Origin of the sequence: Streptomyces sp. NPDC058880 (assembly GCF_042742535.1) — a bacterium.
Classification (GTDB): domain Bacteria; phylum Actinomycetota; class Actinomycetes; order Streptomycetales; family Streptomycetaceae; genus Streptomyces.
Genome location: NZ_JBHYMC010000021.1, coordinates 1 through 46,847, shown reverse-complemented (window position 1 = coordinate 46,847; position 46,847 = coordinate 1). Strand labels below are relative to the sequence as shown.

General features: G+C 73.2%; 40 protein-coding genes and 1 tRNA gene. 23 read left to right on the top strand and 18 right to left on the bottom strand.

Annotated elements, in window-relative coordinates; genetic code table 11:
• Positions 1–135: 135 nt before the first annotated feature.
• Both ACFW2G_RS15165 and ACFW2G_RS15160 read left to right on the top strand, forming a co-directional pair.
• Positions 136–1,548 (top strand): phenylacetate--CoA ligase family protein, encoded by a 1,413-nt coding sequence (locus ACFW2G_RS15165; RefSeq protein WP_384580795.1) that lies wholly within the window; start codon positions 136–138, stop codon positions 1,546–1,548.
• On the top strand, positions 1,545–2,456 hold the full coding sequence (locus tag ACFW2G_RS15160) for a hypothetical protein (RefSeq protein ID WP_384580793.1): 912 nt from the start codon (positions 1,545–1,547) through the stop codon (positions 2,454–2,456). Before ACFW2G_RS15165 ends, ACFW2G_RS15160 begins: the two co-directional genes overlap by 4 nt.
• A 32-nt stretch (positions 2,457–2,488) precedes the next feature.
• On the opposite strand, the gene ACFW2G_RS15155 is transcribed toward ACFW2G_RS15160, so the two are convergent.
• The 5 genes from ACFW2G_RS15155 to ACFW2G_RS15135 form a co-directional block, all read right to left on the bottom strand.
• Positions 2,489–3,601: a substrate-binding domain-containing protein gene (locus tag ACFW2G_RS15155; protein WP_384580916.1), complete on the bottom strand. Its 1,113-nt coding sequence runs from the start codon at positions 3,599–3,601 to the stop codon at positions 2,489–2,491.
• Positions 3,602–3,654: 53 nt separating this feature from the next.
• Positions 3,655–4,677 carry an ABC transporter permease gene (locus tag ACFW2G_RS15150; protein WP_384580791.1) on the bottom strand — a complete coding sequence of 341 codons (1,023 nt, stop codon included), beginning with the start codon at positions 4,675–4,677 and terminating at the stop codon, positions 3,655–3,657.
• On the bottom strand, positions 4,674–6,257 hold the full coding sequence (locus ACFW2G_RS15145) for a sugar ABC transporter ATP-binding protein (RefSeq protein WP_384580789.1): 1,584 nt from the start codon (positions 6,255–6,257) through the stop codon (positions 4,674–4,676). The genes ACFW2G_RS15150 and ACFW2G_RS15145 overlap by 4 nt, the downstream gene beginning before the upstream one ends.
• Positions 6,258–6,349: 92 nt before the next feature.
• Positions 6,350–9,172, bottom strand: coding sequence for a SpoIIE family protein phosphatase (locus ACFW2G_RS15140; protein ID WP_384580788.1), 2,823 nt, complete (start codon positions 9,170–9,172; stop codon positions 6,350–6,352).
• Between the two features lie 196 nt (positions 9,173–9,368).
• Positions 9,369–10,343: a cyclase family protein gene (locus tag ACFW2G_RS15135; RefSeq protein WP_384447651.1), complete on the bottom strand. Its 975-nt coding sequence runs from the start codon at positions 10,341–10,343 to the stop codon at positions 9,369–9,371.
• 260 nt (positions 10,344–10,603) lie between these two features.
• Between ACFW2G_RS15135 and ACFW2G_RS15130 the strand changes: the two genes are divergently transcribed.
• From ACFW2G_RS15130 to ACFW2G_RS15120, 3 genes are all read left to right on the top strand, one after another.
• On the top strand, positions 10,604–11,749 hold the full coding sequence (locus ACFW2G_RS15130; protein ID WP_384447654.1) for a PP2C family protein-serine/threonine phosphatase: 1,146 nt from the start codon (positions 10,604–10,606) through the stop codon (positions 11,747–11,749).
• Positions 11,746–13,437: a phospholipase D family protein gene (locus tag ACFW2G_RS15125; RefSeq protein WP_384580786.1), complete on the top strand. Its 1,692-nt coding sequence runs from the start codon at positions 11,746–11,748 to the stop codon at positions 13,435–13,437. The genes ACFW2G_RS15130 and ACFW2G_RS15125 overlap by 4 nt, the downstream gene beginning before the upstream one ends.
• Before the next feature lie 127 nt (positions 13,438–13,564).
• Positions 13,565–15,010, top strand: a complete 1,446-nt coding sequence (locus tag ACFW2G_RS15120) for a glyceraldehyde-3-phosphate dehydrogenase (RefSeq protein ID WP_384580784.1) — start codon at positions 13,565–13,567, stop codon at positions 15,008–15,010.
• Between the two features lie 75 nt (positions 15,011–15,085).
• Here the strand turns inward: ACFW2G_RS15120 and ACFW2G_RS15115 are convergent, their stop codons facing one another.
• The 3 genes from ACFW2G_RS15115 to ACFW2G_RS15105 all read right to left on the bottom strand — a co-directional run bounded on the left by ACFW2G_RS15115 (position 15,086) and on the right by ACFW2G_RS15105 (position 18,093).
• Positions 15,086–16,276 (bottom strand): MFS transporter, encoded by a 1,191-nt coding sequence (locus tag ACFW2G_RS15115; RefSeq protein ID WP_384580782.1) that lies wholly within the window; start codon positions 16,274–16,276, stop codon positions 15,086–15,088.
• A gap of 42 nt (positions 16,277–16,318) precedes the next feature.
• The gene (locus tag ACFW2G_RS15110; RefSeq protein WP_384447663.1) at positions 16,319–17,353 is read right to left on the bottom strand and encodes an NUDIX domain-containing protein; all 1,035 of its coding nucleotides are present in this window, start codon (positions 17,351–17,353) and stop codon (positions 16,319–16,321) included.
• 116 nt (positions 17,354–17,469) lie between these two features.
• The gene (locus tag ACFW2G_RS15105) at positions 17,470–18,093 is read right to left on the bottom strand and encodes a LysE/ArgO family amino acid transporter (RefSeq protein WP_384447665.1); all 624 of its coding nucleotides are present in this window, start codon (positions 18,091–18,093) and stop codon (positions 17,470–17,472) included.
• A 69-nt stretch (positions 18,094–18,162) separates the two neighbouring features.
• Between ACFW2G_RS15105 and ACFW2G_RS15100 the strand changes: the two genes are divergently transcribed.
• The 5 genes from ACFW2G_RS15100 (at position 18,163) to ACFW2G_RS15080 (ending at position 23,872) form a co-directional block, all read left to right on the top strand.
• A complete protein-coding gene (locus ACFW2G_RS15100; RefSeq protein ID WP_037916146.1) occupies positions 18,163–19,071 on the top strand; it encodes a LysR family transcriptional regulator ArgP in 909 nt (302 codons plus the stop codon).
• A 30-nt stretch (positions 19,072–19,101) separates the two neighbouring features.
• Positions 19,102–19,494, top strand: coding sequence for a molybdopterin-binding protein (locus ACFW2G_RS15095; RefSeq protein WP_037916148.1), 393 nt, complete (start codon positions 19,102–19,104; stop codon positions 19,492–19,494).
• 141 nt (positions 19,495–19,635) lie between these two features.
• The gene (locus tag ACFW2G_RS15090; RefSeq protein ID WP_384447670.1) at positions 19,636–20,724 is read left to right on the top strand and encodes a magnesium and cobalt transport protein CorA; all 1,089 of its coding nucleotides are present in this window, start codon (positions 19,636–19,638) and stop codon (positions 20,722–20,724) included.
• Between the two features lie 339 nt (positions 20,725–21,063).
• A complete protein-coding gene (locus ACFW2G_RS15085) occupies positions 21,064–21,417 on the top strand; it encodes a DUF805 domain-containing protein (protein WP_037916152.1) in 354 nt (117 codons plus the stop codon).
• Positions 21,418–21,652: 235 nt separating this feature from the next.
• On the top strand, positions 21,653–23,872 hold the full coding sequence (locus ACFW2G_RS15080) for an NADP-dependent isocitrate dehydrogenase (protein WP_384447674.1): 2,220 nt from the start codon (positions 21,653–21,655) through the stop codon (positions 23,870–23,872).
• 147 nt (positions 23,873–24,019) lie between these two features.
• Here the strand turns inward: ACFW2G_RS15080 and ACFW2G_RS15075 are convergent, their stop codons facing one another.
• Positions 24,020–24,493, bottom strand: a complete 474-nt coding sequence (locus ACFW2G_RS15075; protein ID WP_157840153.1) for a hypothetical protein — start codon at positions 24,491–24,493, stop codon at positions 24,020–24,022.
• 382 nt (positions 24,494–24,875) lie between these two features.
• On the opposite strand from ACFW2G_RS15075, the gene ACFW2G_RS15070 reads away from it, so the two are divergent.
• Entirely contained in the window at positions 24,876–26,615 is a 1,740-nt protein-coding gene (locus ACFW2G_RS15070) for a glycoside hydrolase family 71 protein (protein WP_384580780.1), read from the top strand.
• Between the two features lie 267 nt (positions 26,616–26,882).
• Positions 26,883–28,076: an aminotransferase class V-fold PLP-dependent enzyme gene (locus ACFW2G_RS15065; protein ID WP_384580777.1), complete on the top strand. Its 1,194-nt coding sequence runs from the start codon at positions 26,883–26,885 to the stop codon at positions 28,074–28,076.
• Here ACFW2G_RS15065 and cobF read toward each other — a convergent pair.
• The gene (cobF, locus tag ACFW2G_RS15060) at positions 28,063–28,815 is read right to left on the bottom strand and encodes a precorrin-6A synthase (deacetylating) (protein WP_384455325.1); all 753 of its coding nucleotides are present in this window, start codon (positions 28,813–28,815) and stop codon (positions 28,063–28,065) included. The two genes, ACFW2G_RS15065 and cobF, sit on opposite strands and share 14 nt — an antisense overlap.
• An 18-nt stretch (positions 28,816–28,833) precedes the next feature.
• Between cobF and ACFW2G_RS15055 the strand changes: the two genes are divergently transcribed.
• From ACFW2G_RS15055 to ACFW2G_RS15040, 4 genes are read left to right on the top strand one after another with little or no spacing between them, the layout of a single operon-like run.
• A complete protein-coding gene (locus tag ACFW2G_RS15055; protein ID WP_384580774.1) occupies positions 28,834–29,589 on the top strand; it encodes a (Fe-S)-binding protein in 756 nt (251 codons plus the stop codon).
• Positions 29,586–31,100: a lactate utilization protein B gene (locus tag ACFW2G_RS15050; protein WP_384580771.1), complete on the top strand. Its 1,515-nt coding sequence runs from the start codon at positions 29,586–29,588 to the stop codon at positions 31,098–31,100. The genes ACFW2G_RS15055 and ACFW2G_RS15050 overlap by 4 nt, the downstream gene beginning before the upstream one ends.
• Positions 31,097–31,780: a lactate utilization protein C gene (locus ACFW2G_RS15045; protein WP_384455316.1), complete on the top strand. Its 684-nt coding sequence runs from the start codon at positions 31,097–31,099 to the stop codon at positions 31,778–31,780. The genes ACFW2G_RS15050 and ACFW2G_RS15045 overlap by 4 nt, the downstream gene beginning before the upstream one ends.
• 54 nt (positions 31,781–31,834) lie before the next feature.
• The gene (locus ACFW2G_RS15040) at positions 31,835–32,230 is read left to right on the top strand and encodes a VOC family protein (RefSeq protein WP_384455313.1); all 396 of its coding nucleotides are present in this window, start codon (positions 31,835–31,837) and stop codon (positions 32,228–32,230) included.
• A gap of 110 nt (positions 32,231–32,340) precedes the next feature.
• Here ACFW2G_RS15040 and ACFW2G_RS15035 read toward each other — a convergent pair whose 3' ends face one another.
• Complete coding sequence (locus ACFW2G_RS15035; protein ID WP_384455310.1) at positions 32,341–32,703, bottom strand: DUF309 domain-containing protein; 363 nt, start codon at positions 32,701–32,703, stop codon at positions 32,341–32,343.
• 226 nt (positions 32,704–32,929) lie between these two features.
• Between ACFW2G_RS15035 and ACFW2G_RS15030 the strand changes: the two genes are divergently transcribed.
• A tRNA-Pro gene (locus ACFW2G_RS15030) sits at positions 32,930–33,006 on the top strand.
• A 200-nt stretch (positions 33,007–33,206) separates the two neighbouring features.
• Here the strand turns inward: ACFW2G_RS15030 and ACFW2G_RS15025 are convergent.
• From ACFW2G_RS15025 to ACFW2G_RS15005, 5 genes are read right to left on the bottom strand one after another with little or no spacing between them, the layout of a single operon-like run.
• A complete protein-coding gene (locus tag ACFW2G_RS15025; protein WP_384580769.1) occupies positions 33,207–34,028 on the bottom strand; it encodes an ABC transporter ATP-binding protein in 822 nt (273 codons plus the stop codon).
• Entirely contained in the window at positions 34,025–35,044 is a 1,020-nt protein-coding gene (locus ACFW2G_RS15020) for an ABC transporter ATP-binding protein (protein WP_384455304.1), read from the bottom strand. The genes ACFW2G_RS15025 and ACFW2G_RS15020 overlap by 4 nt, the downstream gene beginning before the upstream one ends.
• Before the next feature lie 5 nt (positions 35,045–35,049).
• Positions 35,050–35,928, bottom strand: coding sequence for an ABC transporter permease (locus ACFW2G_RS15015; RefSeq protein WP_384455301.1), 879 nt, complete (start codon positions 35,926–35,928; stop codon positions 35,050–35,052).
• A complete protein-coding gene (locus ACFW2G_RS15010; RefSeq protein ID WP_384455298.1) occupies positions 35,925–36,878 on the bottom strand; it encodes an ABC transporter permease in 954 nt (317 codons plus the stop codon). Before ACFW2G_RS15010 ends, ACFW2G_RS15015 begins: the two co-directional genes overlap by 4 nt.
• A complete protein-coding gene (locus ACFW2G_RS15005) occupies positions 36,875–38,509 on the bottom strand; it encodes an ABC transporter substrate-binding protein (protein WP_384580766.1) in 1,635 nt (544 codons plus the stop codon). Before ACFW2G_RS15005 ends, ACFW2G_RS15010 begins: the two co-directional genes overlap by 4 nt.
• 131 nt (positions 38,510–38,640) lie before the next feature.
• Here ACFW2G_RS15005 and ACFW2G_RS15000 point away from each other — a divergent pair, with 131 nt between their 5' ends.
• Positions 38,641–39,744, top strand: a complete 1,104-nt coding sequence (locus tag ACFW2G_RS15000; protein WP_384455292.1) for a LacI family DNA-binding transcriptional regulator — start codon at positions 38,641–38,643, stop codon at positions 39,742–39,744.
• Here the strand turns inward: ACFW2G_RS15000 and ACFW2G_RS14995 are convergent.
• Positions 39,711–41,345: an amidohydrolase gene (locus ACFW2G_RS14995; protein WP_037916194.1), complete on the bottom strand. Its 1,635-nt coding sequence runs from the start codon at positions 41,343–41,345 to the stop codon at positions 39,711–39,713. The genes ACFW2G_RS15000 and ACFW2G_RS14995 overlap by 34 nt on opposite strands.
• A gap of 91 nt (positions 41,346–41,436) precedes the next feature.
• Here ACFW2G_RS14995 and ACFW2G_RS14990 point away from each other — a divergent pair, with 91 nt between their 5' ends.
• Positions 41,437–42,147 carry a TetR/AcrR family transcriptional regulator gene (locus tag ACFW2G_RS14990; RefSeq protein ID WP_037916197.1) on the top strand — a complete coding sequence of 237 codons (711 nt, stop codon included), beginning with the start codon at positions 41,437–41,439 and terminating at the stop codon, positions 42,145–42,147.
• 27 nt (positions 42,148–42,174) lie between these two features.
• Here ACFW2G_RS14990 and ACFW2G_RS14985 read toward each other — a convergent pair whose 3' ends face one another.
• A complete protein-coding gene (locus ACFW2G_RS14985; RefSeq protein WP_037916200.1) occupies positions 42,175–42,588 on the bottom strand; it encodes a MarR family winged helix-turn-helix transcriptional regulator in 414 nt (137 codons plus the stop codon).
• Between the two features lie 268 nt (positions 42,589–42,856).
• Here ACFW2G_RS14985 and ACFW2G_RS14980 point away from each other — a divergent pair, with 268 nt between their 5' ends.
• From ACFW2G_RS14980 to ACFW2G_RS14965, 4 genes are all read left to right on the top strand, one after another.
• Complete coding sequence (locus tag ACFW2G_RS14980; protein WP_384455283.1) at positions 42,857–43,768, top strand: SDR family oxidoreductase; 912 nt, start codon at positions 42,857–42,859, stop codon at positions 43,766–43,768.
• Between the two features lies 1 nt (position 43,769).
• Positions 43,770–44,669, top strand: coding sequence for an amidohydrolase family protein (locus tag ACFW2G_RS14975; protein ID WP_037916206.1), 900 nt, complete (start codon positions 43,770–43,772; stop codon positions 44,667–44,669).
• Between the two features lie 11 nt (positions 44,670–44,680).
• Entirely contained in the window at positions 44,681–46,243 is a 1,563-nt protein-coding gene (locus tag ACFW2G_RS14970; protein ID WP_384580762.1) for a long-chain fatty acid--CoA ligase, read from the top strand.
• 68 nt (positions 46,244–46,311) lie between these two features.
• Positions 46,312–46,773 carry a MaoC family dehydratase gene (locus ACFW2G_RS14965; protein WP_384455277.1) on the top strand — a complete coding sequence of 154 codons (462 nt, stop codon included), beginning with the start codon at positions 46,312–46,314 and terminating at the stop codon, positions 46,771–46,773.
• The last annotated feature ends 74 nt before the right edge of the window (positions 46,774–46,847 follow it).

Below are 46,847 nucleotides of genomic sequence, written 5' to 3'. Positions count from 1 at the left end.
CATCTACTCCCCGGCGGTGGGGGCGCCCCGCGCGGCGGGGGGGGGGGGGGGGGCGGGCCGCGGGCCGGGGGGGGGGGGGGGGGGGGGCGGCCCCCCCCCCCCACCCCTCTTCTTCACGCCTGAGAGGAGGCACGAGTGCTGGAGACCGGTGTCCGGCAGGTCCGGGTCGCGATGGCCATGGTGTTCGGCCGGAAGCTGAACGTACGGGCCGTGGAGCGTCTGGTCGCCGATGCCCTCGCCACGCTGGAGGAGTTCGGTTCCCTCGGCGACGACGTCGACGAACTGGCGGACGGCCCGTTCGCCGACCCGGACGAGCGGCGCGACCTGCAGAACCGCGCGCTCCAGCGGACCGTGCGCCGACTGGCCGAGCGCTCGCCCTTCTACCGGGAGCGGCTCGCCGGCATCGACCTCGGCGCACTGACCACCGAGACGCTCACCCGGATCCCGGTGACCCGCAAGGCCGACCTGATCGAGCGCCCGGCGGACTTCCTGTGCAGCGCGCCCTACCTGGCCACCCAGACGACCGGCACCACCGGCCGTCCCGTGCAGATATGGCTCTCCCGCTACGAGATGGAGCTATGGCCCGCGCTGATCGCCCTGTCCGTGGTGCTGCGCGGCGACATTCGCCCCGGCGACCGGATGCAGATCAACCTCAGCTCCCGGGCGACGGCGGCCGTACAGGAGGACGTCGAGGTCTGCCGGCTCGTCGGAGCCTCCTGCCACGTGGTCGGCCAGGTACCGCCCGAGGAGTCCGTCGAGCACCTGCTCGGCGGCAGCGGCCCCCGCCCCACCCTGCTCACCGGCAACCCCAGCTACCTGGCCCGGATGCTCACGGCGGCCCGCCGACGCGGATACGGGCCGGACGACTTCGGTCTGCGGGCGATCTACGCGGGCGGCGAGATCGTCTCGCCCGCCTTCGTGAACGCCCTGCGCGAGACCTTCGGCGCCGAGACCATCGGCGACAACTTCGGCATGACCGAACTCCTGCCGGTCGGCGGCCGCACCTGCAGCCGGCGCCACCTTCACATGGACCCCAACATGGGCTACACCGAGGTACTCGGCCTGGACACGGGCGAGCCCGTCGGCCCGGGACAGCTCGGCGAACTGACCGTCACGCCGTACTACCCCTACCGGGAGTGCATGCCCGTGCTGCGGTACAACACCGGTGACGTGGTGCGCACCCTGGAGGGCGAACCGGACTGCGAACTGGCCGCCGTGCCCGCCGTCTCGCAGATCCTCGGCAAGGCGGGCACCCTGCTGCGCACCGCCGATGCGGTCGTCACGCCGCGCGACGTGGTGGAGGCCCTGGACGGCACCCCGGGCATGCCGTGGCCGCTGCGTCACCGGGCCGAGGTCGGGGCCGACGGCCGCCTCCACGTGGAGGTCGCCTCGCGGACCGCGACGAAGGGCGAGGTGGCCGGGCGGCTGCTGGCCCGCGGCATCGAGGCACGCGTCACCGTCCTGCCGCTGGACGACGAGGAGGCCGCACGTCGCTTCCCCCTCCGCTGCGACCTGGCGGAGCACACCTTCACCCGGAGCCACGCATGACGGTCTTCTTCCAGCTCGCGGTCACCGCGGCCCTCGCCCTCGCGGTCGTCACCGGCGCCATCGCGTACTTCCGCTCCGTCCGCACCGCGAGGCCGCCCGTCGGCGTCTTCAACGGCCGGGACATCTTCATGATGATGGGCTTCGTCCTCGCGCTGCCCTACGTCTACCTCGCGCTGCCGGGCGGCGTCCTGCCCTGCGTGCTCGCCCTGGTCTTCGCCGGCGGACTGTCCGTCGGTTACCAGCCGATCATCGGCAACGGCCGGCTGCGCTGGGCGCTGATCGTCCTGCTGATCGCGAGCGTGCTCGTCGCCCACCTGTCCTTCGGCGAGACCGCGCCGCCGTACTGGGTGGCCAACAGCGCCGTCGTCGGCCTGGTCGTCGTCTCCGCCACGAACATCAACGTCCAGGGCGGCATGCGGTTGAAGAACGTGGCGTGGTTCCTGCTCGCCCTCGCTGCCTACGACGCCTTCTTCGCCTGGGTCGTCCCGCTGACCCAGGAGCTCGCCTATGCCGTCCAGGGCTACCCGTACGCGCCGGCCGCGGGCCTGCGCATCGGTGAGGACTTCGGTGCCGTCATCGGCATGGGCGACCTGCTGGCCTACGCCCTGTTCACCACCACCGCCTATAAGGCGTACGGGAAGCGGGGGCTGCGGGCCGGGGCCGCACTCGTGGTGCTCTTCGGCGCGGTGGCGCCGGTGGCCGCCCTGCACCTGATCGCGGCGGCCACCGGCGACGACCCCGGCATCGTCCCCGCCCAGGTGTTCTTCGGCCCGGCGGCCTTCGTCGCCTACCAGGTCCTGCGGCGCCGAGGACCGGAGCGCCGGATGGCCGACCTCGCCTTCGGCCGGGAGCGCGCGGACGCCCCGCGGCGGACCCCGGTACGCGCCGGAGCCCGCCCGGCGGCCTGAGCGGGCGGGCGGCGCGACCACCGCGCGGCCGCCTACCCGCGCCAGATCTTCTCGTACGCCTCCCGGTAGCCCCGGGGGTCCCAGGACGTGGCGCCGCCGCTGTTGTCGGCCGTGACGACGTGGACGGGGGCGACGTAGCCGCTGGCGGGCCGGCCCGCGAAGGCGCGGTTGAACTCGTCGACGATCTGCCAGCCCTGCTGCGTCAGCGGCTCCGGAACGGTGGCGGCCTGGTACTGCCGGCCGTTGATGCGCTGGAAGGCGGATGGATCGCCGTCGCCGGCGCCGATGTTGGCGGGCGGACCGCCGCCGGGCTTCCCGGCGGCCCGCAGGGCCGGGGCGGCGTCGGCGAAGTAGAGGTCGTTGATGGCGACCGAGTGGGTCCACTTCTTCCCGAAGCGGGACAGGAGGGAGGAGACCTCCTGAGGGGTGCGCCGGCTCGCGTCCGGGATCGGGATGTTCTCGTACGCCAGGAGTTCCACGCCGGGGCAGTCGGCCAGACGCTGCCGGATCAGGTCGGCCTTCGTCCGGGCGAACGGGATCGAGTCGTCGGTGAAGAGGACGGCGCCGGCCCTGCCGTCGGAGTGGGCGATGATCCAGTCCGCACTGATCCTCGCCACGTCCCGCACCTTCGTGGTGATGTTGGTGAACAGTGGCGGGTTCGTGCTCGGGCCCGGAGAGTCCACTGCGTGCCAGCCGACGAGCGGGATCCCCGCTGCCTCGGCGCGCGCCACCTGACGGGAGGTCGGACGGGGGTCGAACCCGCCGATGACGATGCCCGACGGCTTGAGGGTGACGGCCTGGCTCAGCGCCGCCTGGATGCCGGCCGGGCTGCCCTGCCCGTCGATCACCCGGACCTGCCAGCCGATGGCCCCGGCGGCCTCCTGGAGGCCCCGCGCGACGCCCGCGACGCCCGGATTGGTCATGGTCTGCGCCACGTAGACGATGCTCTTGCCGGGGACCGCGGCAGGGCCGGACGTGGGGCCGGTCCACGCCCTGTCGGTCCTCTCGGCCTCGCGGACACCGGCCCGAGCCTGCTGGGCGACGGCCGGGCAGCCCGCGGCCGAGGGGCCGGTGGTGCCGGGCCGGCCGCCGCCGCATCCGGCGACGGCCGCGGTGACCAGGGCTGCGGCGGCGAGAAGGGCCATGCGGTGGTTGGGGTACACGGTGCTCCTGATGCTCGGTGCGCTGCGAGGTGGTCTCAGGGGGTGTCCTGCCGGCCGTGCCGGGCCCGCGCGGCCCCGCCGGTCGTGGTGGCGCCGCTGCGCAGCCGGCGGCGGGCGGAATAGCCGGCCAGGCCGACCGCGATGAGCAGGGTGGCGCCGTTGAACAGCGGGGTCGCCCAGAACTGCGCGCCGAGCTGGCCGATCCCGGCGAGTCCCACGGCGAGGACGGTCACGGCGACGAGCGTCCCCAGGGCGTTGGCGCGGCCCGGTGTGATCGCGGTAGAGCCGAGCAGGGCGCCGACGAAGGCGGGCAGCAGGTAGTCCAGGCCGACGCTCGGGTTGCCGATCTGCTGCTGGGCCGCGAGGAGGACCCCGGCGAAACCGGTGATCAGGCCGGTGGCGGCGAAGGCGACGACGGAGTAGCGGTGCGTGGGGATGCCGAGGATCGCGGCTGCCCTGGGGTTGGAGCCGATGACGTACAGGTACCGGCCGAGCGGGAGCCGTTCCAGCAGCACCCAGAGGACGGCGACGAGGGCGAGCACGTAGAAGGCGGGGAGCGGCAGCCCGAGGAACGTGGAGTCGTACAGGGCGGTGAAGGCGGCCGGGAGGCCTTCGGGGCCCGGCACGATGCGGCTCCCGCCGGTGATCCAGCCGGTGGCCGCGTACATGATGCTCCCGGTGCCCAGGGTGGCGATGAGGGAGTCGATGTGCGCGAACTCGACGATGATCCCGTTCACGACGCCGGCCAGCGCCCCGCCCACGACGACCGTGAGGCAGGCGAGCTGCCAGGGCCAGTGTTCGTCGACGATCAGGTGCAACACCATGACGTGCGCCAGCCCCAGGCCGTAGCCGATGGACAGGTCGAACCGGCCGGCCGCGATCGGGACCGTCACTCCGAGCGCGAGGATGGCGGGGATCGACTGGTTGGACAGGATCGAGGAGACGTTGTCCCGCGTCGGGAAGGTGGCCGGCAGGACGAGGGAGAAGACCAGGAAGAGCAGGACCGTCAGGGTCAGCAGTCCGTAGGTGCCGATGAAGTGGGCGCGACGGAGGCTCACCGGTCCGTGCCGTTTCCGGTGATCGCAGGCAGGTCGGAGGCGGTGCGCGTGAGTTCGGTGACGTTCAGGGCGCCGCCCGCCAGCTCGGCCACCACCCGGCCGCGGCCGAAGACCAGCGCGCGGTGGCAGAGGCCGGCGACCTCCTCGGCGTCGGTGGAGACGAGCAGGACCGCGAGGCCGGCCGCGGCGGCCTCGCCGAGAATTCGGTGGATCGCCGCTTTCGCCCCGACGTCCACGCTGGCGGTCGGCTCCTCCAGGATCAGCAGGCGAAGGCTCCCCCGCAGCCAGCGGCCGACCACCACCTTCTGCTGGTTGCCGCCGGACAGGGTGGCGAGGGGCACCTCGCTGTCGCGGGGGCGCACCGAGAACCGTTCGATGAGGGCACGGGCCTCCGCTCGCTCGCGTCGCGGGCCGGTCCAGCGCCACCACGGCACACCGGCGGCCCGCGGGTTGGCCAGGAAGTTCTCCCGGACGCTCAGCTCGGCTGCGCAGCCTTCCTCCTGACGGTTTCCCGCCACGAAGCCGACACCGGAGCGGAGGGCCGCGGCGACCGTGTGCGGCCGGTACGGGCGGCCGTCGAGCAGCGCCCGGCCGCCGAGGAGCGGAAGCACGCCGGCGAGGGCGCGGCCCAGGTGCATGTGGCCGGCACCGGTCAGGCCCACCATGCCCAGGATCTCCCCTTCCCGCAGGTCGAGGGTGACGGGCCCGGTACGGGCGGTGGAGACGCGGTCGAGGCGCAGGACGGCCGGGCGCGGGTCGGCGGCGGGGGCCGCGCGTGCCGGTGCGGCGCCCGCCGCGGCCAGGGGTGCGCGGCGGGCCGGCTCGTGGCCCACGATGTCGCGTACCAGGCGCGCCGGGGAGTACGGGGCGAGCGGCCCGTGGCTGACGAGGCGGCCGTCGCGCAGGACGGCGAAGGTGTCGGCGACCTCGTACACCTCGTCGAGCCGGTGGCTGACGTACAGGACGCCGTGCCCGCGGTCGCGCAGGGTGTGCAGGACGCCGAAGAGTCGGGCGCAGTCGGCCGTGGGGAGGGTGGCGGTCGGCTCGTCGAGGACGACCAGCCGGGCCCGTCCGGCCAGCGCACGGGCGATGGCCACGAGGGAGCGCTCGGCCGGGGCGAGGTCGGCGATCCGGGCCTCGGTGTCCAGGTGGCCGGCCACGATCCCCAGGGCCTCGTCGCAGCGCTCCCGCGCCCGCCGCCATGAGATCAGCCCGTGGCGCAGGGGGTAGCCGGTGCCCAGAGCGACGTTCTCGGCGACGGTCATCCACTCCACGAGACCCAGGTCCTGGTGGATGAAGGACATGTGGCGCAGGGCGGCCTCGGAGGGGACTGGGTGTCCGGCCACCGTCACCTCGCCCGCGTCCGCGTGGTGGACCCCGGCGAGCACCTTGATGAGGGTGGACTTTCCGGCCCCGTTGGGCCCGAGCAGGGCGAGGACGCTGCCGCTGTGGAGGTCGAGGTCGACCGAGTCCAGGGCGAGGGTGCCGCCGAACCGCTTCGAGAGACCGCGCACCCGGACAAGGGGTTCGCCGCCGGGCCGCGAGGGCGGGCTCATCGAGGTGACGGGAGTGTCATGCACGGACTTCTCCGGGGCCGCCTGGGGAGGTCTTGCTGTGATGCGGAACAGTCAGGATGCTACGTGGCTATTTCGCTCATGTCCGATATTCCCGGTCATGCCGCGTCCAGGGCGCACTCGGCCCAGATGACCTTGCCGTGGGGGGTGTACCGGGTGCCCCAGGCCTGCGAGAGCTGTGCGACGAGGAACAGGCCGCGTCCGCCCTCGTCCGTGCCGGCGGCCCGCCGAAGGTGCGGGGCGGTGTTGCTGCCGTCGGAGACCTCGCAGATCAGGGCCCGGTCGTGGATCAGCCGCACCCGGATGGGCTCGCTGCCGTACCGGACCGCGTTCGTGACCAGCTCGCTGAGCACCAGCTCGGCGGCGAAACCGAGTTCGTCCAGCCCCCACGCGGCGAGCTGCCGTGTCGCGGCGCCCCGGATGCCGGAGACGAGGGACGGGTCCGGGGACATGTCCCACGTGGCGATCCGGTCGGCGGGCACGGTACGGGTGCGGGCGACGAGCAGCGCGATGTCGTCATCCGGATGGTCGGGGGCCACGGCCTCGATGACGGCCCGGCAGGTGTCCTGCGGGTTCCGGTCCGGGTGGGACAGCGCGTGGCGCAGCCGGTCGAGCGCCACGTCGACGTCGCGGTGGCGGCCGTCCACGAGCCCGTCGGTGTAGAGGACCAGCGTGCTGTGTTCGGGGAGCCGGAACTCGGCGGTCTCGAAGGGCAGGCCGCCCAGGCCCAGGGGCGGTCCGGCGGGCAGCTCGGGAAAGGCCACGGCGCCGTCGGGGTGGACCAGTGCGGGCGGGGGGTGGCCCGCCCGGGCCATCGTGCACACCCGCGACGTGGGGTCGTAGACGGCGTAGAGGCAGGTGGCCCCGACGATGCCGGTGCTGCCGGTGGCGCTCGCATCGTCCTCCTCCCGGTCCAGCCGCACCAGCAGGTTGTCCAGATGGGTGAGCAGCTCGTCCGGGGCCAGTTCCAGCTCGGCGAAGTTGCGTGCGGCGATGCGCAGTCGGCCCATCGTCGCGGCGGCGTGCACCCCGTGCCCGACGACGTCCCCCACGAGCAGGGCGACCCGGGTGCCGGAGAGGGGGATGACGTCGAACCAGTCGCCGCCCACCCCGGACTCGGCGGGCTGGTAGTGGTGGGCGACCTCCACGGCACCCTGTTCGGGGAGGGCGCGCGGGAGCAGGCTGCGCTGCAGGGCCAGGGCCAGGGTGTGCTCGCGGGTGTAGCGGCGGGCGTTGTCGATGCAGAGGGCGGCGCGGGCCGCGAGTTCCCGGGCCAGCCGGGTGTCGTCGTCCCCGAAGGGGGCCGGGTCCTGGGAGCGGTAGAAGGTGGCGATCCCGAGGAGCACGCCGCGGGCGAGCAGGGGGACGCAGATCATGGAGTGGATGTGGTGCGCCAGGATTCCCCGGGCATGGTCGAGGCCGGGGATCATCCAGCCCGGGGTGGTGGCCTGGAGGCCCGTCTCCAGAACGGCCGGCTCGCCCTCGAGGCAGCGCATGTGCGGGGTGCCGGGGTCCAGCCGCACCTGATGGCCGACGGGATGGAAGGGGCAGTCGTCGCGGATGCCGTGGACCACCGTGCGGCGCAGGTCGGCCCCCGGGTCGGCGGACTCCTCACCGCGCAGGACGGCTCCGGGCAGGTCGACCGTGACGTAGTCGGCCAGGCGCGGCACGGCGGTCTCGGCCAGTTCCCAGGCGGTGCGGCTCACGTCCAGGGTGCTGCCGATCCGGCTGCTGGCCTCGGCCAGCAGCTCCAGTCGGCGGCGCGCGGCGACGGCGTACTTGCCCACCTCGGGCTCGCCCACCAGCACCAGGCCCCGGACCGCGCCGGGCGGGTGGGACGCGTCGTGCGGGTCGGCCGGGCCGGCGCTCCCGGAGTCCGCGGACCCGGCGTCGGCCGGGCCGGCGAGGTGCCAGGACAGCGATTCGGCGCGTTCCGTCGCGGCGAGGGCCAGGGCCCCGAGAGCGGAAGCGGTGGGCTTCGAGGCGGCGAGGTGGTGCGCCGGCGGGGAGTCCCCGGTGAGCACGGCCTCGACGACCACGCCCTCCACGCCGGAGGCGCTGGTGACCGGGCTGCTCAAGAGGGTGACGGCCCGTCCGTGGGACAGAGGGACCTCGACCGCGGCCCTCTGGGGGGTGCAGATGAGATCCGTCGCCTTCTCCTTGAGGACCATCTGGTCCTGCCGGTCGAGCCCGCCGCCGGTGAACTCCTCCAGTCCGATCAGCCGCCCGTCGTCGGCGCCGGGTTCCTCGCCGCCGGTGCGCAGCCTGGCCCCGAGATAGGTCCGCAGCAGGGCGCGCTCGCGCTCCGAACCCTGCTCCACGAGGCGGTGCTCGATGGACTCCGCCGCCCGGCGGACCAGGACGGCCAGGGCCGGGTCCTCGTAGCTGCGCGGGTATCCGAAGCAGAGGACGCCGACGACGTGGCCGCTGAACTGGTCGCGGATCGGAGTCGCCGAGCAGGCGTTCGACTGAGACCGCTCGGCGAAGTGCTCGGCGCCGTAGACCTGGCACAGCCGCCGCTCGGCGAGCGCGAGGCCGATGCCGTTGGTGCCCGCGTAACGCTCGGCGAAGACGAAGCCGGGGACGCTCTGGATCGGCGGCAGCCGGCCGGCGAGGGCGGGCTCCCCGAACCGGCGCTGCAGCACCGTCCCGTTCCCGTCGGCGAGCGAGATGTTCATCTGGCTGCCCGAGAACCTGGTCTGAAGCTGGTCGAGGACCGGCACGGCGGCCCGTACGAGCCGGCTGTCGGGGTCGAAGTCATCGGTGTACGGGAGGTCCGCCTGCTCGGGCGAGAGCCCCAGCATCCGGCTGCGCCGCCACGAGTTCAGGATGGGGCCGCGGACGCTGCCCTCGACGGACTCGCCCAGCAGGAACCGCTCACGGGGGCGTACGGGGCTGATCCGGCCTCCCGTGACTCCCATCTGCACCACTTCCCCTTGCCGAGCCGCCTACCGCGCCGGGACGTTCGCACGGGGCGAATGCTTTTCGAGTATATTCCTCCGCTTTTAAATCAATAGGGCGGCGAGGATCCGCTCTTGCAGCGTGGCCCTTCCCCGCGGGTCCGCTATCCCATGGGCCCGCTACCCCGCGGGCCCGCCACCGCATGGGCCCGCCACCTCACAGGACCGCCACCGGGTTGACCGGCGAGCCCGTCCCGCCCGGCACCCGCAGGGGCGACACGACGATCATGAACTCATGCCTGCCCGCCTCGGCGCAGGCGGCGGACAGGGCCTCCAGGTCCAGGTTGTCCAGGAGCGGCACCCCCATGGCCGCGACGGCCAGCGCGTGGACGGGGGAGTGCACGCCCTCCACCGGTGAGGGGCGCACGTCGCTGTCTCCGTCGGCGCCGAGCAGGGCGATCGCGCGCCCGGCCAGCAACGGCACGGCGTCCACGTGGAAGCCCGCGCTCGCGGTGCCGGTGTCCCAGGGGCCCCGCTCGCGGCGCCTGCGGAAGCGGCCGGAACGCAGCAGTACCGCGCAGCCCTCGTCGATCGTCACCCCGAGCGCCCGCTCCGCGGTGACGAGGTCCCGCGCGCGGACCGCGTGGCCCGGCTCCAGCCAGGCGGCGCCCAGGACGGCCGGCAGATCCAGGAGCACACCCTTGGTGACCAGCGGGCCGAGCGCCTCCACCGAACCGAAACGGGCGCCCCCGGCGTCCACGGATTCCCGCGCCGGGCGGCCGTCGTAGAGCCGCCCCCGATAGGCGACGTGGGACAGCGCGTCCAGGTGGCTCACGGCCTTGCCGTGGTAGTCGGCGGCGATGAAGTCCTTGTGCGTGGCCGGCTCCGGAGCCTCCACATCGCCGAGGTCGGACATGTAGTGCAGGGCCGGCCTGCTGTTGTCCGGCCCCGCGCGGGTGTCCCACGGCAGGCCCAGCTGCACCGTCGTGCCGGACCGTACCAGGGCGGCGGCCCGCCGCACGTGGTCCCCGGTGACCCGGTTCCACGCGCCGCGGTCGGCCGCGGACCACGTGCCCCAGGTCCTGACCGAGGCGAACAGGTCATCGAACTCGGCGCGCGACACCGTGGGCCCGTCGCGGCCGGGGCGGGCGCCGGGCGGGGCGGCGGGTTCGTCCGCGGGACCGTTGCTCATCTGCTGCCCACCTGTCGTTTGCTGCCCACCCGTCGCTCCTCGGCTGATCCGATCCGGTCGAAGCCGGAGCGGAGCGGCTCGCGCCCCTCTGCTCCTGTGCGCGTAGGCAAGGACTTCCCCGCGGGGCTGCCGGGCCACGCCCGGGACGCCGCAAGGTCGGCCGTACGGCGGCGCGACCGGCGGGGGCGGGGGCGGTGCCGGCGGCGCGTGCCGGCCGCGGCGAGTGGCGGCGAGGACCACCGGCGGCGCAGTCTGTAAGCATGCGGGTGCCCATCCGGCCTTCTCCGGGACCGGGAGGCGGCGGCCACCACCAGGTCCTCTTCGTCGTCGCGAAGTGCGTGCCCTTCGCGATCGCGCTCCTGGTGCTGGCCATCGAGTTCACGCCCGCACACGTTCTCTACACAGGCCCCTTCCTGGTCGCCACGCCCGCGCTGGCCGCGGTGACGATGGGCCCCGCGGGCACCCTGGCCGCGGCCGGCCTGGCCGTGGCCGTGAGCGTGGCCACGGCCACGTACAACCACGCCTGGGGCAGTCAGCAGGTCTACAGCAACTTCATCGCCCTCTTCCTGGTGGCGCTGGCCAGCGCCACCACCAGCCGGATGGCCCGGGCGCGCAGCGCGAACGAGCTGAGCCAGGTCCGGCGGATTGCCTCGGCAGCCCAGAGGGTCCTGCTGCGGCCCGTCCCCGAGCGGCTGGGCCCGCTCCGCGCGGCCAGCCTGTACGTGGCGGCCGAGAAGGGCGCGCAGATCGGCGGGGACCTGTACGAGGCCATGGAGACCCGGTACGGGATCCGGATGATCGTGGGCGACGTCCGGGGGAAGGGCCTGCCCGCCGTACGCACGGCCGCGGCCGTGCTGGGCGCCTTCCGGGAGGCCGTGCACTACGAGCACGATCTGGTCGACGTCGTCAGGCACTGCGAGGCGGCCTTGCGCCGGGACGCCGCCGTGCCGGGCGCGGTCGACGAGGAGGCGCTCGTGGAGGGGTTCGTGACCGCGGTGGTGGCCCAGGTGCCGGACGGGCACGTGGTCGAGGTGGTCAACCGCGGCCATCCGCCGCCGCTGCTGCTGCGCGACGGAAGGGTCAGGGCACTCATGCCCGGAACGCCGCTGCCGCCGCTGGGCCTCGGCGAGTTCATCGCCGGCCCTCCCGGCACCAGGGAAAGCTACCCCTTCCTGCCCGGCGACCGCCTGCTGCTGCACACCGACGGCGTCAATGAGGCCCGCGACCGGGAGAACGCGTTCTTCGCCCTCCCCGAGGCCGTCGAGGCGATGCCCGACCGCAGCCCCCGGGAGTTCCTGGACCGGCTGTGCCAGGCGCTGGTCCGGCACGCCGAGGGCCGGCTGGAGGACGACGTCGCGATGATCCTCGTCGACCGTGTCGACGAGGACGAGGGGCCGTCCCGGTGACCCGCGTGCGGTGGCTCCTGGTGCGCGGCGAACGCGGCAATCCCGCGACGCGCCTGGACGACCGGCGCCCGGACGGCTCGCCGTGGTCCTGGGGCAACGAGGCCCGGCCGCTGGTCCACGGCGCCCCGTACTTCGCCGAGCTCCTGGCGGCGGTCGAGGCGATGCACGCGGGCGACCTGCTGCTGTTCACCGACTGGCGCGGCGACCCCGACGAGCGGCTCGACGGCCCCGGCAGCGAGATCGGCACGGTCCTGTGCCGGGCGGCCCGGCGCGGCGTCCTGGTCAAGGGCCTGCTGTGGCGTTCCCACCTGGACGGCCTCCACTTCAGCCAGGAGGAGAACCGACGCTTCGGCGAGGAGATCGCCCGGGCCGGCGGCGAATGCCTGCTCGACATGCGCGTCCGGCCCGGCGGCTCCCACCACCAGAAGCTGGTGGTGCTGCGCCACCCGGGCCGCCCCGAGCGGGACGTCGCGTACGTGGGAGGCATCGACCTGTGCCACAACCGCAACGACGATGCCGAGCACCGCGGCGACCGCCAGTCGCTGCCCCTGGCCGCCGCCTACGGGCCGCATCCGCCATGGCACGACGTCCAGCTGGCCCTGCGCGGACCGGTGGTCGGTGATGTCGAGGCCGTCTTCCGCGAGCGCTGGGAGGACCCGGCGCCGCTGAGCCGAAGCCCGCTCACCCGGCTGCGCGAGCTGGCACACCGCGAGGACGTCAGTGCGGACCCACTGCCGCCGCAGGCACCCGATCCGGAGCCCTGCGGCACCCACACGGTGCAGCTGCTGCGGACGTACCCGAACCGCCTGCTCCTTGGCTATCCCTTCGCCCCCGACGGCGAGCGGAGCATCGCCCGCGGCTACCTCAAGTCGCTGCGGCGGGCGCGGGCGCTGGTCTACCTGGAGGACCAGTACCTGTGGTCGACGCGGGTGGTGGCCGGATTCGCCGCGGCGCTGCGCCGGCAGCCGGGGCTGCGGATGGTCGCCGTCGTCCCCGCCTTCCCCGACCAGGACGGGCGGCTCACCCTGCCGATGAACCTGATCGGGCGCATCGACGCGCTGGCCGAGCTGCGCCGGGCCGGCGGCGACCGGGTCGCGGTGTACGGGCTGGAGAACCATGCCGGAACCCCCGTCTACGTCCACGCCAAGGTGTGCGTGATCGACGACGTATGGGCCTGCGTCGGGTCCGACAACATCAACCTCCGCTCGTGGACGCACGACTCCGAACTGGGCTGCGCCGTCCACGACGAGAGCGCGGACCGGCGCGCTCCGCGCGACCCGGGAGGCCTGGGCGACGGAGCCCGCGTCTTCGCCCGGGAGCTGCGCCTGAAGCTCATGCGCGAGCATCTCGACCTCGCCGACCCGGACCTGGCCCGCGACCCGGAGGCGGCTGCGGACACGGCCGCGGACACGGCTGCAGACGGGGACGGCGCGGACCGTCGGTCGTCCGTGCAGGAGTCGCTGTGCGACCCCGCCGAGGCCTTCGAGGCCTTCCGGGCGGCCGCCGCGGCGCTCGACGCCTGGCACGCGGGCGGCTGTCGGGGCCCCCGTCCGCCCGGTCGGCTGCGCCGCTACGTCCCGCCGGACCATCTGCCCGCGGGGCAGTGGGCGGTGGCCCGCCTGCTGCACCGCGCCCTGGTCGACCCCGACGGCCGCCCGATGGGGCTGAGGATGCGCGGGCGGTTCTGAACGGGGTCGCACAGCCGGCGGAAACCGACTGAACCGGGGCATTGTCCCCTCGCGCGGGTACCCCTCAAGCGGCCCATGAGTCGTGGGGTTAGCATATGAGCGCCGCCTAGCTCGAAAGATAAAGCCTGTGACTGTCAACGAGGACTCGTTCACCAACTGGAACCACCGCGAGGAGATCGCGGAGGCGATGATCCCGATCATCGGGAAGCTGCACCGGGAGCGGGACGTCAACATCCTGCTCCACAGCCGCTCCCTGGTGAACAAATCGGTGGTCAGCATCCTCAAGACCCACCGCTTCGCCCGGCAGATCGACGGCGAGGAGCTGTCGGTCACCGAGACCATGCCGTTCCTGCGGGCGCTCACCGCGCTGGACCTCGGTCCCTCCCAGATCGACCTCGGCATGCTCGCCGCCACCTACAAGGCCGACGACCACGGCCTGTCGGTCGAGGAGTTCACCGCCCAGGCCGTCGCCGGAGCCACGGGCGAGAACAAGCTGGCGCGCAGCGGGGGCCGCGACGTCGTCCTGTACGGCTTCGGCCGCATCGGCCGCCTGGTCGCCCGTCTGCTCATCGAGAAGGCCGGCTCCGGCAAGGGCCTGCGCCTGCGGGCCATCGTCGTCCGCGGCGGCGGCGACCAGGACCTGGTCAAGCGCGCCTCGCTGCTGCGCCGCGACTCGATCCACGGCCAGTTCCAGGGCACGATCACCGTGGACGAGGCCAACAGCACCATCGTCGCGAACGGCAACGCGATCAAGGTGATCTACGCCAACGACCCCTCCGAGGTCGACTACACGGCGTACGGCATCAAGGACGCCATCCTCATCGACAACACGGGCAAGTGGCGCGATCGCGAGGGCCTGTCCAAGCACCTGCGCCCCGGCATCGACAAGGTCGTCCTGACGGCCCCCGGCAAGGGCGACGTCCCGAACATCGTGCACGGCGTCAACCACGACACCGTCAAGCCGGACGAGCGGATCCTGTCCTGCGCGTCCTGCACCACCAACGCGATCGTCCCGCCGCTGAAGGCCATGGACGACGAGTACGGCGTGCTGCGCGGCCACGTCGAGACCGTCCACTCGTTCACGAACGACCAGAACCTGCTGGACAACTACCACAAGGCCGACCGCCGCGGCCGCAGCGCGCCGCTGAACATGGTCATCACCGAGACCGGCGCCGCCTCCGCCGTTGCGAAGGCACTTCCGGACCTCAAGGCCCCCATCACCGGCAGCTCGATCCGCGTCCCCGTCCCGGACGTCTCGATCGCCATCCTCAGCCTGCGCCTGGGCCGCGAGACCACCCGTGAGGAGGTCCTCGACCACCTGCGCGACGTCTCGCTGAACTCGCCGCTGAAGCGTCAGATCGACTTCACCACGGCCCCCGACGCCGTCTCCATGGACTTCGTCGGCTCGCGCCACGCGTCCATCGTCGACGCCGGCGCCACCAAGGTCGACGGCGACAACGCGATCCTCTACCTCTGGTACGACAACGAGTTCGGCTACTCGTGCCAGGTCATCCGCGTGGTCCAGCACGTCTCCGGCGTGGAGTACCCGACCTACCCGGCCCCGGCGGTCTGATCCCGCCCGGCCCCGTCGACACCGCCGCCCCGCCGCTCCGTGCCGCGGGGCGGCGGTGTTGGCGCCCCGCGGCGCTCACGCGTCCGCGGGCACCGGCCGCCGCAGCAGGTAGCCGGCCGCGGCCGCGACCAGCGCGGCCATGCACACGATGAACACCAGGCCGGCGCCCTCCAGGCCGATCGGTTCCACCAGCAGTCCTACGCCGATCACGGGTACGGAGATGCCCGCGTAGGCCACGACGAACAGCGTCGAGACCACCGCCGCGCGCCGGTCCGGCGGCGAGGCCGCGGTGACCGCCGACAGCGCCGCGCGGAAGGCCAGCCCCTGTCCGCCCCCGCCGACCAGCGCGCTCGCCACCACCAGGGCCAGCAGGTCCCACACCAGCGCGCCCGCCAGCAGCGCCAGCCCGGCCAGCAGCCCCGCGCAGCCCAGCGGCAGCGACCGCCGCACCCCGACCCGCCCGACCGCCAGCTGACCGGCGGTCGAGGCGAAGAAGGCCAGCGCGACGACCAGCCCGCTCACGGCCCGGTCGTGCACGTCGAGGGACTGCGCGAGGAAGGCCGGGCTGACCGAGGTGAACACCCCGAACAGCGCGAAGCCCGCGAACGCGGCGATCGCCGCCGGCCCGAACACCGACCGCACCTGCGGGGGCACACCGGGCCGCTCCGGTCGTACGGTGCGCAGCGGCCGCAGCTCCCGTACGGTCTCGTCCAGGCCCAGGAGGACGGCGGCCGACACCGCCACCAGGAACAGGTGCACGGCGAACGGCAGGTACAGCGGCCAGGGGGCGTACTGTGCGAGCACGCCGGCGAGCAGGGGGCCGCAACCCAGCCCGCCCATGGTGGCCGCCGTCGCCACGAACGTGGCCCGGGAGGACCCGCCGGGCGGCGCCAGCTCCATGACGTAGACCGTGGCGGCCCCCGTGAACAGTCCTGCCGACAGCCCGGACAACAGCCGCCCCGCGAACAGCCAGCCCGTCGCGGTGGCGCACAGGAAGCAGACGGCGCTGGCCGCGGAGAAGCCCAGGCCCGCCAGGAGCACCGGCCGCCGGCCCACGGCGTCCGAGGCGTTGCCCGCCAGCAGCAGCACAGCGATGACCCCGAAGGCGTACACGGCGTACACGACGGTCACCATCAGCTCGGAGAACCCGAACTTCTCCTGGTACAGGCCGTAGAGCGGAGTCGGCAGCGTGGTGCCGGCCATGCACACCGCGAACACCGCCCCGCCGAGCAAGCACTGGCGCCACCCTCGGCGATCACCGTCCATGCCGCCGACGGTAACCCGGGCCCTGCCGCCCCGCAGGCCGGGTCAGAGGCGGCCCGCGTGGAGCTCCAGCGGTCCCGCACCGCTGGCCCGGGCGTCGAGGCAAGCGGTGATCTGGCGCCGCAGCGCGCCCTTGACCAGGGTGCGGAGCTCGTCGGGCGCGACGGTGCGCCACTGCAGCAGTTCGGCGGGGTCCAACCGGATCCGGGCCAGCTCCGGGGCGTCGAGGACGCCGCCGTCGTAGAGGAAGCGGATGCGGGCCGGACGGCCCGGCTTGTGCGACCAGTTCACGGCGAGCAGGCGGCCCGGGGCCAGATCGAGGCCGAGCTCCTCGCGGACCTCCCGTCGGGCGGCGGCGCGCGGGATCTCGCCGAGGTCGCTGTCGATGCCGCCGCCGGGCAGGTTCCAGCGGTCGGTGCGGCCGTACGCGGGCTGCACCAGCAGGATCCGGCCGTCGGCGGAGGTGAAGAGCACGCTGGCCGCGGTCAGGGCCTTCGGCCGGCTGGCCCGGTGGCTGGCCGCGTCGAGCACGCCCGCGTGTTCCAGGGCCGCGCGCCGGGCCGGATCCAGGCCGGCCGGCGAGCCGGGGTGGGGTACACCGTCGACGAGGTGGGCGAAGGAGCCGGCGTACAGGGCGGCCAGCCCGGCGCGCAGCCGGGTCGCGGCCCGGGCGGGCAGGACCGCGCAGGCCTCCTCCGGCCGCAGCCAGCGGGCCTGCGTGATCCCGCCGTCGGTGGAGGAGAGCCCCATGGCCTCCGGGGGCGCGACCGGCCCGACGAGGTGGACGTGCACGATCAGGGAGCGGCCGAGCGGGCCCGGCGGCCTGGAGTCCACCGCCAGCAGCCGGCCCACCGGGGCGCCGAGGTCCAGCTCCTCCCACAGCTCGCGGGCCAGCCCCTGCTCCGGCGTCTCGGTGTCCTCCACCCTGCCGCCCGGCAGCTCCGGACCGGTCTGGTACGAGCCGGTGAGCACGAGGACCCGCCCGTGGGTGTCCAGGACGATCCCGGTGGCGGTCACGAGCGGCGCCGGCCGGTCGGCGTCGTACGCGTGCACCGCGTCGGGGGAGGGGCGGTCGGGCACGGGCGGTCTCCTGGGACTCGGGGCGTCGGCAGGAGACTATGCCGGGCCCGGGACCCGGGGCGGTTTCGGCATGCCGGGTCCGGTACGGGGACCGGCCCGCGCGGCGCAGCCGGGACTCACGCACGGGCCAGGAGGAGGCCGCCCATCGTGACCATGGTTGCCGCGAGCAGCCCGTCCATGACCCGCCAGGCCGAGGGACGGGCCAGCAGGCCGCTCAGCAGCCGGGCCCCGTAGCCCAGGCCGGTGAACCAGGTCAGGCTCGCCAGGCCCGCCCCGAGGCCGAAGGCCCAGCGCAGGTCGCCGCGGTCGGCGGCGAGGGAGCCGACGAGTAGCACGGTGTCCAGGTAGACGTGCGGATTGAGCCAGGTCATGGCCAGGCAGGTCAGCACGGCCCGGCGGGCGGATCCGGAGGTTGCCCCCTCCGCGGTGAGGGCGGCGCCGGGGGTGGGTCGCAGCACCCGGCGGGCGGCGAGTACTCCGTAGCAGACGAGGAAGCTCCCCCCGGCCAGCCCCACGACGGTCAGCGCGGCCGGCCAGGCGGTGACGAAGGCCCCGACGCCGGCGACGCCTAGGGCGATCAGGAGCGCGTCGGACAGCGCGCAGATGGCGACCACGGCGAGCACCGCGTGTCGGCGCACGCCCTGACGGAGGACGAAGGCGTTCTGCGCGCCGATGGCGACGATGAGGGAGAGTCCGGTGCCGAAGCCGGCCAGGGCCGCGGTGGTGATGCCGTGTGTCATGGCTCCGACCGTAGGCAGCCTGCGTCGTTCAGTACAGCTAAAGATTTTTACGTACCATTAGCCGTTGTGATGGACGAGCTTCCCCTGGACCAGGTGCGCACGCTGCTCGCCGTGGTGGACGAGGGCACCTTCGACGCGGCGGCGGCCGCCCTGCACGTGACGCCCTCTGCGGTCAGCCAGCGGGTGAAGGCCCTGGAGCAGCGCACCGGGCGGGTGCTGCTGATGCGGACCAAGCCGGTGCGGGCTACGGAATCCGGGGAGGTGGTGGTCCGCTTCGCCCGGCAACTGGCCCGGCTGGAGCGGGACGCGCGCGCCGACCTGGGCATGGCCGACGCGGGAGGCCCGGTGCGCCTGCCGATCGCGGTGAACGCGGACTCCCTCGCGACGTGGTTCCTGCCGGCCCTCACGCACGTCCCGCAGGATCCGCCGGTCTGCATCGAGCTGCGCCGCGAGGACGAGGCGCACACGACGGCGCTGCTGCGCGAGGGGCAGGTGATGGCCGCGGTGACCTCGTCCCCGGACCCGGTGGCCGGGTGCAGCGTCCGCATGCTGGGCCTGGCCCGGTACCTGCCGACGGCGAGCCCGGCGTTCGCCGCCCGGTACCTGGCGGGCACGCCGGAGCGGGACCTGCGCAGGGCGCCGACGATCGTCTTCGACCGCAAGGACGACCTCCAGGACATCTTCGTCCGCTCGCTGACCGGGGACGCCACGGCGGGCGCGGGGCCGGTGCGGCACCACGTGCCGACATCGGAGGGTTTCCGTGACGCGGTCGTCGCGGGGCTGGGGTGGGGGTTGGTGCCCGAACAACAGGCGGGCCCGCTCGTGCGCACCGGGGATCTGGTGCTGGTGGCGCCCCGACGGCCGTTGGACGTACCGCTGTACTGGCAGCAGTGGAAGCTGGACTCCCCGGCCCTTTCGACGGTGGCGGACGTGGTCGCGGCAGCGGCCGCGGAGGCGCTGCGCAGCCCCACGCCCTGAGCGCCGGGGCACCGCATAGGCTTGCCGGCCATGGAGTCCTACACGATCGGCCAGGCGGCCCGGTTGCTCGGCGTCAGCGTCGACACGGCCCGGCGCTGGGCGGACGCCGAACGTTTCCCCACCCGCCGCGAGGGCACCCGCAGGATGGTGGACGGGCCCGACCTGGCCGCGTTCTGCGTCGAGGCCGCGCAGGAGGGCGGCGAGGGGGAGGAGGCCCCGTACACCTCGGCGCGCAACGCCTTCCCGGGCATCGTCACCGGGGTGAAGCTCGGCACCGTCGACGCGCAGGTGGAGATCCAGGCCGGCCCGCACCGCATCGTGTCGCTGCTGACGCGGGAGGCGGTGGAGGAGCTCGGCCTGGAGGTGGGTGCGCGGGCCACGGCGCGGGTGAAGTCGACCAGTGTGTTCATCGACCGGGTCTGAACCGGGTCTGAACCGGGTCTGAAACGCCGCTGGAGGGGCCGGCGGTCGGCGGGCGGCGGCCGGGCGGGGGCCCCGGCGCGAGCCGGCCGTCCGGCGCCGGTGGCAGACTGGCCGCTGATCAGGGGAAGGTGAGTGGGGGCGTTGTTCAAGTTCAGCAACCTGCGCCGGGTCGTCCGCCGCGGCTACCGGCGGACCGTCGACCTCAGCCACCCCGCCCGCTCCCCCCTCGGCAGCGCGGTCGTCAACTGCCTGGTCTACCGGGACGGTGTGCGGGAGGCGGACTGCGCGGACGCCGGGGAGGCGCTGCGCCGGGTCCGCAAGACGGGCGACGGTTTCGTCTGGATCGGCCTGCATGAGCCGTCGCAGTCGGAGCTCGCCGGGCTCGCGGAGCTGTTCGACCTGCACCCCCTGGCCGTCGAGGACGCCGTGCACGCGCACCAGCGGCCCAAGGTGGAACGCTACGGCGACACGCTGTTCTCCGTCTTCAAGACCGTGCGCTACCTGGGGCGCGAGGAGTTGACCGCGGGCGGCGAGGTGGTGGAGACCGGCGAGCTGATGGCCTTCACCGGCCAGGACTTCGTCGTCACCATCCGGCACGGCGGCCGCAGCACGCTGGGGCCGGTGCGCGAGCAGCTGGAAGCCGCCCCGGACCAGCTGCTCCTGGGGCCCGCGGCGGTCCTGCACGCCATGGCCGACCACGTGGTCGACGACTACGTGGCCGTCACGGACGCCGTGCAGAACGACATCGATGCCGTGGAGACGGCGGTGTTCAGCGAGAACGGAGGCCGTGGCGATGCCGGCCGGATCTACCAGCTCAAGCGCGAACTCCTCGAACTGCGGCGGGCGATGGCCCCGCTGGGCCGCCCGCTCCAACAGCTTGCCACGCAGCCGATACCGGTCGTCCCGCCGGAGATCCGCGCGTACTTCAGGGATGTGGCCGACCACGTCACCCGGGCCACCGAGCAGATCGGCGCCTACGACACCCTCCTGGACTCCATCCTCCAGGCCCACCTCGCGCAGGTGACGGTCGCCCAGAACGAGGACATGCGCAAGATCACGGCATGGGCGGCCATCGTGGCGGTCCCCACCATGGTCTGCGGGGTCTACGGCATGAACTTCGAGCACATGCCGGAACTGCACTGGAGGTACGGCTACCCGCTCGTCCTCGGCGTCATGGCGCTCGCCTGCTTCGCCATCCACCGCGGCTTCCGCCGCAACGGCTGGCTCTGACACGGCCCGAGGAATCGCCGCCGCCGGAGCGGACCCGGGGCGGCACCGCGACCGCGCCCCCGAAGGCCGTCCGCGGTGTCGCGACGTGGTAACGATGTGGGTAACGATCGGGGCGGCGCACGGGGTGGCAAGTAGGCCTTGCATGGCGACGTTTCGGACGTTGCGGGACATGGCGCCGCGACGGTGTCCCGAATCCGTGGCCCCGGTGCCGGAAATCGGGCGGTCCGGCCCAATGTGGCGTCCCTGGAAGTGGCTTGACCTCGACGTAAGGGGGGCATAAGTTCTGCCCCGGCTTGCTCCAGCAGGACGGGCCGAACCAACCGTCCTCTGGGGGGACCCGTGAACTACTACCTCGACGTTCTGAAGAAGTACGCCGACTTCTCCGGCCGCGCGCGCCGCCAGGAGTACTGGATGTTCTTCCTCTTCCAGCTCGCCGCGCTGATCATCGTCTCGATCCTGGACGCCGTCCTCGGCACCTCCCCGTGGCTGTACATGCTCTACGCGCTGGGCACCCTCCTCCCGAACCTCGGTGTGACGGTCCGCCGCCTGCACGACACCGGCAAGTCGGGCTGGTGGGTCCTCATCTCCTTCGTTCCGCTCGTCGGCTTCATCTGGCTGATCGTCCTGCTGGCCACCGCCGGCCAGCAGCAGCCGAACGAGTACGGCCAGGACCCGAAGGTCCTCGCCGCCTGATCAGGCGTGCAGGCCCGGTCAGGGCTTGATGTGCCCGAGCGCCGCCCCGGCTGGGAACAGCCCGGGGCGGCGCTCGCGGCATTTCGGGGGAGCGGTCCGGTGCCGCGCGCCGGCCGCGTGACATGCGTCTCTCCCCCTGGCGGCCGGGGGCTGTGCTGACCGGCCCGAACACGAGATATCTTGATGTCGAGCAATGTTGCAGACGAGAGACGCAGACTGTGGAGCGGAGCATCCGGTGACTGACTCGACCATCATCTACACGCACACTGACGAGGCCCCGGCCCTCGCGACGTATTCCTTCCTGCCTGTGATCCAGGCGTACGCGTCGACGGCCGGTGTGAACGTCGAGACCCGTGACATCTCCCTGGCCGGTCGGATCATCGCCGTGTTCCCCGAGTACCTCGAGGAGAGCCAGCGGATCGCCGACGCCCTCGCCGAGCTCGGCGAGCTGGCGAAGACCCCGGAAGCCAACATCATCAAGCTTCCGAACATCTCGGCTTCGATCCCGCAGCTGAAGGCCGCGATCGCCGAGCTCCAGGGCCAGGGCTACGCCCTCCCGGACTACCCGGACGACCCGAAGACCGACCAGGAGCGCGACGTCCGCGCCCGCTACGACAAGGTCAAGGGCAGCGCCGTCAACCCGGTTCTGCGCGAGGGCAACTCCGACCGCCGCGCCCCCGGCTCGGTCAAGAACTACGCCAAGACGCACCCGCACCGCATGGGCGCCTGGACCACCGAGTCGAAGACGAACGTCGCCACCATGGGCGCGAACGACTTCCGCTCCACCGAGAAGTCCGTCGTCGTCGCCGAGGCCGGCACCCTGCGCATCGAGCACGTCGCCGCCGACGGCGCCACCACCGTGCTGCGCGAGTCCGTCCCGGTCCTCGCCGGAGAGGTCGTCGACGCGTCCGTCATGCACGTCGACGCGCTGCGCACCTTCCTCAACGACCAGATCGGGCGCGCCAAGGCTGAGGGCGTCCTGTTCTCGGTGCACCTCAAGGCCACGATGATGAAGGTCTCCGACCCGATCATCTTCGGCCACGTGGTCCGCGCCTTCCTGCCGAAGACCTTCGCCCGTTACGGCGAGACCCTCGCCGCCGCCGGCCTGTCGCCCAACGACGGCCTCGGCGCGATCCTGAACGGTCTGGGCTCCCTGCCCGACGGCGACGCCATCAAGGCCTCTGTCGATGCGGAGATCGCCGAGGGCCCGGCCCTCGCCATGGTGGACTCCGACAAGGGCATCACCAACCTGCACGTGCCGTCCGACGTCATCGTCGACGCCTCCATGCCGGCCATGATCCGCACCTCGGGGCACATGTGGGGCCCCGACGGCAACGAGGCCGACACCCTCGCCGTCCTCCCGGACAGCAGCTACGCCGGTGTCTACCAGGTCGTCGTCGACGACTGCCGCGCCAACGGCGCCTTCGACCCCGCCACCATGGGCTCGGTGCCGAACGTCGGCCTCATGGCCCAGAAGGCCGAGGAGTACGGCAGCCACGACAAGACCTTCGAGATCGCCGCCGCGGGCACCGTCCGCGTCGTCGACGCCGCGGGCAACGCGATCATCGAGCAGGAGGTCGCCGCCGGAGACATCTTCCGCGCCTGCCAGACCAAGGACCTGCCGATCCAGGACTGGGTCAAGCTCGCCGTCACCCGGGCCCGCGCCACCGGCGCCCCGGCCGTCTTCTGGCTCGACGAGACCCGCGCCCACGACGCGCAGCTGATCGCCAAGGTCAGGACGTACCTCGCGGACCACGACACCGAGGGTCTGACCATCGAGATCCTCTCCCCGGTCGAGGCCACGAAGTTCTCCCTGGAGCGCATCCGCCGCGGCGAGGACACCATCTCGGTGACCGGCAACGTGCTGCGCGACTACCTGACCGACCTCTTCCCGATCCTGGAGCTGGGCACCAGCGCCAAGATGCTGTCGGTCGTCCCGCTCATGAACGGCGGCGGGCTCTTCGAGACCGGTGCCGGCGGCTCCGCGCCGAAGCACGTCCAGCAGCTGGTCAAGGAGAACTACCTGCGCTGGGACAGCCTGGGCGAGTTCTTCGCGCTGGCGGCCAGCTTCGAGCACCTCGCGACCACCACCGGCAACGCCCGCGCCCAGGTGCTGGCCGACACCCTGGACCGCGCGACCGGCACCTTCCTCAACGAGGACAAGTCGCCGAGCCGCAAGCTGGGCGGCATCGACAACCGCGGCAGCCACTTCTACCTCGCCCTGTACTGGGCGCAGGAGCTGTCCCGCCAGATCGACGACCCGAAGCTGGCCGCGGCGTTCGAGCCGCTGGCCAAGACCCTCGCCGAGCGCGAGGAGGCCATCGTCGGCGAGCTCATCGCGGTGCAGGGTTCCCCGGCCGACATCGGCGGCTACTACCAGCCCGACACCACCAAGGCCGCGGCGATCATGCGCCCGTCCGCGACCCTCAACGAGGCGCTCGGCCTGCTCGGCTGACGTCCGCTGACGCGCTCCGCCCCGGCCGGGCCCTGTGCCCGGCCGGGGCGGTCCCGTGTTCGCGGTCCCGTGTGCGCGGTCCCGTTGTGGCGGAGCCGTTTGTGCAGCCCGGTCCGCCCGGGAGGACCGGGCCCCAGGGCCCCGGGCTCAGAGCCGGTGGATGCGTTCCTGGTCGAATGCCAGCGGGGACCGTCCGGCGGCCAGGATCCGCAGCCCCGGGGCCACGGTCAGCAGGGTGCGCAGCCAGGCCAGGGCGTCCTGGCCGAGCTGCTCGGTGCCGTCCAGGACGAGCAGCATGTCCCGCTCGGCCAGCCAGGACGCCGCGTACCTCGTCGTCCCGCAGGGCGGCGGCGCAGGTACGCCGGGTACGGAGCCCAGCTCGGCCGTCAGTTCGCGGACGCCGTAGCCGCCTTCCAGCGGGTCGAGGTCGACGACCGCCACCCCGTCGCAGAAGTTGGACGCCAGCCGCCGGGCGATCTCCCGTACCAGCAGGCTCCGCGGCTCGCGGAATCCGCCCGCCACCGTCAGCACCCGTCCCCGCCGGACGGCGGTGAGCAGCCGGGACATCTCGGCGGACGTCGCCGGGAGCCTTCCGGCCGACCCCGATTCCCTCATCGGCACGATGCCCCCCATTGCATGCGTGACCACGTGCGGCCGTACCCCAGGGATCTTTCGCTCGCGTGACGACGATTATGCGCCACTTGCGCAGTATCGCTAGGGGAATGTCGCATTCCGATCCGGCGGTCCGTTGCCGCCCAGGTCAGACCGCCCCCTCCCGCGGCCCGGCGGGTCGCCGCCGGTCCCGGAGACGCGCCGCCGCCGTCCCCGTCGCCCCCGCCGCCCGCGCCGCCCGCGCCGGCAGAACCGGCGGTCGGCGTAGTTCCCGTCGTCCCCGTGACGTACGTGCACGGTCCCCGACCCCGGCGAACGCTTGTCCGGAAGCCGGGGATGGGCTCTACTGCTGTCCAGCCCCCACCGGGGTGCATTCGCGGGAGGGGCCACGATGACAGCGGACCGGCGCACGGACCGGCGAGCACGACGCAGAGCGCACGGCGCGGACCGGGCGGCACGCCCCGTGTCGCACCGGCGCCGGCCGGCCGTCCGGGGCGGCCGGCCGCTGCTGGCCCTGCTCCTGTCCGGCTTCCTCGTCGTCGGTGTCTGCGCGGCCACCGGCATCGCCTGGGACCCGCTCGGCGGCGCCCCCGAACAGAACACCACGGTCCGCGGCGCCTCCGCCCCGCAGTCCACCGGACCCGGCTTCCCACCCGGCGCGGGCGACCCGACCCCGGCGCAGCCGCAGCAGAGCCCCCCGCCCACCCGGCGCCCGGCGGCCGACGGCGATTCCGGGGGAGCGGTGGACTCCGGAGCGGCGCGCCCCGCCGGCGCCCTGCCCTTCGACATGCCCCGCCCGGCCGCGCTGCGCTCCGGCCGAGCGGGCGGGAAGCTGGTCTTCGCCCACTACTTCACCCCGTACCCGCTCTCCCTCGACAATGCGGACGCGGACAAGGACTACTACACCCGCAACTACCTCGACCCCGATGGGGAAAGCGGCAAACACGGCAGGTACGGCGGCCTGCTGCGGGACCGCCCGCTGCCCGTCACGCCCAAGGGCGGCGACTGGGAGTACGCCAACCTCCAGCAGGAGGTGCGCACGGCGCGGGACGCCGGCATCGACGGCTTCACCCTCGACCTGCTCTCCCTCTCCGGCAAGAACTGGGACCGCGCCAACCTGCTCATGGCGGCGGCCCGTTCGGTGGACCCCGCTTTCAAGATCATGCTCATGCCGGACATGACCTCGCTGAAGACCGACGATCCCCGCGTGCTCGCCGAGGCGCTCGCCACGCTCGCCGACGCCTCCGCCGCACACCGGCTCCCCGACGGCCGACTCGTCGTCTCCCCCTTCAAGGCGGAGGCGAAGAGCGTGACGTGGTGGACGGAGGTCATCCGGGTCCTCAAGGCCGACCACGGCATCCGCACCGCCTTCGTCCCGCTCTTCCTCGACTTCGGCGCCCACACCGGCGAGTTCGCCCCGATCAGCCACGGCTTCTCCGAGTGGGGCAGCCGCAGCTACACCGGCCAGGAGAGCTCCACGCGCGACGTCCGGCGGGCCCACGGCATGGGCAAGATCTGGATGCAGCCCGTGTCGGTCCAGGACGCCCGCCCCAACCAGGGCATCTACGACGAGGCCGGCAACACGGCGACCCTGCGCGCCACATGGACGCGCGCCATCGAGGACGGCGCCGACTGGGTCCAGCTCACCACGTGGAACGACTACTCCGAGGGCAGCCAGTTCGCGCCCTCGCTGCACAACGGCCACGCCTACCTCGACCTGACCTCCTACTACCTGACCCGGTTCAAGACGGGCGGCTGGCCGAAGGTCGTCCGGGACACCCTGTACCTCACCTCGCGCACGCAGTTCGCGGACGCCGACCCGACCGGCGACCAGTCGCTGGTGATGTCGCTGCGCAAGGGAAGCGCACCGGCCCGCGACACGGTGGAGGTCCTCAGCTTCCTCACCTCACCCGCGACCGTGCGCACGACCGTCGGCACGGCGCAGGACAGCCACGACGCCCCCGCCGGGATCCACTCCGCACTGCTGCCGCTCAGGACGGGCACCAGCGCGGCCCACGTGGTCCGCGACGGGAGGGCGACGGCGAAGGTGGACCTGCCCTACCGGGCGGATCACACGGTGGAGGTGCAGGACCTCCAGTACTACGCGGCGACCAGCGGCCGCGAACCGTAAGCCGCGGCAGCGGCTGCCGACCGCCCGGGCCTCAGCTCCGGGCTGTCTGCCCCGGCCCGGCGGCGCGGCCGCGGCCCGCCCGGGCCGGACCGGCTGCGCACCCAGCCGCCCGGCACGCCCGCGGTCGGGCACCTGCCCTGCGCAGGCGGCCGCCGGCCCCCCCGGCGGGGCCGTAGCGTTCCGGCCCCGCCGGGGGCCGTGGTCTTCCGGTCCGCGAGACCGGCGGGAGATGATCCGGGCGACAGCCGCGCCGCACCCGGAGGTTCCGTGACCGAGACGACACGTCCCGCCGAACGCCCCGCCGAGCCGCCCGCAGGCCGCCCGCAGCCGGGGGAGTTCCCCGGCGGGCCCGCCCTCTTCCGCCTCGACGCCCGCGTCGCCCACCTCAACCACGGCTCGTTCGGCGCGGTCCCCGTGCCCGTACAGGAAGCCCAGGCCCTGCTGCGGGCCGAGGCGCACGCCGACCCCGACGCCTTCTTCACCGCCCTGCCGGACCGCCTGGAACAGGCCCGCGCTCGGATCGCCGCGCACCTCGCCGCCGACGCGGACGGCCTCGCCTTCATCGCCAATGCCACCGAAGGCGCCCATCTCGCCCTCGGCGCCGTCCCGCTCGCCCACGGCGACGAGATCCTGGTGACCGACCACGGCTACGGCACCGTCACCGCGGCCGCCGCCCGCCGCGCCCCGGTCACCACCGTCGCCCTGGACCCCGCCCTGCCCGACGAGGACGCCGTGCGCGAGACCGTGCTGGCCGCGCTGACGCCGCGTACCCGGGTCGCGGTGCTCGACCACGTCAGCTCGCCGACCGCCCGGGTCATCGCCTCGCCCCGCCTGGTCGCCGCACTGCGCGAGCGCGGCGTGACCACCGTCGTCGACGGCGCCCACGCACCGGGCATGCTCGCGGACCCGCTCGGCACCGGTGCCGACTTCTGGTTCGGCAACCTCCACAAATGGGGCTACGCCCCGTCCGGCACCGCCCTGCTCGCCGTCGCCCCCCAGCACCGCCACCGGGTCCGGGCACTCGTCGCCTCCTGGGAGGACGGGCACGGCTTCCCGCGCTCCGTCGAGAACCGCGCCACCGCCGACTACACCGGCTGGCTCGCCGCCCCCGACGGACTCGACCTCATCGAAGCCCTCGACGCCGCCAAGGTCCGCGCCCACAACAGCACCCTCGCCGCCCACGGCGCCGCGCTGCTCGGCGAGATCCCGGGGCTCGCCGCGCTCCCGCACACCGACGGCCTCGCCATGCGCTCCCTGCGCCTGCCGCCGGGTGTCGCCGAGACCCCGGAGCACGCCCGCGCGCTGCGCGAGCGGATCGCGGAGCGCCTGCGCATCCGGGTGCTGATCTGGCCCTGGCCGGGCGGCGGCGGCATCCGGGTCTGCGGGCAGATCTACAACCGCCCCGAGGAGTACGCCCGCCTCGCCGCCGCCCTGCCCGGCCTGCTGCTCAGGGGCGCCTGAGCAGGTAGGTGTCCATGATCCAGCCCTTGCGGGCGCGGGCCTCGGTCCGCAGTTCCTCGATGTGCCCCGCGACCTCCGCCAGCCTGCCCTGCACCAGGATCTCGTCGGGGGTGCCCACGTAGGCGCCCCAGTAGATGTAGAGGTCCTGGTCCAGGTGGGCGGTGAAGGCGTGCCGCGCGTCCAGCATCACCACCACGTCGTCCACTCCGGCCGGCCAGCCCTCGGCCAGCCGGCGCCCGGTGGTGATCTGGACCGGCCGCCCGACCCGGTTCAGATGGGTCCGGTGCCGCGCCAGGAGCGCGGAGACGCTGCTGATGCCCGGTACGACCTCGTGCTCGAAGACCACCCGGCCGCGCTCCAGCACCTCGTCGAGGATCGCGAGCGTGGAGTCGTAGAGCGACGGGTCGCCCCACACCAGGAACGCCCCGGTCTCGCCGTCGGCCAGGTCCTCCGCGACGAACCGCTCGAAGAGTTCGGCCCGCGCGCTGCGCCAGCCGTCCACCGTCGGGGCGTACTCGGCGGGCGTCCGGTCCCGGTCCGGGTCGCGGCCCTCCACCAGCCGGTGGCCGGGGCGGGCGTGCGCGTCGAGCATCGCGCGCCGCAGCCCGGTCAGATCCGACTTCTCCTCACCCTTCTCCAGGATGAGGAATGCGTCCGCCGCGCCGATCGCCCTGACCGCCTGGAGGGTCAGGTGGTCCGGGTCGCCCGCGCCTATGCCGATCACTGAGAACTTCTTCACCCGGCTATTGTGCCCATCATGCGTGCGGCCCTGTTCGTCACCTGCGTCAACGACGCGCTGTATCCGCGGACCGGCATCGCCGTCGTCCGCCTCCTGGAGCGTCTCGGTGTCGCGGTGGACTTCCCGGCCGCCCAGAGCTGCTGCGGGCAGCCGCAGTACAACACGGGCTACCGGTACGAGGCCGAACCGCTGGTGCGCCGGACGGCGGCGGCCTTCGCCGGCCACCCATACGTGGTCACGCCCTCCGGCTCCTGCGCCGCGATGATCCGTGCGCACTACCCGCGGATCGGCCTGAAGGCGGAGCGGGAGGGGCGAGGGGCGGAGCTGGCGGACGCCGCCCGGTCGCTCGCGCCGCGCGTGTACGAGCTCACCGAGTTCCTGGTCGACGTGCTCGGGGTGACGGACGTGGGCGCCTACTTCCCGCACACCGTCACCTACCACCCCTCCTGCCACGGCCTGCGCGGCCTGGGACTGGGGGACCGGCCCCGACGGCTGCTGGCCGCCGTCAAGGGCCTGGACCTGGTCGACCTGCCGGGGGCGCAGGAGTGCTGCGGTTTCGGGGGCACCTTCGCCGTCAAGAACCCGGACGTCTCCACCGCCATGGGCACCGACAAGATCGCCGCCGCGACCGGCACCGGGGCCGAGGTGCTGTGCGCCTCCGACAACTCCTGCCTCTCCCATCTCGACGGCCTCCTGCGGCGGTCGGGGGCACCGCTGCGGACCCTGCACCTCGCCGAGATCCTCGCGGCGACCGAGGAGGAACCGCTGCCATGACGGGCTTCAGAGGCGCCACGGGCGCCCCCGGAACCACCGGAACCACCGGCACCCACTTGGGCATGCCCGCCTTTCCCGAGGCGGCCCGCGAGGCCGTACGGGACGGCGTCCTGCGTGCCAACCTCCGGCACGCCACGCACACCATCCGCGACAAGCGGGCGCGGGCCGTCGCCGAGCTGGCGGACTGGGACCGGCTGCGCGCCGCGGGCAAGGCGGTCAAGGACCACACACTGCGCCACCTCGACCGCTACCTGCTCCAGTTGGAGGCGGCGGTGACGGCGGCGGGCGGCACCGTCCACTGGGCCGTCGACGCCGACGAGGCCAACCACATCGTCACGGAGCTCGTCCGCGCGACCGGCGAGCGCGAGGTCGTCAAGGTCAAGTCGATGGCCACCCAGGAGATCGGTCTCAACGAGGCCCTGGAGGCCGCCGGGATCACCGCGTACGAGACCGATCTCGCCGAGCTCATCGTGCAGCTCGGGCACGACCGCCCCTCCCACATTCTGGTCCCGGCCATCCACCGCAACCGGTCCGAGATCCGCGACCTCTTCCGTGCCGAGATGGGCCGCTGGGGCCGCCCCGCACCCGATCCCCTCGGCGACGACCCGCGGGAACTCGCCGAGGCGGCGCGTCTGCACCTGCGCGAGAAGTTCCTGCGCGCCAAGGTCGCCGTCTCCGGCGCCAACTTCATGGTCGCCGAGACGGGCACGATGGTCGTCCTCGAATCCGAGGGCAACGGCCGGATGTGCCTGACCCTCCCCGAGACCCTGATCTCGGTCGTGGGCATCGAGAAGGTCGTCCCCACCTTCCGCGACCTGGAGATCTTCCTCCAGACGCTGCCGCGGTCCTCGACGGCCGAGCGGATGAACCCGTACACGACGATGTGGACCGGTACGACGGACGGCGACGGGCCCCCCGCCTTCCACCTCGTCCTCCTCGACAACGGGCGCACCGACACCCTCGCCGACGAGACCGGCCGCCAGGCCCTGCGCTGTATCCGCTGCTCCGCCTGCCTCAATGTCTGCCCGGTCTACGAACGCGCCGGCGGCCACGCCTACGGATCGGTCTACCCCGGCCCCATCGGCGCCGTCCTCAGCCCCCAACTGCGCGGTACCGCAAGCGAGATCGACGCCTCGCTGCCCTACGCCTCCACCCTGTGCGGGGCCTGCTACGACGTCTGCCCGGTCGCCATCGACATCCCTGACATCCTCGTCCACCTGCGGGAACGGGTGGCCCAGGGCGGACCGGCGACCCGCGACGGCATCCGTGTACGGATCCGCCCCGCGCGCCGGCACACCGCGGAACGCGCCGCCGTGCGCGCCTCCCGGCTGCTGCTGGACCGCCCGGAGGCGCTGCGCGCGGGCGAGCGCCTGCTGGCCCGCGCCCGCAGGCTGGCGCCGCGCCGGCTGCCCGGCCCCGGCCGCGCCTGGACCGACACCCGCGAGCTGCCCCTGCTGCCCGCCGAGTCGTTCCGCGACTGGTGGACCCGGGAACGGGGAACCCCGCAGTGACCGGCAAAGACCGCATCCTGGCCCGCATCCGCCGGGCGGTGACCCCGCCGGGAAGGCAGGCGGGTACCGGGACCGGCCCCGGCGCCGACGTCCCGAGGGACTACCTGCGGGTACACGGCGCGCGCACCCCGGACGAGCGCGTGGACCTGCTGGCCGCGAACCTCGCCGAGTACCGCGCGCGGGTCCACCGCACGGACGGGGACGGCCTGCGGGACCTGCTGGGACGCCTGCTGGCGGACGCCGCGACCGTGCAGCTCCCGCCCGCCCTCGGCCACCGCCTGCCGTCGGAGCCGTCGCTCACCTTCGTCCCCGACCGGGCGGCGCAGACCCCTCGGGAACTGGACCGGGTCGACGCCGTGGTGACCGGCTGCGCCCTCGCGATCGCCGAGACCGGCACGATCGTCCTCGACGGCGGCCCGGACCAGGGCCGCCGCCGCATCACCCTCGTCCCCGACCACCACATCTGCCTGGTGCGCGTCCCGGACCAGGTCGTGGACTCCGTCCCCGAGGCCCTGCCGCTCCTGGACCCGCGCCACCCGCTGACCTGGATCTCCGGCCCGTCGGCGACCAGCGACATCGAGCTGGAGCGGGTGGAGGGCGTCCACGGCCCCCGCAGACTCGACGTGGTCCTCGTGGGCGCCCCGGACCGGGGGCGGCGGCCGGGGGCGCGCGACCGGTAGCGGGTGCGGGACCGCGAGCGGGGGCGGGCAGGGGCCCGGGGTCACAATAGGGCCATGTCATCCCACATCGCCCTGACCGCCCTCCTGGTCCACGACTACGACGAGGCCATCGACTTCTACACGCGTGCCCTCGGCTTCGATCTGGCCGAGGACACGGCCCGCCCGGACGGCTCCCGCTGGGTGGTCGTACGCCCGCCCGGCGCCACCGAGTCCGCCCTGCTGCTGGCCCGAGCCAAAGACGAGGCCCAGCGCTCCCGCGTCGGCGACCAGACCGGCGGCCGCGTCGGATTCTTCCTGCACACCGACGACTTCGCCCGCGACCACGCCCGGATGACCGCCGAGGGCGTCCGCTTCCTGGAGACCCCGCGCCACGAACCGTACGGCTCCGTGGCCGTCTTCGAAGACCTCTACGGCAACCGCTGGGACCTGCTCCAGCCCGCCCTCCGCTGAGGGCCGGCCGTACCCGTCCCCCCGGCGGGCCTGTGCCGACAGCCTCGGCCCGCCACCCTGTCGCGACGATGCCCGCAGGTGCCCCGTACGGGGGTCCCCCTCCGACGGCCTCAGCGGCCGCAGCCCAGCCGGGGGGCCTCCCGTGCGGCGTCGACGGCCACGCCGGCCCGCTCCACCCGGCCCGCCAGCTCCCGGGCCCACCGGACCAGGCCCGGCACGTCGAGCCCGTACGGGTCCCCCCGCAGCCCCTCGATGCCGTCGGCCCCGCGCCGCAGCAGCCGCGCCCCGCCCACCGTGTTGCCACGGGCGGCGTGCGTCAGCCCGACCGCCAGCTGCGCCAGTCCCCGCCACAGCGGCGCCGAGGCCCCGGGCCCCGACTTCCAGGCGTCCTCGAAGACCTCGTGCGCGTGGAAGGGCTTCCCTGCGTCCAGCAGCCGCTGCGCCTCGCGCACCGTCTCCGCGGGCGAGCGCACGACCCCTTCCGGCTGCCGCTCCACACCCGGCGCGCCGTAGGCAAGCGGCCGTCCCAGCCCATCCCTCGGACGGGCGTTCCTCGCCCGCCCTTCACCGTCCCTGTCCCGTGCGTTCACCGTCCCATCCTGCACCGCGCCGATTACCCGTGCATGCACACCCCTCGGCGTGGGGTAATGTTCTGCATGTGCCGCCGAGCACGGGGAAACCCGCAGGTCGAAGGTACATCGGGACGTGGCGCAGCTTGGTAGCGCACTTGACTGGGGGTCAAGGGGTCGCAGGTTCAAATCCTGTCGTCCCGACCATGCGGAATCGCAGGTCGGAGGCCGTATCGGAATTTTCCGATACGGCCTCAATGTCGTTTTCGGGCGCCAGTTGGGGGCCACGCCGGCCCGAGCGGGTCAGGCGGCGGTCATGGCCGTGAGCGGCAGTGAACGAGGTGCACGGAGCACCGTGGGGTGCGCGGACAGCGCGGTGCCGGGCCGCTGGGTCGAGCGGCCGGCGGTCACCGGCCTGCGGGCCACCGCCCGCGCCGCGGCACCGAGTCCAGGAGGAGTCGGGTGTACGCGTGTTGGGGAGCTTCCAGGACCTGTGGGGCCGGACCCGTCTCCACGACCTGACCGGACTTGAGCACGAGGATCTCGTCGGCGATGTGTCGGACCACCGCCAGATCGTGTGTGACGAACAGGTAGCCGATCCCCGACGCGCTGCGGATCCGCCCGAGGAGTTCGAGGATCTGCGCCTGGATCGAGACGTCGAGCGCGGCGACGGCCTCGTCGAGGACGAGGATCCGGGGCTCCACCGCAAGGGCACGGGCGATCGCCACGCGCTGGCGCTGGCCGCCCGAGAGGTCACGGGGGAGGGCGGCTGCCTCGCGCGTGCCGAGACCGACCTGGTCCAGGAGTTGGGCGACCCGGCCGCCGCGGCCCGGCGCGTCGAGATCCGTGTGGAGGCGCAGCACCTCGTCCAGGCAGCCGGAGACGGTCACCCGCGGATCGAGGGAGAGGTACGGATCCTGGAAGACCATCTGGATCTCCCGGGCCCTGGCCAGCCGTTCCACCCGGCGACGGGGCCGGGTGGAGCGGTCCCGGCCGTCCAGGCGGACGGTCCCGCCGTCCGGGCGCTCCAGTCCGACGAGCATCCGCGCCGTGGTGGTCTTGCCGCTGCCCGACTCACCGACGATCGCGAGGGAGGCCCCGGGCGCCAGGGAGAACGACACGCCGTCGACGGCCGTGTGGTCGCCGTATCGCTTGCGTAGTCCCTCGACGGCCAGGCCCTCGGCGACCGGTCCTTCGGCTTCCGGTCCCCTCTTCCCCGAGGCGGTCACAGCGCGATCCCTTCGTCGGCGCGGTGGCAGGCGGCGAGTCCGTCGCCGTGCCGGGTGAGTTCGGGCTTCTCCTGTGAGCAGCGCGCCACGGCGTGGGCGCAGCGCGCGGCGAAGGCGCAGCCCGGCGGCGCTTCGGCCAGGGAGACGGGACGCCCGGGGACGGGACGGGGCGCGGGCACCCCGGCTTCGATGCTCGGCGTGCAGGAAATCAGCCCCGCCGTGTACGGGTGCCGCGGCCGGTCGAACAACTCGTCGGTACCGCGCGTCTCCACGATCCGGCCCGCGTACATCACATAGACCCGGTCACAGACGGTGGCGGCCAGTTCGAGGTCGTGAGTGACGAAGAGCAGGCCCGTGCCCCGCTCGGCCCGCAGGCGGGTGAGGAGTTCGATGATCTCCGCCTGGGTCGTGACGTCCAGGGCGGTCGTCGGCTCGTCGGCGACGATCAGTGCGGGTTCGGCCGCGAGGGCGGCGGCGATGACCACCCGCTGGAGCATGCCGCCGGAGAACTCGTGCGGACGGCGGCGCAGGGCGCCGCGCGGATCACGGATGCCGACCGCGTCGAGGAGTTCGAGGGCCCGCGCGGTCGCCGTGGCGGCCGGGGTCCCGGCCGCGCGCAGCCCTTCGGTGAGGAAGTCGCCGACGCGGCGCAGCGGGTTCACGGAGGCGCGCGGGTCCTGGAAGACCATCGCGACCTGTCGGGTGCGAAGCCCGGTCAGCTCCGCGCGGCTCATGGTGAGGACATCCCGGCCGGCGACCCGGACCTCGCCGCTGGTCCGTGCGCCGGCGGGCAGCAGCCCGAGGACGCTGCGGCACGCGACCGACTTCCCGGAGCCGGACTCGCCGACGAGGCCGACACTCTCCCCGGGGTGCACCCGCAGGCCGACTCCGTCCAGGACCGGCCGCGCGGCGCGGGAGTCGGTCAGGTGGACCCCGAGACCGTCGATCTCCAGGACCGGATCCCTCCCGCCGGCCGGGGTCGCGGTCGCGTCCGTCCGTTTCCGCTGTTCCTTCATGCGGTTCACCTCTTCCGCCTCGCGATGCGGTCGGCGAGGCCCTCGCCGACGATGCCGAACGCCACCACGGCCAGCACGATGCACGCGGAGGGCGCGAGGGCGGGCAGCATCGCCCCCTGCTGGACGGCCGACTGGCCTTCGTTGATCATGGCGCCCCAGTCGGCGGTCGGCGGCTGCACGCCGAAGCCGAGGTAGGAGAGCGCCGCCAGGTCCATCAGCGCGTACCCGAAGTTCATCGCCGACTGGGCGAAGACGGTGGGGGCGATGTTGGGCAGGAGGTGGCGCAGGCACACGTTCCAGCCGGACCAGCCCTGCACCAGGTAGCACTCGATGTAGGGGCGGGTCTTCTCCTGGCGCGCGATGCCGCGGACCAAACGGCCCACGTACGGGGTGTACGCCACCGCCATCGCGATGACGGGCGCGGTCATCCCCGAGCCGACGACGGAGACGAGCAGGATCGCGAGCAGGAGTCCGGGGATCGCGAAGGCCATGTCCATCGAGCGGGACAGGACCGAGTCCACCCAGCCGCCGCGCCAGGCGGCCAGCACGCCGAGCAGGGTGCCGGCCAGGGTGGAGACGCCGACGACGAGCAGCGGGCCGAGCAGCCCGGTGAGGGCCCCGTGCATCAGCCTCGACAGGATGTCCCGCCCGGACTGGTCGGTGCCGAGCAGGTGTTCGCCGGTGGTTCCGGCAAGGCTCGCCGAGAGGTCGAGGGCCTCGGGGTCGTACGGCGCCAGGACGGGGGCGAGCACGGCGATCAGCACGAGAGCGGCGAGCACCGCGACCGAAGCGGTGAACAAGGGCCCCTGGGCGACGAGGCGCAGGGGGCGCAACCCCGGCCTGCGGCGCAGGACGTCGGGTTCCGCAGGTGCGGTCGTGGTCATGAGGAGCCTTCCCCGTGGAGCGACAGCCGGGGGTCGATCAGGGGTGCGAGCAGGTCGACCGCGAGGTTGACGAGGACGAAGGCGCCCACGCTGAGGAGGGTGATCGCCTGCACGACGGCGAAGTCCTTCGCGGTGACCGACTGTACGAGCAGGGAACCGAGGCCGGGCACGTCGAAGGCGGTCTCGACGATCGAGGTGCTGATGAGGAGTCCGGCGAGCATCGTGCCACCGACGGTGACGACCGGGCCGAGCGCGTTGCGCAGCACGTGCCGACGGACCACGGTACGCTCCGGGACGCCGCGGGCGCGTGCCACCTCGACGTGTTCCCGGCCGAGTTCGTCCAGCATCGCCGAGCGGGTCACCCGGGCGAGCAGGCCCGCGAAGGTCAGCGCCAGTGCGATGGCCGGCAGGGTCAGGTGGTACAGCCTTTCGGAGAATCCGACGGGTGCGCCACCGGGGCCGGGGAACCAGCCCAGACGGACGGAGAACAGGGACACGAGCGCGATCGCGGTCACGAAGGACGGGGTGGCCGTGGCGAGACCGGTGCCGAGGAGCACCGCGCGGTCCAGCGGCCCGGGACGCAGCGCGGCGAGTACTCCTGCCGCGATGCCGATGAGGGTGACGAGCAGCGCCGCGTATCCGACCAGAAGGGCCGTGCCGGGCAGCCTGGATCCCAGGAGGGTGGAGACGTCCTGGTGGAACTGGGCGGAGCTGCCGAAGTCGCCCTGGAGGACCCCGCCGAGCCACCTGGCGTACTGCACGGTGAGCGGGTCGTCGAGGTGGTACTGGGCGCGCAGGGCCGCCACGGCCTCGGGGGTCGCGGGGCGGCCGTGGAGCAGGAAGGACACCGGGTCGCCGGGGGCCAGGTGGATGCTGCCGAAGACCACGAGAGAGGTCACGAACAGCACGGCCAGCAGCCCGAGGACGCGTCCGACGAGATAGCGCGTCATTTCGCCGCGGCCCCGATCGTCGCGGCCCACGGGTAGTACAGCTGGGCGATCCCGGTCGGGGCGCCGGTGACGCGCTTGCCGAGGAAGAGCACGTAGGGCGCTTCATAGACGGGGATGACCGGCAGCTCGCGCAGCGCGATCTTCTGCAGCTCGGCGGTCAGCTCCGCGCGCCTGCCCGCGTCGGGTTCGGCGTTGGCCCGGTCGAAGGCAGCGTCGAAATCGGCGTTCGACCAGTTGCCGTAGTTCCCGAAGTCCCCGGTGCGCAGGTACTGGTAGAACTCCAGCGGGTCCGGGGTGTTGTCGTACCCGTTGGTGATGACCAGGTCCAGGCCGGCGCGCGCGCCGGGGTCGACGAAGATGCTGCTGTACGCCTCGGGGGGCACCGACTTCAGTTCGACGTCGAGGCCGATCTCCCGGCCGGCGGCCTGTACGGCGTTGGCGACGACGCTGATCTCGGGGGCGAGCGTGCTGGTGACCAGGGTGATCTTGCGGTCGGTGGCAGCCGACTCCCGGACGAGCTTCTTCGCGGCGTCGATGTCGTAACCGGGTTCGGGCAGGGTGTCGTAGAGCGCGGTTGTCTTCTCCGGGGCCAGCGCCCACGCGCCGCGCGCGGCGGGGGCCTTGGCGGGGACGCCGATGCCGCCGGTCGCGGCCTTGATGATGTTCTTCCGGTCGAGTGCGAGGGAGAGGGCCTGGCGCACCTTCACGTCGCCGAGCGGACCGCCGAAGTCGAGCACGGCGAGGTTCGCCGCGGCGGTGTTGGGGCCGAAGAGGACGCTGCCCCTGCCACTGGAGCGCAGTTGCCCGATCGTCGCGGGGGCCACCATGTAGCCGCCGTCGGCGGTGCCGGACAGGAAGGAGTTGGTGCGGGCCGCCGGGTCCTCGACGAAGGTGAACTTCACGATGCCGGTCCTGGGGGCGAGCCGGGGGTCCCAGTAGGTGTCGTGCTTCTTCAGGGTGATCTCGGTGCCCTGGGTCCAGGTGTCGAGGGCGTACGGCCCGGTGCAGTTGACCTTGCCCGCGGGGGTTCCGTAGTCCCTGCCGGCCCTGGCGAGGGTCGCGGCGCTCTCGATGGTGCCGGGGGAGGCGGCCATCAGCTCGTGGAGCAGGACGTCGGGCTTGGTGAGTCGGAGCGTCACCTCCATCGGTCCGGTCTTCTCGACGGCGTCGACGTTCTTGAACGTCGACGCCCAGGGAGAGCCGGTCCGGGGGTCCATCTGGCGCTGGAGGGAGGCGACCACGTCGTCGGCCGTCATGGTCGTGCCGTCGTGGAACGTCACCCCGGGGCGCAGGGTGTAGACCAGCGTGAGGGGGTCGGGGCGGTCGTACCTCACCGCGAGGCCCGGTTCGATCCTCATGTCGGGCGTGACCCGCATGAGCTGCTCGCACACGTTGGCGAGCACGGTGTTCGGCGGGTAGTCGTACGCCAGGGCGTAGTCGAGCGTGTAGGGCTCGGCGTACAGGGACCAGGTGAAGGAGTCCAGCGGGCCCTGCGCGGGCGGCGAGAGGGGGGTGACCTCGTGGTCGGTGCCGCCGGCGGTCCTGGGTGTGGTGGCGCCTGAGCAGGCGCCGGTGGTGGCCGCGAGGGCGGCGGCGCAGAGGAGAAACGCCATGGTTCGGGGCATGCGCATGCAGACCCACCCCTTTACGGGTGTAGTGACGGGCGCTGTGGGATGGAGCGAGTATTGATGCGGGAACGTTCCTGCACAAGGCTGTGCGGGAACGGTTTTGCAAAGGTCACGAGGGTGGCAGCATCAGTCGTATGACCGAAGCCTCACCGCAGGGCGGGCCGCCCTCGCCGCCCCTCCCACGCGTCCGCCTCGTCGACGTGGCCCGCGAGGCGGGCCTGTCCAAGACGACCGTCTCGGCGGCACTGAACGGCACCGGAAGGCTGTCTCCCGAAGTCCGGGAGAGAGCCCGCGAGACCGCGCGCAGGATGGGCTACCGGCCCAACGCCACCGCACGCCGGCTGCGTGCGGGGCGAGCCAGATTGATCGGATACGTGGTCGGGGAGTTCGCCGACGCCCCCTGGACCTTCCCGGAGTCGCCGTACCTCGCCCGGCTGACCGCGGCCACCGCGGCGACGTCGCTACGACGCGGCTACGCCATGGTGCTGCTGCCCGCCGGGTCCCTGCAGAGCGAGTGGGCCGATCTGTCGCTCGACGCCGTGGTCGTCGCCGACCCGGTCGCCGACGACCCGATCGTCGAGGACCTCCTCGCCGCCCGCATCCCCGTGTTCAGCGACCGCTCCGTCGAGGGACGGCCCGGGGCGTACTGGGTGGACGTGGATGCGGGCGCCGCCGTGCGCGGGGCCCTCGACCACCTCCGGGACCAGGGAGCCCGACGGCCCGTCCTGGTGGTGCCGGACAGCACCACCCGGTTCCACAGCGAGGTGTACGCCGCGCACCGGACCTGGTGCGCCGCCCGAGACCTGCCGGAACGGGTGGTACGCGTCGACGGGTCGGGCAACGGTCCCGTCGTCCGCGCTGTCGAGAGGGCCCTTGCGGCCGATCCGGCAGACGATCCGGCGGCCGACCAGGCGCGACCCGACGCCCTCCTGGTCGTGGCCGAGGCGAGTCCGCCGCTCGTCCTGGACGCGGCCCGCCGCCTCGGCTACGAGGTCCCCGGCGACCTGCTCCTCGTCTGCGTGAGCGAGGACGTCACCGCCGAGCACGCCGACCCGCCCGTGACCACTTTGAGCCTGCGGCCCGAGGCGATCGCGGAGGCGGGTATCGGCATGCTCGTGGCGGTCCTGGAAGACGGAGACCAAGGGGCGGCGGGGGTGCTCGTCCCGACCCGCCTCGACGTCCGGGCGTCATCGGTACGGTCCGCTCAGCCCGAGTACACGAGTCGGCCGCCGACATAGGTCCGCTCCACCCGGGCCTGCGCGATCTCCTGCGCGGGCGCCGTGAGGATGTCGCGGTCCAGGACGACCAGGTCCGCGAGGTTGCCGACCCGCAGGCTGCCGGCGTCGTCGTGACCGTTCACATGGGCCGCCCCGGCCGTATAGGCGGCCAGAGCGGTCGGCAGGTCGAGCCGCTGCTCGGGGTAGAAGACCCGGTCGTGGTCGGCCTCGGCGTCCCGGCGGTTCACGGCCACGTGAAGACCCGCCAGCGGATCAGGGCTGCTCACAGGCCAGTCGCTGCCCGCGACGAGGGTCGCGCCCGCGCGCACCAGGTCGCCGAACGGGTACTGCCAGGCCGCACGCTCCGGCCCCAGGAACGGGATGGTCAGGTCGTCCATCTGGGGCTCGTGGGCCGCCCACAGCGGCTGGATGTTGGCCAGGGCGCCGAGCGAGGCGAAGCGGGAGAGGTCCTCGGGGTGGACGACCTGGAGATGGGCGAGGTGGTGGCGGTTGCCGCGGTGCCCGTTGGCCGCCACCGCAGACTCGATCGCGTCCAGGGCCTCGCGCACGGCCCGGTCGCCGAGGGCGTGGAAGTGCACCTGGAAGCCGAGGGCGTCCAGCTCCGTCACGTATCCGCGCAGCGCTCCGGGCTCGACGAAACTCAGACCGGTGTTGGCGGTCGCGCAGCCGCAGCCGTCCAGGTAGGGGGAGGTCATGGCGGCGGTGAAGTTCTCCGCGACGCCGTCCTGCATGATCTTCACCGAGGTGGCGCGGAACCGTCCGGCCCTCAGCTTCTCGCGGCGGGCCACCAGTTCGGGAATCTGCTCGGCGCCGCGTGCCCGGTCCCACCACAGTGCCCCGGTCACGCGGGCGGTGAGCGAGCCGTCCCCCGCGGCGGCCATGTACGCGTCCGAGGGGTCGGGCCGGCCGTTGAGCTCACCGAGCATGGCGTCCTGCCAGCCCGTGATGCCGAGGGAGTGGAGCAGTTCCTGGGCCCGGAGCAGCCCGGCGAGGAGTTCCGCCGGCGTACTCGTCGGCAGCAGCCGGCCCACCAGCGAGGTCGCACCCTCCTGGAGCATGCCGCTGGGAGTGCCGTCCGGCTCGCGCTCGATCCGGCCGTCGGCGGGATCGGGAGTGGATGCCGTGACTCCGGCGAGTTCGAGTGCCCGGGTGTTGGCCCAGGCGCCGTGGTGGTCCCGGTTGGACAGCAGGACCGGGCGGTCCGGGACGACGGCGTCGAGCAGGTGCCGGGTCGGCAGCCCGCCCTCGAAGCTCTCCATCGACCAGCCGCCGCCGGTGATCCACTCGCGGTCGGGGTGCGCGTCCGCGTACGCGCGGATCAGAGCCAGGTAGTCGTTCACGCCGACGGTCCCGGTCAGATCGCACTCGGCCAGTTCCACCCCGGCGAAAGCCGGGTGCATGTGGGCGTCCTGAAAGCCGGGGAGCAGCAGCTTCCCCGTCAGGTCGACCACCTCGGTGTCGGGGCCCACGAGTTCCCGTACCTCGTCGTGGCCGACGGCCGTGATCCTGTCGCCGGTGACGGCGAGCGAGGTGGCCCGGGTGCGGGCCGGGTCCACCGTGAAGACGGGGCCGCGGGTGAAGACCAGATCGGCCTTGGCCATTCGAAAGCTCCAGAGCGTGAGGCGACGGGGTGGCGCCATGGAACCGGCAAGGCGGTTTACACGTCAATGGTGTTGTCGTAAGGTCCCGGCCATGTCCGAACGTGTCATCCCCGAAGGCGGACGCCGGCGCCGCCGCCCCACCAAGCAGGGTGCCGTCCTCTCGGAGCAGCTCATCGTCGAGACAGCGCTGAGGCTGGTCGCGCAGCACGGCGCCGAAGCACTCTCGGTGCGCAGGCTGGGCGCCGCGCTCGGCGCCGACCCGAGCGCGCTCTACCGCTACTTCCACAACACCGACGCCCTCCTCCTCGCCCTCGCGGACGAACTCATCGGCAGGGCGCAGGAGGGCTGGCGGGCGACCGGAGACTGGCGCGAGGACCTGCGCTCGATGGGCCTGCGGATCCATGCCTGCTACCTCTCCCACCCGCAGGCCGCCGTCCTCGGGGCGTACCGCACCACGGGACGCCCCCACGAGACCCGGGCCGTCGAGCGCATCCTCGGCATCCTGCGCTCGGCCGGCTTCCCGTATCCCCTCGCCGTCCGCGCCTACCACGCGTTCGTCGACCAGGCCCTGGCGTTCGCGGCCCAGGACGCCGCCGCGCTCGCTCTGCCGAAGGCCGCCCGGGAGGCGGACGAGGCGGTCTGGAACTCGGTCTACGGGAGGCTGTCGGCCGACACCCACCCGCACATCGCCGCGGCCTTCCCACTGCTCGCCGCCGACATGCGTGACAGCGGTTATCCCTTCGCCCTGGAGCTGATGCTCAGCGCGATGGAGGCGCTCCGTCCGGCGGCGACCGAGGGCTGAGGCGCGCCCGCCCCGTGGGTGCGCCGGTCAGGACAGGGCCCGCCAGGCCTCGTTCAGTGCGGCGCGGAACGCGGCGGTCTGCTCGGGGCTCAGGCCGGCGGTCATACGGGCCTCGATGCGGCGTGCCGGCTCGGCATACTCGGCGAGCAGCCGCCGCCCGGGATCGGCGAGCAGGATCAGACGTTCGCGGCGGTTGGCCGGATTGGGCTCACGGCGGATCAGGCCCCGGCTCTCCAGGGCCCGGACCATGTCGGCCATCGACTGGGCGGTGACGAAGGAGTCGCGGGCCAGTTGCGCCGCGGAGATTCCGTCGTGCCGCTCCAGCACTGTCAGGGCGGTGTACTGCAGCGCCGTGACCCCGGCGGGCTTGAGCAGCTCCTCCAGCCTGGCCCTTACCACCAGTTCCGTTCTCTTGACCAAGTAGAGCAGTGACGTGCTCACGTTCGTCCTCCCGTCGTGGCGGCTCGTGCGGGGCCGCTCGTGCCGCGGCCGGTGCCGTGTCGCCGCGACGGCGGCGCATCCGCACCCTAGGCATCCGCACCCTAGGCATCCGCACCCTAGGCATCCGCACCCTAGGCATCCACACCCTAGGTCATTGACAGGAATCCTGCTGATTGCCCAGACTGCGTTCATCAGGATTCCTGTCGATCCCGGCTTGTGTCGGCGCTCTCGGCATGTCGTATCCCACCACTCTCGAGAGGCACCTCTCATGGATCTTCAGGGCAAGGTCGCCGTCGTCACCGGCAGCGGACGCGGCCTCGGGCTGGCGTACGCGCAGGCCCTCGCCGCCGCGGGCGCCGCCGTCGTCGTCAACGACATCGACCGGGGCACGGTGGACGCCGCCGTCGCCTCGATCACCTCCCGGGGCGGCAGGGCGGCCGGCGTCGTCGCGGCCGTGGGCGACAGCGAGGCGGCCCAGCGCCTCGTGGACACGGCGGTCGGGGAGTTCGGGCGCCTGGACATACTCGTCGCCAACGCCGGCATCCTGCGCGACCGCGTGCTGTGGAAGATGACCGACGAGGACTTCGACGACGTCGTCCGCGTCCACCTGCGCGGCACGTTCACCTGCGCCCGCGCCGCCGCCGTCCGCATGCGCGAGCAGGGCACCGGCGGCCGACTCGTGCTGATCTCCTCGCCCGCCGGCCAGCGCGGCAACTTCGGCCAGACCAACTACGCCGCCGCCAAGGCCGGCATCGTCGCCATGGCCCGCACCTGGGCCATGGAACTGGGCCGCTCCGGTGTCACCGTCAACGCCGTCGTTCCGGTCGCCGCCACCGAGATGACCCGGACCATCCCGGCGTTCGCCCCCGTCATCGAGGAGTCCGAGCGCACCGGCGAGCCCCTGCCCGACTGGCTGCGCAAGGATGAGGGCCTCGGCACCGTGGAGGACGTCGCAGGCCTGATCACCTTCCTGGCCTCGGACGCCTCCGACGCGGTGACCGGGCAGGCCATCGGCATCGGCGGCGACCGGCTGGCCCTGTGGGCGCATCCAAAGGAGAAGGCGGTCGCCCTCGCCGACGGAGGCTGGAGCGGCGACGCCATCGCCGCGGCGTGGCCGGACGGAGTCGGCGCCGAGCCCGAGACCTACGGAATCCCCGCGCCCCAGGCCCCGGTGGCGTGAGATGGCCGACCGCAGCCACGACCTCGCACTCGACCTCGACGCGCTGACCGCCATCGACGTGCACACCCACGCGGAGGTCTCCAAGGACGGCCACGGGGCCCTCAGCCCCGAGCTGTTCGGCGCGTCCGAGGCCTACTTCAAGGCCCACGGCCACCGGCAGCCCACCATCGAGGAGATGGCAGCGCACTACCGGGAACGCCGGATGGCAGCCGTCGTCTTCACGGTCGACGCCGAGCACGCCACCGGCCACCCGCGGATCTCCAATGAGGAGATCGCCGAGAGCTGCGCCGCCCATGCCGACGTCCTGATCCCGTTCGCCAGCGTCGACCCGCACAAGGGCCGCGCGGGGGTTCGTGAGGCCCGACGCCTGGTGGAGGCGTACGGGGTGCGCGGTTTCAAGTTCCACCCCAGCATCCAGGCCTTCTCCCCGGACGACCGCCTCGCCTATCCGCTGTACGAGGCCATCGAGGAACTCGGCGTACCGGCTCTCTTCCACACCGGCCAGACCGGGATCGGCGCCGGCGTCCCGGGCGGTGGCGGCATCCGGCTGAAGTACTCCAACCCGATGGCCGTCGACGACGTCGCCGTCGACTTTCCCGAGCTGAGGATCGTCCTCGCCCACCCCTCCTTCCCCTGGCAGGACGAGGCGCTCGCGGTCGCCACCCACAAGCCGCACGTCTACATCGACCTGTCCGGCTGGTCGCCCACGTACTTCCCGCCGCAGCTGGTGCGCTACGCCAACACCCTGCTGCAGGACAAGGTCCTCTTCGGCTCCGACTTTCCGGTCATCACCCCCGACCGGTGGCTCGCGGACTTCGCCGGCCTCGACATCAAGCCCGAAGTCCGCCCGAAGATCCTCAAGGAGAACGCCGCCCGCCTGCTCGGCCTGTCCACCCACTGAAGGGAACGCTCGTGCTGAACCAAGGCATCGGCTCCTGGCCGGCGCGCCGGGCCCGCAAGACACCCGACCGGGCCGCCGTCGTCCACGGGGACCACACCCTGACCTACCGGGACCTCCACCGTCGCGTCCTGCGGCTCGCCCACGGCCTGCGCGCCCTCGGCGTCGGCAGCGGCGACCGGATCGCCTACCTCGGTCCCAACCATCCGGCCTTCCTGGAGACGCTGTTCGCCGCCGGAACGCTCGGCGCGGTCTTCGTCCCCCTCAACACTCGCCTGGCCGCCGCGGAGCTCGCCCACAACCTCTCCGACTCGGGCAGCACCGTCCTTGTCTACGCCCCTGAGCAGGCCGCGGCCGCGCACGCCGCCGCCGTCGGGGCGGGGGTGCACCACCGCATCGCGCTCGACGGAGCCGACGAGTCCGGCGACGGCGCCCTCGGGTACGAGGAGTTGCCGGCGGGCGCTCCCGACGAGTCCCTGGACGTGGCCGTACGCCCCGAGGACCCGTGCATGATCATGTACACCTCCGGGACCACGGGCCGACCCAAGGGGGCCGTCCTCTCCCACGGCAACATCATCTGGAACAGCGTCAACGTCCTCGTCGACACCGACCTCACCGCCGACGAGGTGACCTTGGTGGTGGCCCCGCTGTTCCACGCCGGAGCCCTCAACATGACCTGCCTGCCCACCCTCCTCAAGGGCGGCCGGGTGGTGCTGCTTCCGGTCTTCGACGCCGATCTGGTCCTCGACACCGTCGAACGCCGACGCGTCACGTACCTGTTCGGCGTCCCCACGATGTACGACGCCATGGCCGCCCGGCCGCGCTGGGCGAACACTGACCTCTCCAGCCTGCGCACCCTCAACTGCGGCGGTGCACCGGTCCCGGCCCGCACCATCGCCGCGTACATCGAGCGCGGCCTCGCCTTCAGCCAGGGCTACGGCATGACCGAGGCGTCCCCCGGCGTCCTCTTCCTCGACCGGGAGCACACGGCGGCCAAGGCCGGCTCCGCCGGCGTCCCGCACTTCTTCACCGACACCCGCATCGTCAGGCCCGACGGGAGCGACACCGCGCCCGGCGAACGCGGCGAGATCCTCGTCCAGGGCCCCCACGTCATGACCGGTTACTGGAACCGGCCCGAGGACACCGCGGCAGCCTTCACCGACGGCGACTGGCTGCGCACCGGCGACATCGCCCGCACCGACGCCGACGGCCACGCCTACCTCGTCGACAGGGTCAAGGACATGTTCGTCTCCGGAGGGGAGAACGTCTACCCCGCCGAGGTGGAGGCCGCGCTCCTCGACCACCCCGCCGTCGCCGAATGCGCGGTCATCGGTGTCCCCGACCCGGTCTGGGGTGAGGTCGGCCGGGCCGTCATCGTCCTCAGGTCGGAATCCGTCCTCGCCGACGTCGGCGAGGAGGACCTCCTCGGCCACTTGCTGGGCAGGCTCGCCAAGTACAAGATTCCGAAGTCGGTCGTCCTCGCGGGCAGCCTGCCCCGTACGGCCTCCGGGAAGATCGCCAAAGCCGCAGTCCGAGACGGTTTCACCACCGGTCCCGCCGAACTCCCCACACCCTGAGCGGACTTCGAGCAGGACGATGCCCCAGAGCGCGTTCAGCGCCGCCCGCCCCATCGAAAGGCCTTCGCATGCCCATCACCCTCGCCGACGGACTCGGCGCACTCACCTCCCTCAGCGGAGCCGACCTCGGTCGCACCGAGTGGATCGAGATCACCCAGGACCGGGTGAACACCTTCGCCGACGCCACCGACGACCACCAGTGGATCCACACGGACCCGGAGAAGGCCGCGGACGGGCCCTTCGGCGGCCCCATCGCCCACGGCTACCTCACCCTCTCCCTGATCATCCCGCTCTTCGGCGAGCTGCTCGGCATCACCGGCACCACGATGAGCGTCAACTACGGCCTGGACAAGGTCCGGTTCCCCAGCCCCGTCCGCGTCGGCGCGAAGATCCGCCTCCACGGCCTCGTCGGTACGGTGGAGGAGGTCAGGGGCAACGGCGTGCAGATGCCGGTCACCTTCACCGTCGAGGTCGAGGGCAGTGACCGGCCGGCCTGCGTCGCCGAGGCCGTCTACCGCCACTACGCCTGACCCGCTCCCGGGCCGACCGCGCCACGAGAACGAGCTGACGGTGCCGGCCACCACGCACACGTGGTGGCCGGCAC

Bases quoted from the DNA above. Each gene is read 5' to 3' on its own strand.
- ACFW2G_RS15160 (WP_384580793.1), top strand. From the start codon at position 1,545: ATGACGGTCTTCTTCCAGCTCGCGGTCACCGCGGCCCTCGCCCTCGCG.
- ACFW2G_RS15155 (WP_384580916.1), bottom strand. From the start codon at position 3,601: ATGGCCCTTCTCGCCGCCGCAGCCCTGGTCACCGCGGCCGTCGCCGGA.
- ACFW2G_RS15140 (WP_384580788.1), bottom strand. From the start codon at position 9,172: ATGGGAGTCACGGGAGGCCGGATCAGCCCCGTACGCCCCCGTGAGCGG.
- ACFW2G_RS15135 (WP_384447651.1), bottom strand. From the start codon at position 10,343: ATGAGCAACGGTCCCGCGGACGAACCCGCCGCCCCGCCCGGCGCCCGC.
- ACFW2G_RS15130 (WP_384447654.1), top strand. From the start codon at position 10,604: ATGCGGGTGCCCATCCGGCCTTCTCCGGGACCGGGAGGCGGCGGCCAC.
- ACFW2G_RS15115 (WP_384580782.1), bottom strand. From the start codon at position 16,276: ATGGACGGTGATCGCCGAGGGTGGCGCCAGTGCTTGCTCGGCGGGGCG.
- ACFW2G_RS15105 (WP_384447665.1), bottom strand. From the start codon at position 18,093: ATGACACACGGCATCACCACCGCGGCCCTGGCCGGCTTCGGCACCGGA.
- ACFW2G_RS15100 (WP_037916146.1), top strand. From the start codon at position 18,163: ATGGACGAGCTTCCCCTGGACCAGGTGCGCACGCTGCTCGCCGTGGTG.
- ACFW2G_RS15095 (WP_037916148.1), top strand. From the start codon at position 19,102: ATGGAGTCCTACACGATCGGCCAGGCGGCCCGGTTGCTCGGCGTCAGC.
- ACFW2G_RS15070 (WP_384580780.1), top strand. From the start codon at position 24,876: ATGACAGCGGACCGGCGCACGGACCGGCGAGCACGACGCAGAGCGCAC.
- ACFW2G_RS15055 (WP_384580774.1), top strand. From the start codon at position 28,834: ATGCGTGCGGCCCTGTTCGTCACCTGCGTCAACGACGCGCTGTATCCG.
- ACFW2G_RS15050 (WP_384580771.1), top strand. From the start codon at position 29,586: ATGACGGGCTTCAGAGGCGCCACGGGCGCCCCCGGAACCACCGGAACC.
- ACFW2G_RS15040 (WP_384455313.1), top strand. From the start codon at position 31,835: ATGTCATCCCACATCGCCCTGACCGCCCTCCTGGTCCACGACTACGAC.
- ACFW2G_RS15020 (WP_384455304.1), bottom strand. From the start codon at position 35,044: ATGAAGGAACAGCGGAAACGGACGGACGCGACCGCGACCCCGGCCGGC.
- ACFW2G_RS15015 (WP_384455301.1), bottom strand. From the start codon at position 35,928: ATGACCACGACCGCACCTGCGGAACCCGACGTCCTGCGCCGCAGGCCG.
- ACFW2G_RS15010 (WP_384455298.1), bottom strand. From the start codon at position 36,878: ATGACGCGCTATCTCGTCGGACGCGTCCTCGGGCTGCTGGCCGTGCTG.
- ACFW2G_RS15005 (WP_384580766.1), bottom strand. From the start codon at position 38,509: ATGCGCATGCCCCGAACCATGGCGTTTCTCCTCTGCGCCGCCGCCCTC.
- ACFW2G_RS15000 (WP_384455292.1), top strand. From the start codon at position 38,641: ATGACCGAAGCCTCACCGCAGGGCGGGCCGCCCTCGCCGCCCCTCCCA.
- ACFW2G_RS14995 (WP_037916194.1), bottom strand. From the start codon at position 41,345: ATGGCCAAGGCCGATCTGGTCTTCACCCGCGGCCCCGTCTTCACGGTG.
- ACFW2G_RS14990 (WP_037916197.1), top strand. From the start codon at position 41,437: ATGTCCGAACGTGTCATCCCCGAAGGCGGACGCCGGCGCCGCCGCCCC.
- ACFW2G_RS14980 (WP_384455283.1), top strand. From the start codon at position 42,857: ATGGATCTTCAGGGCAAGGTCGCCGTCGTCACCGGCAGCGGACGCGGC.
- ACFW2G_RS14975 (WP_037916206.1), top strand. From the start codon at position 43,770: ATGGCCGACCGCAGCCACGACCTCGCACTCGACCTCGACGCGCTGACC.
- ACFW2G_RS14965 (WP_384455277.1), top strand. From the start codon at position 46,312: ATGCCCATCACCCTCGCCGACGGACTCGGCGCACTCACCTCCCTCAGC.